General features: G+C 58.4%; 48 protein-coding genes (1 of these 48 running past the window's edge). 23 read left to right on the top strand and 25 right to left on the bottom strand.

Annotation, left to right across the window (positions count from 1 at the left end):
* The 10 genes from lpxK to ACYASS_RS09165 all read right to left on the bottom strand — a co-directional run.
* A protein-coding gene (lpxK, locus tag ACYASS_RS09210; protein ID WP_463585907.1) for a tetraacyldisaccharide 4'-kinase crosses the window boundary here: on the bottom strand, nucleotides 1-582 show its 5' portion. It extends 414 nt beyond the left edge of the window; 582 of the gene's 996 nt are visible here — the first part of the coding sequence; it begins with the start codon at nucleotides 580-582; its stop codon lies off the left edge, out of view.
* Entirely contained in the window at nucleotides 582-1,013 is a 432-nt protein-coding gene (locus ACYASS_RS09205; RefSeq protein ID WP_122664951.1) for an ExbD/TolR family protein, read from the bottom strand. Before ACYASS_RS09205 ends, lpxK begins: the two co-directional genes overlap by 1 nt.
* Nucleotides 1,010-1,684 carry a MotA/TolQ/ExbB proton channel family protein gene (locus ACYASS_RS09200; RefSeq protein ID WP_027898764.1) on the bottom strand — a complete coding sequence of 225 codons (675 nt, stop codon included), beginning with the start codon at nucleotides 1,682-1,684 and terminating at the stop codon, nucleotides 1,010-1,012. Before ACYASS_RS09200 ends, ACYASS_RS09205 begins: the two co-directional genes overlap by 4 nt.
* An 81-nt stretch (nucleotides 1,685-1,765) precedes the next feature.
* A complete protein-coding gene (locus ACYASS_RS09195) occupies nucleotides 1,766-3,982 on the bottom strand; it encodes a DNA internalization-related competence protein ComEC/Rec2 (RefSeq protein WP_463585906.1) in 2,217 nt (738 codons plus the stop codon).
* Nucleotides 3,983-4,148: 166 nt separating this feature from the next.
* A complete protein-coding gene (rluB, locus tag ACYASS_RS09190; RefSeq protein WP_463585905.1) occupies nucleotides 4,149-5,405 on the bottom strand; it encodes a 23S rRNA pseudouridine(2605) synthase RluB in 1,257 nt (418 codons plus the stop codon).
* A 197-nt stretch (nucleotides 5,406-5,602) separates the two neighbouring features.
* On the bottom strand, nucleotides 5,603-5,794 hold the full coding sequence (locus ACYASS_RS09185) for a DUF1289 domain-containing protein (protein WP_463585904.1): 192 nt from the start codon (nucleotides 5,792-5,794) through the stop codon (nucleotides 5,603-5,605).
* Nucleotides 5,795-5,941: 147 nt separating this feature from the next.
* Complete coding sequence (gene scpB, locus ACYASS_RS09180) at nucleotides 5,942-6,709, bottom strand: SMC-Scp complex subunit ScpB (protein ID WP_463585903.1); 768 nt, start codon at nucleotides 6,707-6,709, stop codon at nucleotides 5,942-5,944.
* Nucleotides 6,710-6,719: 10 nt separating this feature from the next.
* Complete coding sequence (locus tag ACYASS_RS09175; protein ID WP_463585956.1) at nucleotides 6,720-7,418, bottom strand: segregation and condensation protein A; 699 nt, start codon at nucleotides 7,416-7,418, stop codon at nucleotides 6,720-6,722.
* Nucleotides 7,419-7,537: 119 nt separating this feature from the next.
* Entirely contained in the window at nucleotides 7,538-8,167 is a 630-nt protein-coding gene (locus tag ACYASS_RS09170) for an L-threonylcarbamoyladenylate synthase (RefSeq protein WP_243247727.1), read from the bottom strand.
* Nucleotides 8,168-8,180: 13 nt separating this feature from the next.
* A complete protein-coding gene (locus ACYASS_RS09165; protein WP_463585902.1) occupies nucleotides 8,181-9,044 on the bottom strand; it encodes a PHP domain-containing protein in 864 nt (287 codons plus the stop codon).
* Nucleotides 9,045-9,110: 66 nt separating this feature from the next.
* On the opposite strand from ACYASS_RS09165, the gene ACYASS_RS09160 reads away from it, so the two are divergent.
* The 6 genes from ACYASS_RS09160 to ACYASS_RS09135 all read left to right on the top strand — a co-directional run bounded on the left by ACYASS_RS09160 (nucleotide 9,111) and on the right by ACYASS_RS09135 (nucleotide 13,393).
* A complete protein-coding gene (locus ACYASS_RS09160) occupies nucleotides 9,111-9,713 on the top strand; it encodes a septation protein A (RefSeq protein ID WP_243247729.1) in 603 nt (200 codons plus the stop codon).
* Nucleotide 9,714: 1 nt separating this feature from the next.
* The gene (locus ACYASS_RS09155; protein ID WP_122664959.1) at nucleotides 9,715-10,014 is read left to right on the top strand and encodes a YciI family protein; all 300 of its coding nucleotides are present in this window, start codon (nucleotides 9,715-9,717) and stop codon (nucleotides 10,012-10,014) included.
* Between the two features lie 191 nt (nucleotides 10,015-10,205).
* Nucleotides 10,206-10,613, top strand: a complete 408-nt coding sequence (locus ACYASS_RS09150; RefSeq protein WP_243247731.1) for an SH3 domain-containing protein — start codon at nucleotides 10,206-10,208, stop codon at nucleotides 10,611-10,613.
* Nucleotides 10,614-10,620: 7 nt separating this feature from the next.
* The gene (locus tag ACYASS_RS09145; RefSeq protein ID WP_087265474.1) at nucleotides 10,621-11,298 is read left to right on the top strand and encodes a response regulator transcription factor; all 678 of its coding nucleotides are present in this window, start codon (nucleotides 10,621-10,623) and stop codon (nucleotides 11,296-11,298) included.
* Nucleotides 11,299-11,551: 253 nt separating this feature from the next.
* Nucleotides 11,552-11,989, top strand: coding sequence for an LTXXQ domain protein (locus ACYASS_RS09140; protein WP_463585901.1), 438 nt, complete (start codon nucleotides 11,552-11,554; stop codon nucleotides 11,987-11,989).
* Between the two features lie 66 nt (nucleotides 11,990-12,055).
* Complete coding sequence (locus ACYASS_RS09135; protein ID WP_463585900.1) at nucleotides 12,056-13,393, top strand: sensor histidine kinase; 1,338 nt, start codon at nucleotides 12,056-12,058, stop codon at nucleotides 13,391-13,393.
* Nucleotides 13,394-13,517: 124 nt separating this feature from the next.
* Here ACYASS_RS09135 and ACYASS_RS09130 read toward each other — a convergent pair whose 3' ends face one another.
* Nucleotides 13,518-14,078 (bottom strand): nitroreductase family protein, encoded by a 561-nt coding sequence (locus tag ACYASS_RS09130; protein WP_463585899.1) that lies wholly within the window; start codon nucleotides 14,076-14,078, stop codon nucleotides 13,518-13,520.
* A 163-nt stretch (nucleotides 14,079-14,241) separates the two neighbouring features.
* Between ACYASS_RS09130 and ACYASS_RS09125 the strand changes: the two genes are divergently transcribed.
* Together ACYASS_RS09125 and ACYASS_RS09120 are read left to right on the top strand one after the other, a co-directional pair.
* Entirely contained in the window at nucleotides 14,242-15,696 is a 1,455-nt protein-coding gene (locus ACYASS_RS09125) for a TrkH family potassium uptake protein (RefSeq protein WP_463585898.1), read from the top strand.
* 80 nt (nucleotides 15,697-15,776) lie between these two features.
* Nucleotides 15,777-16,088 (top strand): Mpo1-like protein, encoded by a 312-nt coding sequence (locus tag ACYASS_RS09120; protein ID WP_243247736.1) that lies wholly within the window; start codon nucleotides 15,777-15,779, stop codon nucleotides 16,086-16,088.
* A 26-nt stretch (nucleotides 16,089-16,114) separates the two neighbouring features.
* On the opposite strand, the gene ACYASS_RS09115 is transcribed toward ACYASS_RS09120, so the two are convergent.
* Nucleotides 16,115-16,942: a UDP-2,3-diacylglucosamine diphosphatase gene (locus ACYASS_RS09115; RefSeq protein WP_463585897.1), complete on the bottom strand. Its 828-nt coding sequence runs from the start codon at nucleotides 16,940-16,942 to the stop codon at nucleotides 16,115-16,117.
* 200 nt (nucleotides 16,943-17,142) lie between these two features.
* Here ACYASS_RS09115 and ACYASS_RS09110 point away from each other — a divergent pair, with 200 nt between their 5' ends.
* Nucleotides 17,143-18,024, top strand: coding sequence for a DMT family transporter (locus tag ACYASS_RS09110; protein ID WP_463585896.1), 882 nt, complete (start codon nucleotides 17,143-17,145; stop codon nucleotides 18,022-18,024).
* Here the strand turns inward: ACYASS_RS09110 and ACYASS_RS09105 are convergent.
* The 4 genes from ACYASS_RS09105 to recQ form a co-directional block, all read right to left on the bottom strand.
* Nucleotides 18,018-18,314, bottom strand: coding sequence for an Rdx family protein (locus tag ACYASS_RS09105; RefSeq protein WP_463585895.1), 297 nt, complete (start codon nucleotides 18,312-18,314; stop codon nucleotides 18,018-18,020). The two genes, ACYASS_RS09110 and ACYASS_RS09105, sit on opposite strands and share 7 nt — an antisense overlap.
* Before the next feature lie 245 nt (nucleotides 18,315-18,559).
* Nucleotides 18,560-20,713 (bottom strand): motility hub landmark protein FimV, encoded by a 2,154-nt coding sequence (locus tag ACYASS_RS09100; RefSeq protein ID WP_463585894.1) that lies wholly within the window; start codon nucleotides 20,711-20,713, stop codon nucleotides 18,560-18,562.
* A 103-nt stretch (nucleotides 20,714-20,816) separates the two neighbouring features.
* Nucleotides 20,817-21,251 carry a MarR family transcriptional regulator gene (locus ACYASS_RS09095; RefSeq protein ID WP_122664971.1) on the bottom strand — a complete coding sequence of 145 codons (435 nt, stop codon included), beginning with the start codon at nucleotides 21,249-21,251 and terminating at the stop codon, nucleotides 20,817-20,819.
* Nucleotides 21,252-21,494: 243 nt separating this feature from the next.
* The gene (recQ, locus tag ACYASS_RS09090; protein WP_243247742.1) at nucleotides 21,495-23,624 is read right to left on the bottom strand and encodes a DNA helicase RecQ; all 2,130 of its coding nucleotides are present in this window, start codon (nucleotides 23,622-23,624) and stop codon (nucleotides 21,495-21,497) included.
* A gap of 187 nt (nucleotides 23,625-23,811) precedes the next feature.
* Here recQ and ACYASS_RS09085 point away from each other — a divergent pair, with 187 nt between their 5' ends.
* Complete coding sequence (locus ACYASS_RS09085) at nucleotides 23,812-24,399, top strand: UPF0149 family protein (protein ID WP_087265463.1); 588 nt, start codon at nucleotides 23,812-23,814, stop codon at nucleotides 24,397-24,399.
* A gap of 10 nt (nucleotides 24,400-24,409) precedes the next feature.
* Nucleotides 24,410-24,811: a YbaN family protein gene (locus ACYASS_RS09080; RefSeq protein WP_463585893.1), complete on the top strand. Its 402-nt coding sequence runs from the start codon at nucleotides 24,410-24,412 to the stop codon at nucleotides 24,809-24,811.
* A gap of 319 nt (nucleotides 24,812-25,130) precedes the next feature.
* Here the strand turns inward: ACYASS_RS09080 and ACYASS_RS09075 are convergent, their stop codons facing one another.
* Nucleotides 25,131-28,010, bottom strand: a complete 2,880-nt coding sequence (locus ACYASS_RS09075; protein WP_463585892.1) for a retention module-containing protein — start codon at nucleotides 28,008-28,010, stop codon at nucleotides 25,131-25,133.
* 420 nt (nucleotides 28,011-28,430) lie between these two features.
* On the opposite strand from ACYASS_RS09075, the gene ACYASS_RS09070 reads away from it, so the two are divergent.
* Genes ACYASS_RS09070 through ACYASS_RS09060 form a run of 3 tightly spaced genes read left to right on the top strand, consistent with a single transcriptional unit; the run spans nucleotide 28,431 to nucleotide 33,328 of the window.
* Nucleotides 28,431-29,786 (top strand): TolC family outer membrane protein, encoded by a 1,356-nt coding sequence (locus tag ACYASS_RS09070; protein ID WP_463585891.1) that lies wholly within the window; start codon nucleotides 28,431-28,433, stop codon nucleotides 29,784-29,786.
* A gap of 32 nt (nucleotides 29,787-29,818) precedes the next feature.
* Entirely contained in the window at nucleotides 29,819-31,966 is a 2,148-nt protein-coding gene (locus tag ACYASS_RS09065; protein WP_463585955.1) for a type I secretion system permease/ATPase, read from the top strand.
* A 12-nt stretch (nucleotides 31,967-31,978) separates the two neighbouring features.
* Nucleotides 31,979-33,328 (top strand): HlyD family type I secretion periplasmic adaptor subunit, encoded by a 1,350-nt coding sequence (locus ACYASS_RS09060; RefSeq protein ID WP_463585890.1) that lies wholly within the window; start codon nucleotides 31,979-31,981, stop codon nucleotides 33,326-33,328.
* A 142-nt stretch (nucleotides 33,329-33,470) separates the two neighbouring features.
* Here the strand turns inward: ACYASS_RS09060 and pap are convergent, their stop codons facing one another.
* Together pap and ACYASS_RS09050 are read right to left on the bottom strand one after the other, a co-directional pair.
* Nucleotides 33,471-34,967, bottom strand: a complete 1,497-nt coding sequence (gene pap, locus ACYASS_RS09055; protein WP_463585889.1) for a polyphosphate:AMP phosphotransferase — start codon at nucleotides 34,965-34,967, stop codon at nucleotides 33,471-33,473.
* A 222-nt stretch (nucleotides 34,968-35,189) separates the two neighbouring features.
* Nucleotides 35,190-39,923 carry a dermonecrotic toxin domain-containing protein gene (locus ACYASS_RS09050; protein ID WP_463585888.1) on the bottom strand — a complete coding sequence of 1,578 codons (4,734 nt, stop codon included), beginning with the start codon at nucleotides 39,921-39,923 and terminating at the stop codon, nucleotides 35,190-35,192.
* A 240-nt stretch (nucleotides 39,924-40,163) separates the two neighbouring features.
* On the opposite strand from ACYASS_RS09050, the gene mnmC reads away from it, so the two are divergent.
* The 8 genes from mnmC to ACYASS_RS09010 all read left to right on the top strand — a co-directional run bounded on the left by mnmC (nucleotide 40,164) and on the right by ACYASS_RS09010 (nucleotide 52,561).
* Entirely contained in the window at nucleotides 40,164-42,140 is a 1,977-nt protein-coding gene (mnmC, locus tag ACYASS_RS09045; protein WP_463585887.1) for a bifunctional tRNA (5-methylaminomethyl-2-thiouridine)(34)-methyltransferase MnmC2/FAD-dependent 5-carboxymethylaminomethyl-2-thiouridine(34) oxidoreductase MnmC1, read from the top strand.
* A gap of 243 nt (nucleotides 42,141-42,383) precedes the next feature.
* Entirely contained in the window at nucleotides 42,384-43,052 is a 669-nt protein-coding gene (locus tag ACYASS_RS09040) for an ABC transporter ATP-binding protein (RefSeq protein ID WP_463585886.1), read from the top strand.
* A complete protein-coding gene (locus ACYASS_RS09035; RefSeq protein WP_463585885.1) occupies nucleotides 43,021-45,534 on the top strand; it encodes an ABC transporter permease in 2,514 nt (837 codons plus the stop codon). Before ACYASS_RS09040 ends, ACYASS_RS09035 begins: the two co-directional genes overlap by 32 nt.
* A complete protein-coding gene (locus ACYASS_RS09030; RefSeq protein ID WP_463585884.1) occupies nucleotides 45,524-46,597 on the top strand; it encodes a lipocalin-like domain-containing protein in 1,074 nt (357 codons plus the stop codon). Before ACYASS_RS09035 ends, ACYASS_RS09030 begins: the two co-directional genes overlap by 11 nt.
* 472 nt (nucleotides 46,598-47,069) lie before the next feature.
* Nucleotides 47,070-48,842, top strand: coding sequence for an N-acetylglutaminylglutamine amidotransferase (locus tag ACYASS_RS09025; protein WP_463585883.1), 1,773 nt, complete (start codon nucleotides 47,070-47,072; stop codon nucleotides 48,840-48,842).
* Between the two features lie 3 nt (nucleotides 48,843-48,845).
* Nucleotides 48,846-50,594: an N-acetylglutaminylglutamine synthetase gene (gene ngg / locus ACYASS_RS09020; RefSeq protein ID WP_463585882.1), complete on the top strand. Its 1,749-nt coding sequence runs from the start codon at nucleotides 48,846-48,848 to the stop codon at nucleotides 50,592-50,594.
* A gap of 130 nt (nucleotides 50,595-50,724) precedes the next feature.
* Nucleotides 50,725-51,927, top strand: a complete 1,203-nt coding sequence (locus tag ACYASS_RS09015) for an osmoprotectant NAGGN system M42 family peptidase (RefSeq protein ID WP_463585881.1) — start codon at nucleotides 50,725-50,727, stop codon at nucleotides 51,925-51,927.
* Nucleotides 51,928-52,333: 406 nt separating this feature from the next.
* Nucleotides 52,334-52,561 carry a YheU family protein gene (locus tag ACYASS_RS09010; RefSeq protein ID WP_087265449.1) on the top strand — a complete coding sequence of 76 codons (228 nt, stop codon included), beginning with the start codon at nucleotides 52,334-52,336 and terminating at the stop codon, nucleotides 52,559-52,561.
* Here ACYASS_RS09010 and csrA read toward each other — a convergent pair whose 3' ends face one another.
* The 4 genes from csrA to ACYASS_RS08990 all read right to left on the bottom strand — a co-directional run bounded on the left by csrA (nucleotide 52,562) and on the right by ACYASS_RS08990 (nucleotide 54,813).
* Nucleotides 52,562-52,774, bottom strand: a complete 213-nt coding sequence (gene csrA, locus ACYASS_RS09005) for a carbon storage regulator CsrA (protein WP_243249019.1) — start codon at nucleotides 52,772-52,774, stop codon at nucleotides 52,562-52,564.
* 150 nt (nucleotides 52,775-52,924) lie between these two features.
* Nucleotides 52,925-53,251 (bottom strand): YnfA family protein, encoded by a 327-nt coding sequence (locus tag ACYASS_RS09000; RefSeq protein WP_463585880.1) that lies wholly within the window; start codon nucleotides 53,249-53,251, stop codon nucleotides 52,925-52,927.
* 258 nt (nucleotides 53,252-53,509) lie between these two features.
* Nucleotides 53,510-54,325 carry an SDR family oxidoreductase gene (locus ACYASS_RS08995; RefSeq protein ID WP_463585879.1) on the bottom strand — a complete coding sequence of 272 codons (816 nt, stop codon included), beginning with the start codon at nucleotides 54,323-54,325 and terminating at the stop codon, nucleotides 53,510-53,512.
* A gap of 116 nt (nucleotides 54,326-54,441) precedes the next feature.
* Nucleotides 54,442-54,813 (bottom strand): DUF2784 domain-containing protein, encoded by a 372-nt coding sequence (locus ACYASS_RS08990; protein ID WP_463585878.1) that lies wholly within the window; start codon nucleotides 54,811-54,813, stop codon nucleotides 54,442-54,444.
* A gap of 230 nt (nucleotides 54,814-55,043) precedes the next feature.
* Here ACYASS_RS08990 and ACYASS_RS08985 point away from each other — a divergent pair, with 230 nt between their 5' ends.
* On the top strand, nucleotides 55,044-55,202 hold the full coding sequence (locus tag ACYASS_RS08985; protein WP_080238018.1) for a DUF3309 family protein: 159 nt from the start codon (nucleotides 55,044-55,046) through the stop codon (nucleotides 55,200-55,202).
* A 281-nt stretch (nucleotides 55,203-55,483) separates the two neighbouring features.
* Here ACYASS_RS08985 and ACYASS_RS08980 read toward each other — a convergent pair whose 3' ends face one another.
* Together ACYASS_RS08980 and ACYASS_RS08975 are read right to left on the bottom strand one after the other, a co-directional pair.
* Nucleotides 55,484-57,142, bottom strand: a complete 1,659-nt coding sequence (locus ACYASS_RS08980) for a cation acetate symporter (protein WP_463585877.1) — start codon at nucleotides 57,140-57,142, stop codon at nucleotides 55,484-55,486.
* Complete coding sequence (locus tag ACYASS_RS08975; RefSeq protein ID WP_243249030.1) at nucleotides 57,139-57,450, bottom strand: DUF485 domain-containing protein; 312 nt, start codon at nucleotides 57,448-57,450, stop codon at nucleotides 57,139-57,141. Before ACYASS_RS08975 ends, ACYASS_RS08980 begins: the two co-directional genes overlap by 4 nt.
* Nucleotides 57,451-57,671: the final 221 nt, after the last annotated feature.

The following is a 57,671-nucleotide window of genomic DNA, read 5'->3' as shown; positions in this document are numbered from 1 at the left end:
ACTTTCGAGACGCTCGACAGGTTCGCGCAGCGGGCCTGCGGGTAGACAACGGCGATTACCCAGCCCACGAGCAGCATCGATCAGAACCAATTCCAGATCTCGCGCCAGCCGGTAATGCTGCAGGCCATCATCGGAAAGAATCAGATCCAGCGACTCACTGTCGAGCAGCGCCTGCACGGCACGGCTGCGATCAGGGTCAATCATCAACGGCACACCGCTGCGCTGTACGATGAGCAAGGGTTCATCGCCCGCCTCAGCGGCGCTTTGCTCGGCGGTCACACGCCACGGCAGGCTCGGCGGTTTAGCGCCGTAACCGCGGCTGACCACGCCAACACGCAGGCCGCGGCGGCGACAGTGTTCGATCATCCACAGGATCAACGGTGTCTTGCCGGTGCCACCAATGGTGATATTACCCACGACGACGACCGGCACAGGTGCTTTGTATATCTCGCCCTGCCCCGCCAGAAAACGCTCACGCTTGCCCTGCACGACTCGCCGATAGAGGCTCTCCAGTGGACGCAGCAGCATCAGCGCCGGATGGCCGTTGTACCAGGCGTCAAGCAAGCGGTCAGAAAGTGCCATTAGTTAGCCGGTGCGGCTTCGACCGTGGTCATGCGCAGGTGGCTGAAACCCAGCTTGCCTGCGGCGTCCATGGCAGTGATCACCGATTGATGCGGAGTTTTACCGTCAGCACTGATCGACAGCGGCAGACTGGTATCACCGGCAGACTCCCGCTGAAGCGCATCGATCAAGGTTTGCAGGTCGTTTTTCGGCAGCAATTGATTGTTTACCGAAAAGACGCCGTCAGCGTTGATAGTGATGTCCAGATGCTTGAGATCGGCATCCGTTTCCGGAGCGCCGGTCACCGCCTGCGGCAAGTCAACGCGCAATTGGGTTTCGCGAGTAAAGGTCGTGGTCACGATAAAGAACAGCAGCAGGATGAACACCACATCAATCAACGAAACAAGGTTGATGTCGATGTTCTCCCTGACCTTGCGACGACGAAACTTCACTTTTTGCGACCCTCGCCCCGAGCCTGCGACTTGAGGTCGATTTTTGGATCGTTCAGGTCAACTTCGCGATCACCCTGCACAACCTCTACAAGCTTGATGGCTTCCTGTTCCATGCCGACCACCAGTTCATCGACCCGGCTTTGCAGGTAACGATGAAAGAAGATCGCAGGAATCGCGACGATCAGGCCAGACGCCGTACAGATCAGCGCTTTGGAGATACCGCCCGCCAGAACCGAGGCATTGGCTGTATTGCCGGTGGCATTGAACGACCCGAAAATGTCGATCATGCCCAGTACCGTACCGAGCAAGCCGAGCAGAGGTGCCATGGCAGCGATGGAGCCCAGCGCACTGAGATAACGCTCCAGGTCATGAATGACCCGGGCAGCAGCCTCTTCAATGCACTCTTTCATGATTTCGCGGCCATGCCGTGAATTGGCCAGGCCTGCGGCAAGAATCTCGCCCAGCGGGGAATCGGCACGCAGTTGCTTGAGCTTTTCCTTGTCGAGCTTTTTGTCCTGAATCCACTGCCAGACTTGCCCTACCAGATGCGGCGGGGTAATGCGGCTAGCACGAAGGGTCCAGAGGCGCTCGATGATAATGCCGACCGCAGCAATGGAACTCAGAATGATCGGCAGCATCATCCAGCCGCCAGATTTGACCAGTTCCCACACAGTGACGACTCCCTCGAAAAATTGGCGCCACTCTATCATAGGGTCAGCGACTCGCCGAAGCCTGCGAGCAATATCCTTGCGTCAGTCCCTCCAGAAACGCCTCTCTGCCCGCTGCGACCGCGGCTTGTCGAAGGTCCCGAGGTGCAGGCTGATCGCACCCAGCTCGGCGCTGTCCCAGGTGGGAATGCCGAACCAGTGATAGCGCGCCATGATCAACGGATGCGGGTGCCCGAAGGCATTATTGCGGCCTCGGGAAATCAATACGCCGCGAGGGGCGACCGAACGCACAAAGCTTTTCGATGAAGAAGTACGACTGCCGTGGTGCGGCGCTTGCAGCCAGTCGGCGCGTACATCGCGGCCACTGTCGATCAGCGCTTGTTCGGCCTCCGCATCGATATCCCCGGTCAACAACAAGCGCTCGCCCTGAGCATCGATCATCAGCACACACGAGGCCTGATTCCCCTCTCTGGCATCACTCCAGCGCCAGGTCGAAAACACCACACCGTCCCATTCCCAGCGCTCATCATTGGTACACAGTTGCGCGTTCAGCAACGGTGACAGCCTTTCCAGCTCACCGCCCAGCACCCGCTTGACCGGCAAGCCTTGATGGACCGCCTGCGCGCCACCGGCATGATCCGCGTCGGCGTGGCTGATCAACATCAGATCAAGCTGGCGTGCACCGGTCTTGCGTATGGCGGGCAACACGACGCGCTGGCCGATATCGAATTCACCGAAACGTGGCCCCGCGTCATAGAGCAGTGCGTGGTGTCGAGTACGCAAAAGAATCGCCAGCCCTTGGCCGACGTCCAGTTGCAGAACTTCGACTTGCCCGTGCGGCACGCTTTTCAGAGGCGGGAACACGCAAAGCAGCAACAGTGGCCAACCCAGCCCGCGCAACGGCACACCACCGGGCAAGAGCAACAACACGCCGCCCAGCAGACTCAGCACCCAGGCCCAGAACGGAATGGCGCTCGGGACCCAGGCAGGCAACCACCCGGCAACCCAGCCGAGAAACCTGAACAACCACTCCAGCGCGCCCCCTGCCAGCCATAACAACCCTTCTCCCAAATACGGAACAGGCAGGAGCAAGGTCCCGAGCAACGCAGGCGGCAGGATCAGGAAGCTGACCCACGGCACCGCGACGAGATTGGCAAACGGACCACTCAAACTGATGGGCAGGTTCAGCGCCAGCAACACAGGTAACAGACCAATGGCGATCAACCACTGGGCGCGGGTCCAGCTTTGCAGCCAGCTCCAGGCACCCAGCCGCCCACCGAATATCAGAATCAGAATCGCCACGGCAATAAATGACAGCCAGAAGCCCGGCTGCAAACTGGCCAGTGGCTCAAACACCAGCACCACATTCAGCGACACTAGTAGCGGCCCGACCGCCCCCAGATGACGAAAGCGCAGACGCCAGAGCAGGACCATGCCCACCATGACGCAGGCCCGACGCACCGGCACTTCAAAACCTGCCAGCAAGCCATAACCGAGCGCTGCACTGAACGCCAACCCGCACGCCCATGGCAACCACGGCAAGGCCCGCGGCCACAGCCCCCAACGCGCCAGCCCGGCGATAAACGCGTACATCACACCCGCCAACAAGCCCACATGCTGCCCGGAAATCACCAGCAAATGCACGGTGCCGGTGTCCTGCAGGATCTGCCAGTCAACCGTGCTCAAGCCCGAGCCATCACCCAGGACCAATGCAGCCAGACCGCCTTCACGCCCTTGCGCGTCTACCGCCAACAAGCGCTGGCGTATAGCGTCTCGCCAGCCGGACGCAGCGGACTTCAACAATTGCCCATCAGAGACAGTTCCAGTGGCACCGATACGCTGGGCGAGCAGCCAGGCTTCGTAATCAAAGGCATGCGGGTTGGCCAGTCCGCCCGGGCGCTTGAGCTTGACAGCCAGACGCCAGTGTTCACCACTGCGCACCTGTGGACCGCCATACCAGGCTACCCGCATGCGCTCCGGCAATCTGAATCGTCTGGATTGCAGCCCTTCCAGCTCAAAGCGCACCACACCTTCGGTTAACGCAGGCAAACCGACGACCTTGCCTTGCAACCAGACAGTCTGACCGTCCAGCTTCGGCGACAGGCGATCATCCAGCGCCCATTGCGCCGAGACGCACGCCCAACTGAAACCGAATAAAAACAAAGCGATGGGGTATGTGCGGAACGGCAACAGCATCAAAGCCAGCACCGGCATAACGAGCAACAGCCACAGTGGTGGCAAAACCGGTAAAAAGCGTAGCGCCAGTAACCCCAAGGCCAGCGCGAACATCCCTGTACGCATAGCGCCCATCCCGATAACGTCGAAGACACCCTTACGGCTTAGCTCAGCCGGGCAAAAGCGTCGGGATCAAGTGTCACAAGGTCTTGTGCGGGGTAAATCAGAGACCAAAAAAAACGCCCATCTTTCGATGGGCGTTTTTCATTCGCTCAAGCCAGTCGCCAAGCGTTTACTGCGGCTTGCGACGACCGAAACCCGGGCGCTGGCCCGAGCCCGATGCGGGGCCACGGCGCTTACCGGACGGCGCGTCATCGACCAGATTGATACCTGGGCGCTTTGGCGACGGTTTGGCCGGACGTTTGTTCATGTCGCTCGGACGCTCAGCCACTGGTGTGCCACGGCTGTTATCTGAGCGAGTGTCGCTGCGGCCATTGGCTGGGCGCGGAGTGCGTGGCGCCGACTTGTTAGGGTCGTTGCGCTGACCACGACCGGAATCCGAGCGCGGTGCAGCAGGACGCTGGGCGCGATCACGATCACTGCCGGTCACTTGCGGCTGACGTGGAGCACGCTCGCCAGTCGGAGCAGCATCCTTGGCCGGGCGAAGGGTGCGCACACGCTCGCTTTTGCCCAATGGGCGGGAGGATTGACGCTGCAAGCGCTCCATCTTGTCCTTGGTCTTGGCGTTCATCTGCGGCTGAGCCACAGGTGTCAGGCCTACTTCAGCGCTGAGGATATCCACCTCGTACTGGCTCATTTCGCGCCAGCGGCCCATCGGCAGGTCGGAGTTGAGGAACACCGGTCCGTAACGCACGCGCTTCAGGCGGCTGACCACCAGGCCCTGGGATTCCCACAGGCGACGCACTTCGCGGTTACGGCCTTCCATCACCACGCAGTGATACCAGTGGTTGAAACCTTCACCACCCGGCGCTTGCTGTATGTCGGTGAAACGTGCCGGACCGTCTTCGAGGATCACCCCGTTCTTCAGGCGCAGCAGCATGTCGTCATCGACTTCACCGCGGACGCGCACAGCGTATTCACGGTCCATTTCGAAAGACGGGTGCATCAGACGGTTGGCCAGCTCACCATCGGTGGTGAACATCAGCAAGCCGGTGGTATTGATGTCCAGACGACCGATATTGACCCAACGGCCTTCTTTTGGACGCGGCAGGCGATCGAACACCGTCGGGCGACCTTCAGGGTCGTCACGGGTACAGATTTCACCATCCGGCTTGTTGTACATGATCACGCGGCGCACCGTTTCGGCGGCCTCTTCGCGCTTGATGACGCGGCCATCAACGCTGATCGCATCATGCAGATCAACGCGTTGACCCAAGGTCGCGTCCTTGCCATTGACCTTGATACGGCCCTGGCTGATCCAGGCTTCAACGTCGCGACGCGAACCTACGCCAATACGTGCCAGAACCTTCTGCAGTTTTTCACCTGCGGGTCCGATTTCCTGGCTGTCCTGCTTGTCTTGTTCACTCATCTGGGCACCTCCCGGTGTGTCGATTCAGGGGACGCCGAGGACCGGCGCAACCTGTTGCCTGGGGCTGTGGATAGCCACGAGGCGTAATACTGAAAACTTCTGACGCTAAACTCATCACGAGCAGAATCGCCAAAAGGTCGCGAATCATACGCTCACATAACGCATTGCGCATCAGAGGCTAGTCGAAAATTTGCGGCTTACTTCTTTTTCCGCCGACCGGCACCCTTGAGACCTTTCATGCGAACGGCAGCCTCTTTGAGCACATCGCGGCGCTCGTCCTTGCCCATCTTCTTCCAGGCCTTGATTTCTTTCTTGCTGCGGCCGCAGCCGATGCAGATGTCGGCGTCGAATTTGCAGAGGCTGATGCAGGGGTTCTTGGTGTCGCTCATAAGAGGTACACCGCAAGGACCGCATGAGATTTTGTGAGAGCGGTGCTTGGTCTGGGCGGCATTCCGACGATAAGGACTGCGCGATTTCGCTGTCGGACCGCGTCGCCCCTATCGCGGGCAAGCACCGCTCCCACAAGGACTCTGCGCCTATAAGGGATCTGCGTCGTCTCTGGACTTTTCATCAGGCTCATCCGGCAGCAAATCATCGAAGTCGATCTTCAGACCCTGCTCCATCGAGTCGAGTTCGACCAACAGGCTGCGGAAGCTCGTCTCGTCTCTTGGCGGTTCTGGTTCTGCGTCCGGATCGATGCTCGCGTCGGCCATCGCCTGCAGGTGCGCGGGCACCGGAGCGTCTTCGAAATCCAGAACCGGATCTGGTTCCAGTTCACGCAGGTCTGCCAGTGGCGGCAAGTCATCAAGGTTCTTCAGGTTGAAGTGGTCCAGAAACACTTTGGTGGTCGCAAACATCGCAGGCTTGCCCGGCACTTCACGGTAGCCCACGACCCTGATCCACTCACGTTCCAGCAGGGTTTTCACGATATGACTGTTAACCGCAACACCGCGCACATCTTCGATTTCGCCCCGGGTGATCGGTTGGCGATAGGCAATCAATGCCATGGTTTCAAGCATGGCCCGGGAATAACGTTGCGGACGCTCCTCCCAGAGACGACCGACCCAAGGGGAAAACTTTTCGCGAATCTGCAGGCGATAACCGGAAGCCACTTCCTTGAGCTCGAATGCCCTGCCTTCACAGGACTTGCCCAGTAACTGCAGCGCTTTCTTGAAGACTGGCGGTTCAGGACGCTCGCCTTCTTCAAACAGTTCGTAAAGGCGTTCCAGCGATTGCGGCTTGCCCGAGGCCAACAGGAAAGCTTCGAGCAGCGGAGCCAGCTCGCGAGGTTCGTTGAGATTCATTGTTCAGCTCTTATTCGGCTCGCGCCCGCACATGGATGACCGCAAAGGGCTCGTTCTGTACCAATTCCACCAATGACTCCTTGACCAGCTCAAGCACGGCCATGAACGTCACAACTACACCTAGGCGCCCCTCCTCGGCGGTAAAGAGTTCGGCAAATGGCACAAATCCGCCGCCTTTCAGTCGCTCCAGCACATCACTCATACGTTCACGGGTCGACAACGCTTCGCGACTGACCTGGTGGCTTTCAAACATATCGCCACGGCGCAGCACTTCCGCCATGGACATCAACAACTCTTCAAGGCTGACTTCCGGCAACAACTTGCGCGCCCGGGCCTCGGGAGCGTCCAGTTTGGGAACCACGACATCACGCCCTACGCGGCTCAACTGGTCGATACCTTCGGCGGCGCCTTTGAAGCGTTCGTACTCCTGCAGACGCCGGATCAGTTCAGCACGAGGGTCGTCTTCCTCCTGCTCGGCCTCCGCAGAGCGTGGCAGCAGCATGCGCGACTTGATTTCCGCCAGCATGGCGGCCATCACCAGGTACTCTGCAGCAAGTTCCAGACGCACCGTTTTCATCAGTTCGACATAGCCCATGTACTGCTTGGTGATCTCTGCCACCGGGATATCGAGGATGTCGATGTTCTGCTTGCGGATCAGATAGAGCAGCAGGTCCAGCGGGCCTTCAAAAGCCTCAAGAAAGACTTCCAGCGCATCCGGCGGGATATACAGGTCCATTGGCATCTGCGTAACCGCCTGGCCGTAGACCATGGCGAACGGCAGTTCTTGTTGAGCGTCGGCCTGACTGTCAACGGTGTCTACCGTAGCCATCAAGCCTCGACACCAAATGGTGACGGATCGCCGCAACCGACACGAACGACCTCAGGCTCATCGCCGGTCAGGTTGATCACAGTCGAAGCAGAAATCCCGCCCATGCCGCCATCAATAATCAGATCGACCTGACGTTCGAGGGTCTGGCGCATCTCATAGGGGTCACTCAGCGGCACGCTTTCCCCCGGCAGGATAAGACTGACGCTCATCAGTGGTTCGCCCAATTCCTCAAGCAAAGCCTGGGCGATAGGATGCTTAGGCACCCGCAAGCCGATTGTCCGGCGCTTGGGATGCAAAATCAGCCGTGGCACTTCCCGCGTGGCATTCAGAATAAAGGTGTAAGGCCCGGGTGTGTGGGCCTTGAGTGCGCGAAACGCACCGGTATCGACCTTGGCGAACAGCCCCAATTGAGACAGGTCGCAGCACATCAACGTGAAGTTGTGCTTGTCGTCCAGCTGGCGCAGACGGCGAATGCGCTCGATGGCGCTTTTATCACCGAGCTGACAGCCCAGGGCATAGGAGGAATCTGTTGGGTAGATCACCAAACCGCCCGCTTTAATAATTTCCACGGCCTGTTTGATCAGGCGCGGTTGCGGGTTCTCCGGGTGGACCTGGAAAAATTGACTCACGGTATCTTCCTGTTCAGAAGGCAGCAGTAGACTGATCATGTTTGAACCGGGACCAAAGGGGCGGCAGGTCTTCCGGCACCGGACGATAGATGCCTATCTCGGACCAGCCACCAGGAGCATGGAAATCACTGCCAGCGGTTACCAGCAGGCCAAATTCACGCGCCAGAATGGCCAGGGTTCCAACCTGCTCTGCAGGTTGCAGGCCATTGACTACTTCAATCGCATGGCCACCCGCTTCAAGAAAAGCTGCGACCAGCTTACGACGCTTGCTACGGGTGAAATCATAATGCGAGGGGTGCGCAAGACTGACCCAGGCCCCGGATTCACGCAAGGTGCCGACGGTTTCTTCCAGCGTAGGCCAATGTTGTTTCACATCGCCCAGCTTGCCCGCTCCCAGCCACTTACGGAAAGCTTCAGCGCGATCCTTTACGAAACCGGCGCGCACCATGAAGTCTGCGAAGTGCGGACGAGCCGGAGCATTGCCACTGTCGCCCAGCTCTCGCTGAATGGCGCGAGCACCTTCCAGCGCTCCAGGCATACCTTTGATCGCCAATTTGCGACTGATTTCTTCGGCGCGCAACCAGCGTCCATCGTGCAAACGGGCGATTGCAGCGACCAGAGGGGGGGCATCCATGGCAAAACCGTACCCGAGAATATGGATAGTTGCCCCACCCCAGGTGCACGAAAGCTCGACCCCGTTAACCAGTTGCATACCCAGTGAAAGCGCCGCAGTCCGGGCTTCTTCGAGACCTTCGAGGGTATCGTGATCCGTCAGGGAAAGGACGCGCACGCCATTCTCGTAAGCACGCGCAACCAATGCCGTGGGCGCAAGAGCGCCGTCGGAGGCTGTGCTGTGGCAGTGCAGGTCAACATTCATAGGTGGCGCTTTCGCTGTCATTGATGTTTGTTATTATGCCGCCACATCCTGCTTCTGGCTGCCATTGTGAAACAATTCATCGACTTCATCCCGCTGCTGCTGTTTTTCATCGTTTACAAAATCGAACCTCGTGCCGTCGAGTTCCTGGGCAACAGCTACACACTGGGCGGTATTTTCAGTGCGACCGCCATGCTGATCGTCAGTTCAGTGGTGGTCTACGGCATTCTGTTCGTCAAACAGGGCAAACTGGAAAAAAGCCAGTGGCTGACGCTGGTTGCCTGTCTGGTGTTCGGTAGCCTGACCCTGGCCTTTCACAGCGAAACGTTCCTCAAGTGGAAAGCGCCCGTGGTGAACTGGCTGTTTGCGCTGGCCTTTGCCGGAAGCCATTTCATTGGCGACCGCCCGCTGATTCAACGCATCATGGGGCACGCACTGAGCTTGCCGAAACCAATCTGGACCAAGCTGAACATTGCCTGGATCATCTTCTTCCTGTTCTGCGGCGCGGCCAATCTTTATGTGGCGTTCACTTATCAGGAATTCTGGGTCGACTTCAAAGTATTCGGCAGCCTGGGCATGACTCTGGTATTCCTGATCGCTCAGGGTCTATACCTTGCCAAACACATGCATGACCCTGCTTCCGCACCGCCCCCAACAAAAACCGAGGACTGACATGCTCTACGCAATCATTGCCACAGACGTCGAAAATTCCCTGGAAAAACGCCTGAGCGTGCGCCCGGCTCATCTGGACCGCCTCAATGCGCTCAAAGACGAGGGGCGCTTGATCCTGGCCGGACCTAATCCGGCCGTAGACAGCAATGACCCTGGCGCCGCCGGGTTCTCGGGCAGCCTGATCGTGGCCGAGTTCGAGTCGCTGAGCGCAGCAAAGACCTGGGCCGAAGCTGATCCGTTCGTCAAGGCGGGCGTCTACGCCAACGTCGTTGTGAAGCCTTTCAAGAAAGTCCTGCCTTAAATTTCCTCCCGCGATACACCCTGTAATCGCTGCCGCTCAAGGCAGCGATGACAAAATCTCCCGCTCTGACGCTAATCATTCTCAACGCCCTGCCGACAACCTGCTGAATGTTCTATAAAAACCGTTCTATAAGAACACTGCCGTCTAAAAATGCGGCCGTTGAACACACGGACGCTGAAACAGGAGTTCAGATGCGGGCATGTCTACTGGTTGTTGTGTTGGCAATGGGTGCGACTACCGTCCAGGCCGAGGAAACGAGTGGTTCCGGTACCTCCTATGCGTTGCCGCTGCCGACCACTGCTGCTCAGATCAGCGATCTTCAGCAACGCCTGAAGGAAAGCGAGCGCCAGCGCGAAGAACTCCTCAAGCAGGTGCAGAACGCTGACGCCGCACGCGAAAGCGCCCAACTCAGTCGCCTGCGCCAGGAGAACCAAAGGCTCAAGTTACAGCTCAAAGAAGCACAATCGGCCGAGCCGCAACGTATCCTGACCGAACAGCAACAATGGTTCGTCACCGGAGGGGGTGTTGCGCTGATAGCCCTCCTGTGCGGTATCTTTGCCCGCGGTGGACGTAAGCAGCGTCGACAGTGGCTAAATTGAGTGAGAAATGAGCGAGCTGTTACTTATTGATGATGACCAGGAGCTCTGCGAGCTCCTGAGTAGCTGGCTGAGCCAGGAAGGCTTTCTGGTCCGCGCCTGTCACGACGGCAACAGTGCCCGTCGCGCCCTTGCCGAATCCGCACCTGCTGCGGTCGTTCTGGATGTCATGCTCCCCGACGGCAGCGGTCTGGAACTGCTCAAGCAGTTGCGCAGCGATCATCCGGACCTGCCGGTATTGATGCTGTCTGCACGCGGTGAGCCTCTGGACCGGATTCTGGGTCTGGAACTGGGTGCCGATGATTACCTGGCCAAACCCTGCGACCCTCGCGAACTGACCGCCCGCCTTCGTGCGGTGCTGCGTCGTAGCCACCCGACAGCCGTATCGACACAGCTGGAACTGGGCGACCTGAGCTTCAGTCCGGTGCGCGGCGTGGTAATCATCAATGATCAGGAGCTGGTTCTGACCGTCTCTGAAAGCCGTTTGCTCGAAGCGCTGTTGCGCCAGCCGGGTGAGCCGCTGGACAAGCAGGAACTGGCGCAACTGGCGCTGGGGCGCAAACTGACCCTTTATGACCGTAGCCTGGACATGCACGTCAGTAACCTGCGCAAGAAAATCGGCCCGCATCCTGACGGCCGCCCAAGGATCGTGGCGTTGCGTAGCCGGGGTTATTACTACAGCGTGTAGTTCGGACGCATTCCTTGTAGGAGTGAACTTGTTCGCGAGACGTCATCACCGGCAACAATACCTGCGACTGACACACCGCTTCGCCAACAAGTTGGCCCCTACAGGTACAGCGCGAGTTATACACTTATATATGTCAGCCCACTCTCTCCCCCTCTTTACCCAAGCTTTACAGTAGCCTGACCGCTCTTGACCTTGATCTCCCTAAACTGGCCTCAACCGGCAACGAGCCGGATTCGAGACAAGGAGATACACCATGCGCAAGACTCTGATCGCTTTGATGTTCGCTGCTGCACTGCCTACCGTTGCAATGGCTGCTCCTGGAGATGGCCCTGGTTTTGGTCCAGGCCCTGAAGGTCCACGTGCTGGCATGCACCATGACCGCGGTCCTTTCGAAAAGCTGGACCTGAGCCGCGAACAACGTCAACAGATCGGCAAACTGATGGGCGAGCGAATGCACGACCGCAAGGACATCACTGAAAAGTATCTGGCCAAGCTGTCGCCCGCTGACCAGAAAGCCATGAAAGAAGAACTGGACGCCAAGCGCACCAAGACTGACAGCGATATCCGCGCCCTGCTCAAGCCTGAGCAGCAGAAGGAATTCGACGAAATGAAGAAAGAGCGCGCCGCAAAAATGGCCGAACGCGCTGAATTCGAAGCGTGGAAGGCGCAAAAAGCGCAAAAAGCCCAGTAAGCTACTGATCCACCTGAACCCGGCACTCCCCAGGCGTGCCGGGTTTCTCTATTTTGAGGTTGTCCCGTGCGTTCATTGTTCTGGCGAATCCTGGCTAGCTTCTGGCTGGCCATTGCCCTGGTTGCAGGCCTGTCCATTCTGCTCGGCCACATGCTTAATCAAGACGCATGGATCCTCAGCCGTCATCCGCTGCTGAGTCATTTGCCGCAGACCTGGACCGAGCAATACGAAAACCAGGGCGCAGATGCCGCGCAGGATTACCTGCAAAGCCTCAAACGCAAGAATCACATGGACGTTCAGGTCCTCAACGACAATGGCGACCCGGTCGTGCGCGGCACCTTTTCGCCCCGCGCTGCCGCCCTTGAGGCTCGTCAGGGCGATGACCCCCGCCAGCTTCCGTGGCGTCGCCTGACCAGTGAGTACACGAGTGAAAAAACCGGGGAAACCTACCTGTTCATTTACCGTATCCCTCACCCGGAGCTGGATGCGTGGCACCGCGACAGTTTGATGTGGCCGCTCAGCGCGCTGGGGATTGCGCTGGTGGTGCTGACCCTGTTCAGTTTGCTGGTGACCTTGTCGATCACTCGCCCCCTCAGCCGCTTGCGCGGTGCGGTGCATGATCTTGGGCAAACCACTTATCAACAAAACAGCCTCGCGCAACTGGCGAACCGCCGGGATGAATTCGGCGTGCTGGCAACCGACTTCAACCGTATGGGCGCGCGACTGCAGAGCCTGATCGGCAGCCAGCGTCAGTTGCTGCGCGATGTATCCCATGAGCTGCGATCCCCCTTGGCGCGCTTGCGTATTGCGCTGGCGCTGGCAGAACGCGCGGAACCGGCCGAACGGGAAAAGCTCTGGCCGAGGTTAAGCCGCGAATGTGATCGACTGGAGGCACTGATAAGCGAAATCCTCGCTTTGGCGCGGCTCGACGCACAACTGAGCAGCGCTGAGCCCATTGATCTCAACGCGCTGCTATTGCGCCTCAGGAATGATGCAAATCTGGACGGTGGCGACCAGCAAATTGCCGTACACGTCGAGCAGAACCTGCATCTGCATGGCTGGCCCGACATGATTGAGCGAGCAACCGATAACCTGCTGCGCAATGCGTTGCGCTTCAATCCGCCCGGTGAAACCGTCGAAGTGCAGGCAAAGCGGGTCGGTGACAGACTGCAGTTAAGCGTGCGTGACCATGGCCCTGGCGTGGCGGCTGAGCACCTGACGCAATTGGGCGAGCCGTTTTACCGCGCTCCAGGCCAAACCGCAGCGGGTCATGGCCTGGGCCTGGCAATTGCCCGCCGTGCAGCTCAACGTCATGGCGGGGAATTGCTACTGGGCAATCATCCCGAGGGCGGGTTTCTGGCGATTATTGATTTGCCGGCGGAGCCGAAGAGTTCGGTGGCCTAATCCATTTTGCGGCAAATACACATTCCGCTGTAGGAGCTGCCGAAGGCTGCGAAAACGATTTTTCTGACACTCCGCTTCGCAGCCTTCGGCAGCTCCTACAGAAGAACTTCAGCATTCCAGCCCCTCAGCCCTGCCACTCACTCACAAAATCCACCACATCCACTTTCGCAGCAACACGTGGCGGGTTCTGAGGCGTGCCCAGATACAGGAAGGCGATCACCTCTTCGTCATCCGCCAGGCCAAAAGCTTTGGCGACGAGCGGCGAATAAGACAGCTCACCGGTGCGCCATACCGCACCAACGCCCAGCGCGTAGGACGCCAGCAAAACGCTGTGCGCCGCACACCCTGCGGTAATCAACTGCTCGGCTTTTGGCACTTTGTAGTGATCCTGCAGACGGGCAACCACAACCACAACCAGTGGTGCGCGTAGCGGGCCGAGGCGTGCCTTGTCCAAAGCTTGCGGTGTCACTTCCGATCCACTGGCCTGCAACGCCTCTGCGAGTAAATCCCCCATGCGCTCACGGGCTGCGCCTTCGACCGTGATAAACCGGAACGGGCGCAACTGTCCATGATCCGGGGCGCGCATGGCTGCACTGAACAGGATTTCACGCTGGGCTGCATCCGGGGCCGGGTCGATCAATCGTGGGACCGAGACACGATTGAGCAATACGTCGAGCGCCTCCATGGGCTACCTCCTTGAGAAATGATGGGTCATTCTAGAGCTTGTGCACACGGATAACGAACCTGCGAGGCAATTACTTACAGGCTGCGACGCACAGGCCACGGTTTACTTGCCGTGGGCCGCAGGTAGAATGGCGCCTTTCCCCGAACCTAGTCAGAGTGACTGCATGGCGTTGCCGACCCTTCGCATCATCGGTTTCATTATCGGCATATTCCTGATCACCTTGGCCATCGCCATGATCGTGCCCATGGTGACGCTGGTCATTTACGACCGCTTCGAAGACCTGCGCTCCTTTCTGTGGGCAAGCTTGCTGACGTTCATCGCCGGGCTGGCATTGATCATTCCCGGTCGACCTGAACACGTGCATTTGCGTCCGCGAGACATGTATCTGCTGACAGTCTCCAGCTGGATCGTTGTGTGCGTCTTCGCCGCCCTGCCGTTTCTATTGACCCAGCACATCAGCTACACCGACTCCTTCTTCGAAAGCATGTCTGGCATTACCGCGACGGGTTCAACAGTGCTCAGCGGTCTGGATACCATGTCGCCAGGTATCCTCATCTGGCGCTCGATGCTCCACTGGCTTGGCGGGATCGGCTTTATCGGTATGGCAGTAGCCATTCTGCCCCTGCTGCGTATCGGTGGCATGCGTCTGTTCCAGACCGAATCTTCAGACCGCTCCGAAAAAGTCATGCCCCGCTCGCATATGGTGGCCAAGTTCATCGTGCTGGCGTACGTCAGCATTACGGCGCTGGGCAGTCTGGCTTTCTGGGCGGCCGGCATGAGCCTGTTCGATGCAATCAACCACGCCATGTCCGCCATCTCGACAGGCGGCTTTTCCACCTCCGATCTGTCTCTGGCCAAGTGGCCGCAACCTGCGGTGCATTGGGTCGCGATTGTGGTGATGATCCTGGGTAGCCTGCCGTTTACCCTGTATGTCGCAACCTTGCGCGGCAACCGTGGAGCCTTGATCAGGGATGAACAGGTTCGGGGGCTGTTGGGCTTATTGCTGATTACCTGGCTGGTACTCGGCGCATGGTACTGGGCGACCACCGATCTGCCATGGTACGACGCGCTACGTCATGTGGCCCTGAACGTGACCTCTGTGGTGACCACTACCGGTTTCGCCCTCGGTGATTACAGCCTGTGGGGCAACTTCGCGCTGATGTTCTTCTTCTATCTTGGCTTTATCGGTGGCTGTTCCGGCTCGACTGCCGGTGGAGTGAAGATTTTTCGCTTTCAGGTCGCCTACATTCTGCTCAAGGCCAACCTTAATCAGTTGATCCATCCGCGTGCGGTGCTCAAGCAAACCTATAACGGCCACCGGCTGGACGACGAAATCGTGCGGTCCATCCTGACGTTCTCGTTCTTTTTCACCATCACGATTTGCGGCATCGCCTTGTTGCTGTCGTTGCTCGGACTGGACTGGATGACTGCGCTGACCGGCGCAGCGAGCACGGTGTCCGGCGTAGGCCCAGGGCTGGGCGAAACCATCGGCCCGGCCGGTAACTTCGCCACCCTGCCCGACGCCGCCAAATGGATTCTGTCGGGTGGCATGCTGCTGGGGCGTCTTGAGATCATCACGGTGCTGGTGCTGTGTATTCCGGCATTCTGGCGTCAGTGATCGTAATGGCGTTTAATGTCAGTTGACGCAAAAGCCAGCTGACATTAAACCAACAGCGCCAACGATCAGGAACTCCAGCCATGGAAACCACCAAATCGTTTACCCGCTTCGCCGATTTCTATCCTTACTACCTGCAAGAACACCGAAACAGCGCTTGCCGTCGTCTGCACTTCGTCGGCACCAGTCTGGTGATCTTCCTGCTGGCCTTTGTGATTGGCAGCGGCAGTTGGAGCCTGATCTGGCTAGTACCAGTGGCAGGATATGGCTTCGCCTGGGTCGGTCATTTTTTCTTCGAAAAGAATCGCCCTGCTACTTTCCAGCATCCGTTCTATAGCTTGCTGGGCGATTTCGTCATGTACCGCGACATGCTGACTGGCAAGGTTCCGTTTTAGCCGACGGCACATCAACCGCCAGCGTTTCAGACTACCGGCTCGCTGGCCTCAAGCTTTTCCTCGGCAAGCAGTTCCTTATGCTTGAGATGAGCGTCCGCGAGCCGAAACAGCTCAATCGTGCCGTCCAGATGCTCAATCAATGCGGTACAGGACTCCACCCAGTCACCGCAGTTGAGGTATTCCACTTCGCCGACCATGCGCATCTCAGCATGGTGGATATGCCCGCACACCACACCATCCAGCCCGCGCTTGACGCACTCATGGGCGATGGCTTCTTCAAAGTCACTGATGAAACTGACCGCCGTCTTGACCTTGTGCTTGAGATACGCCGATAACGACCAGTAACCGTAGCCGTACCTGGCCCGCCAATGATTCAGCCAGCGGTTGAGGGTCAGAGTGAATTCGTACGCCGAGTCGCCGAGAAAGGCCAGCCAGCGGTGGTAGCGTGTGATCACGTCGAACTGATCGCCGTGGATGACCAACAGACGGCGCCCGTCTGCAGTGACATGCTCGGCTTCATCCACCAACTGGATATTGCCCAGAATCAGTTTCGAATAGCGGCGTAAAAACTCATCGTGATTACCAGTGACATAGATCACCTCGGTGCCGCGCTTACTCATCGTCAACAGGCGGCGTATCACGTTGGTATGGGCCTGGGGCCAATACATGCCACCGCGCAGCTTCCAGCCATCGATGATATCCCCCACCAGATAGACCTTGTCAGCCTGATAGCCTTTGAGGAAATGTGACAAGTGTTCGGCTTGGCAATCCCGCGTGCCCAGATGCACATCAGAAATCCACAAGGTGCGAACGCGTTGCTTACGGCTGGGTCTGGCAAGCTGAGCACTGGTCATGAACCATCTCCTGCTGGGTTTGCATGAGAGTGCCCGGTGCCGGTTAATCGAATGTGACCGGAGTGTGGCAATGCCGTGACAATGCACAAGAAGAGTTGGACTGAATGCTTCAGGGCGGACACTGGTAGACTGCCCTCGTGCGCCCCTATGGGCAAGATAGCCATTTCATGCTTGATAAGAGCGGCCCAGTAAGGAACACCATGACTCCCCGCTCCGCCCTCAGCGCCCTGCATATGGGCGCACTGATGTTTGGCCTTACCGGTGTCTTCGGCAAGCTGGCCAGCGCATCGCCCTCAGTCATTGTGTTCGGTCGCGGAATATTTGCCGTTGCAGCGCTGGCCTTCTTCGCCCGCTTTGCCAGCAATACCCCGTGGAAAACCCTGCGACGAGCCGATTGGGCACGGCTGATACTCGCAGGCATCCTGCTCGCAGCACACTGGGTGAGTTTTTTCATCGCCGTCAAAGTTGCCGGTGTAGCTGTCGCAACCCTGGGCTTTGCCAGTTTTCCGGCTTTTACCGTGATACTCGAAGGGCTGCTGTTCCGCGAGCGAATCCGCAGCAACGAGATCGTTCTGGTAATACTGGTCAGTATCGGACTGGTGCTGGTGACACCCGAGTTCAATCTGGCCAGCGAGGCCACCAGCGGGCTGCTGTGGGCGGTATTTTCCGGGCTGACGTTTTCGCTGTTATCGCTGGTCAATCGCGTCAGTTCTAAAAACGTCCCCGCCGTGCAAGCCGCGCTGTATCAGAACCTGATTGTGGGGCTGTGTCTGTTGCCGATGGCGGCCCCTGAGTTGAGTACCGTTCCTGCCCTGGACTGGTTGTGGATCGGCTTGCTGGGAGTGTTCTGCACCGGGCTGGCTCACAGCCTGTTCGTTGCGAGCCTGGCGGTGATAAAAGCCCGGACCGCTGCGGTGGTATTCGCCATGGAACCGGTTTACGGCATCACATTCGCCTGGCTGCTGTTCGCCGAAGTCCCAACCTTGAGCATGTTGCTGGGCGGCGCGCTTATCATCATCGCCATCATCATTTCAGGCCTGATGAACGGTAAAAAAGCACCTCAGGCAGCGACGACTCACTGATCAGGCCTGGTCTTGTCGTTGTGCCCCAGATCGCGCTGTGGATCAATCTGGTCGCGGACGCGCTGCTTGAGCACCTTCGCCTCGGGGAATCCGCCGTCGGCCTTGCGCTCCCAGAGTTGCACGCCATCACACGTGATGACGAATACACCGCCAGTGCCAGGTTGCAGAGAGACCTTGCCCAGATCATCGGAAAACGTACTGAGTAACTCCTGAGCCAACCATGCCGCCCGCAACAACCATTGGCATTGCGTGCAGTAGGTAATGGTTATTTCGGGTTTTGCGGTATCCATGCAAGAAATCTCCGGGATAAAAGGACAGATGTTTTCCCGCAGGGCGTCGCTCAATGTCCCTGACATGATGCTGTCTCGCGACAAACATTGGGCCTGTAGGAGCTGCCGAAGGCTGCGATGGCGGTATATCAGGCAAACCGCATCGGCGCCGTCGTAACATCCGACAACTCCTACGGTGCAGGTTCAGAGCAATCTGTAGGGGCCATCGGAGTTTACGACGGTCGCGAAGGGGATGTGCTGCGGGCCTAAAGCCCCGCCAACAGGGCACGAGCCGTCTGCTGATGCTCTTCATCGGACTCTTCAATCACCTGCAGCAACAGCTCACGAGCGCCTTCAATGTCCCCGTCATCGATCAGCACCTGGGCCTGATTGACTTTACTCAGCGGGACTTCTTCGAGATCAAGCAAGTCAAACTCACCTGATTCATCCATGAATCCGTCAAGGAACGTGTCGTCCAGAGCGTCGTTGTTAGACTCGACAACCCCATCTTCCTCAGGGAAATCGCTAAGAAAACGATCATCCGGAATTTCCTGCACGTCAGGCAGCTCAGTGAGGTTTGAAGCGAATCCCGGATCTTCGACCGGTGTTTGCACCGATGCATCGGCACGTGCGGTGACGGGTTTGTCGAAAGGATCGACCAGGTCCCAGTCGGCATCCATCGACAGATCATCCAGGTTTAACTGGAAATCGTCGGCGGGCTCCGGATTAAGCGCAGCAGCTGAATTTTCATCGAGCTGTGCGGGTTGCTCTTCAGCTATTGCAGCCGGGACAACGGCGGCTGCCAGCGGTGCAGCTGCAACAAGGGTAGCGGGCGCAGCACTCAGCGCTTCACTGGCAGGCTTGAGCTGTGGATAACGTGAGCGGATCTGCTCAAGCTGTTCCGGCTCCACGCCATTTTGTAAAGCGATCCGCTCTTCCTCAGCGAAACCGGCAGAATCGCCCTGCTCTGCCAGTAACTCGAGAATACGAATACGCACGTCGGTACGCTCGGGCTGCTTGGCCAAAGCATCGCGCAGAATTCCCATCGCCTCGGCAAACCGGCCATAAGCGATGTAGATGCTGACGCCGTCCAGTGGATCAGTGCTTCCGGCAGCCGCACGTGCAGGAGCCGGACGTGGCGGCGTTGAAGCAGGAGCTGCAACCACCGGAGCTGACACTTTGGGCGTTACGGCTGGCGTGTCATAAACCGGAACAACCGGCGCACGCGCTGGCTTGGTCAGGGTCGGATCGGCACTGACGGGTTGCCGTATGGGTTGTTTTCGACGATTACGACGCACCGACCAGGCCAGCGCAAGCAACAACAGCAGAATCGCCACCGCGCCCAACAGCAATGGCGAAGTCAGCAACGAAGGACTTTGTTGTGGCTCCGCGCTAACGGAAGGAGCTGCAGCGATCGGCTCAGGCACTGCCGGTGACGATGCCGGTGACGAGGTGGCTGCGCGACTTTCCGCCAGCTCGGTCTGCAGACCGATAATCTGTTTGTCCTTGCCATCAATCGATGCCTGCTGCGCCTGCAACTGAAGGCGCAGGTCTTCCACCGTCTTGGTCAGCAACTGATTTTCAATGGCCGACGCGGCAAGCTGTTCGGCACCACGCTGAACTTCTGCGGCTGGCGGCGCGGATGCTGCGGTGGGCGTGGGAGAAGAATTACCAGAGGGCAGCACAGCAGCGTCCGGTAGCAACAAGCTCTGCCCGACCTTTAGCGCGGTACTGTCGCCATTAGGAAAAACCTGAGGGTTGAGCGCTTTGATCCCGTCGGCCAGTCGCCCTGCCGATGCACCGGCACCAGAGCCCTGCATACGTCGGGCGATGGAGTTAAGGGTATCGCCGCCCACGACCGAGTAGCGTTTACCTTCCAGTGCTGCCGGTGGCGCAACAGGCATCCGTGATTGTTCGGAGCCCTGAGTGGCGGCGCCACGGGAGCGACCCGCCACCGCCGCGCGCCCTTGCGCAGACGTCGCCGGGTCCAGCAGCAGCGTGTATTCATGCAACATGTCACCGCCCGGCCGCAGTATCTGCACGAGAAACTGCAGATAGGGTTCAGTGACCGGTTTGCTCGACACCACACGAATCACACCGCGATTGCCACGAATCACGGGCGTGAAGCGCAAATCATTGAAAAAGAAGACCCGGTCGACACCCGCGCGGGCGAACTCTTCCGGCGAGGCCAGCCGTGCGACGATATCTTCAGCGCTCAGTCCGGCGGTTTCAACCAACTCGATTTCGGCATCAAGGGGCTGATTAAGAGCCGAGTGCAGCGTGATATCGCCCATGCCCAATGCAGACGCAAACGTCGAATAGAACAGAGATGCCGAGGATAAAGCGGCGACCATCAGGCCGCGACGAAAAGCGGTTTTGGCAAAACCTGATCGAGTAGCCGCCTGAGAGCTATTGCGCATACGAACCCTTATAGAAACCGAAACAGGCTTCTTTGCATATTCAATACATGGCGTGGACTTCAATGTCTGGCTGCAAGTATGAGCGAGAAGGAGCGTGTCTGCCTCAGGATCTTTCGAGGTTGGCCAGAATCCGTGTGTGGACGCGCATGCAAACCCGAAGTTCTTCCTCATCGATACCCGCAAACAGCTCAACCCGCAGCGCAGTGGCGATGGCTTCGATCTTCTGGATCAAGGGACGGGCAGTGTCACACAGGACGATTTTCTTGGCGCGACGGTCTTCGGCTACTGCATGGCGCTGCACCAGCCCCTGCGCCTCAAGGCTATCAAGCAAACGCGCGAGGGTCGGGCCTTCAACGCCCACGCTCTGCGCCAGTTCGCGTTGAGTAGGCGGTTCCTGAAAACGGGCAAGGTGTAACAACACCAGCCATCGAGCCTGAGATAGCCCGAGATCGGCCAGGCGTCGATCCAGTTCTGCCCGCCAGCCACGGGACATATGTGCCAGTTGCATGCCGAAGCGGTGTTCATCTGTCATTGGCATAGAGAAACTCTGGGTCGATACTAATAATTAGTCAGCTAAGCATGGCGTCAGGATTGAGGCAAGTGAGGGGTTGTAAGTATATGAGTTGGGCCGGGATCGGCTAACCCTGCAGGACCGGCGTTAGCCGGGAGGACTGCAGACCTGACAACGCAAATGTGGCGAAAGTACAGACCTGCTCCCGACTAAAGCCGGTTCTACAGATTTTTTCCTGCATTCGAGGGCGGGCTGCATGCCCGCAAAGCATCAAACCTCGAATTCAGCCTGCAAGGCAGCGCGTACGCAATACAGCACCCCTTCCGGTACGCGCCCGGCAAACTGCTCGGCGATGGCCGCTACAGGAGGTAACTCACCTTCGCCGTCAAGGAACGCATCCTGAATTTCGCCCAACAGGTCCTCCGGCAGGTCCAGCGCCTGCTCCAGAGACAGCTGCTGCCTGCCAATGGCTTCAGCGAGCATGGTGTAGACGTTTTTCTCGGTGCACTGCAACTGACCGGCAATCTGTGCAGGCGTCATCCCGGCACGGGCCAGGCTGATGAGTTCGTGGCGCACGTCGGCCACCACCTTTGGCGCTTCAGCTGCACCGCCCAGCACTTCCAGAAACGCTTCGCCATAGCGCTCAAGCTTGCGTGCGCCGACGCCGCCGACCTGAGCCATGTCCGACATGGTTTCGGGTTTGCTGCGCAGCATTTCCAGCAAGGTCGAATCCGGGAAGATGACATAAGGCGGCACGCCATGCTCTTCAGCCAGCTTGCGTCGCAGCGCGCGCAACGCTTCCCACTGCTCGCGCTCTTCAGTACGCACCAGTTGGCTGGCCGGGCTGCCGGAGCTGCTTTTCGCAGTCGTCTGCGGTTTCAGGTCGCGACGCAACTCCAGCGTCACTTCGCCACGCAACAATGGACGGCAGGTGTCGCTCAGGCGCAGCCCGCCGTAGCCTTCAAGATCGATATCAGCCAGCCCTCGTGCCACCAACTGGCGAAACAGCGAACGCCATTCGCCCTCGGAACGCGCCTTGCCGACACCAAAAACCGAAAGATGCTGATGACCGAAGTTCTGCACTTTATCGTTGGATTTACCCAGCAGCACATCCACCAGATGACCGACCCCGTAACGCTGGCCTGTACGATAAATCGCCGACAATGCCTGACGGGCTGGCTCTGTCGCGTCCCAGGTCTGCACACCGTCGACACAGTTATCGCAATGACCACACGGCTGGGGCATGTCTTCGTCGAAGTAAGCCAGAAGCGTCTGACGGCGGCAGCGGGTTTCTTCGCACAGTGCCAGCATGGCATCGAGCTTGTGGTGCTCCAGACGCTTGTGTCGCTCGTCGCCTTCTGAGTTCTGCAGCATCTGCTTGAGCATCAGCACATCCTGCAGACCGTAGGCCATCCACGCATCGGCGGGCAAACCATCACGACCCGCTCGACCGGTTTCCTGGTAATAGGCCTCAAGAGACTTGGGCAAATCCATGTGCGCAACAAATCGCACGTTGGGCTTGTCGATGCCCATGCCGAAAGCGATGGTCGCAACCATGATCAGGCCTTCCTCATTAAGGAAGCGTTTCTGGTTGGCAGCACGGGTCTCGGAAGGCAGGCCGGCATGGTAAGGCAACGCCGGGTAACCGTTCTCGCAAAGAAAGGCCGCCACTTCGTCGACTTTTTTGCGTGACAGGCAGTAAACGATACCGGCGTCGCTCCGACGCTCGGACAGAAACGCCAGCAATTGCTTGCGCGGCGACTCCTTGGGCACGATGCGGTAAAAAATATTGGGGCGGTCGAAGCTCGATAGAAAGCGCTCGGCGTTCTGCAAATGCAGCCGGGTGACGATTTCTTCCCGGGTCCGCTTGTCGGCTGTGGCAGTCAGAGCGATACGCGGGACATCGGGGAACAACTCTGCCAATTGTCCCAGTTGCAGATACTCGGGACGGAAATCATGCCCCCACTGAGAGACGCAGTGCGCTTCGTCGATGGCGAACAGGGCAATCTGCAGATTCTGCAAAAAAGCCAGCATGCGTGGCTGCACCAGACGTTCCGGCGCCAGGTACAACATCTTGATTTCGCCCTGACGAATCCGGTGAGCCAGTTCCCGCTGCTGATCGGCGTTCAGGGTAGAGTTCAGCGCAGCTGCCGAGACGCCCAGTTCCTCCAGAGTGGCAACCTGATCATCCATCAGGGCGATCAGCGGCGAAACAACCACCGCAAGGCCATCACGCAACAGGCCCGGGACCTGAAAACACAGCGATTTGCCACCGCCGGTGGGCATCAACACCAGCGCATCACCACCGCTGGCCACGCGTTCAATAATGGCACCCTGGCGACCACGAAAGCTGTCATAGCCGAAGATGTCTTTAAGTACGCGTTGCGCCTGTTCGAGCATAAAAACCCCAGAATGTCCTGCTGCACTGCAAAGCGCGGCAGTATACCCGACGTGTCACAGGCAAAGGGCAGCCGGGATATAAGCGGTCGAAATTAAACTCATCGTGCATCGCATCCACCTCCACGCTGGCGCCCAAGGCGCTCAGGGCCTAGAATTCAGCATCGTTTATTTCCAAGGTAGTCCGTCAATGTCCTTCGCTGAGCAACTAAACCGCCTGCAAGTCTTCCTCGATGCAGATGAGCTGCATGACGAGGCACTGGACTACGTGGCCGCTCATGGCTACCTGACCGCTCTTTCTATCTGCGCCGAAACCGTGCCAGAACGCGAGTGGATCGATGCGCTGTTCTCCGAACCACCGCATTACGCCGATGATGCGCAGCGCGAAGAGATCGAAGGCACTTTGATCCAGTTGCAAGCGCACATTGCTCGCCAGCTGGCTTCGGATGAAGAGTTCGAACTGCCGTGCGATCTGGACCTGGGCGACGAGCCGGATGACTCTGACCTGCGCGGCTGGTGCATTGGCTTTATGGAAGGTGTGTTCCTGCGTGAAAGCGCCTGGTTCGAAACCGCCGAGGAAGAAGTCAGCGAGATGCTGTTGCCGATCATGGTCGGTTCGGGTCTGTTCGATGAGCAGCCTGAGTTCTCCGACATCGCGGCTGATGCCAACCTGATGGATGATATGATCGTACAGATTCCGGAAGCACTCACCGCCCTGTACCTGCTGTGCCAGGCGCCGGATGAGAAGCCGGCGATCCTCAAGCCTCGCCACCACTGAGTCTGCGCCTATGGCGCAGGCCGCACCGCGCACGAGTCGTAACCGGTTCGTACGCTATGCCTTTCTGGGCGCTGGCTGGTTAAGCGTGGTATTGGGCGTCATCGGGATTTTCCTGCCGATTCTGCCCACCACGCCTTTTCTATTGCTCGCCGCCGCGTGCTTCGCTCGAAGCTCTCCGCGCTTTTATAACTGGCTGGTCAATCACCCGCGGCTTGGCCCGTGGATTCGCGATTACCTTGAGGGTAACGGCATCCCGCTCAAGGGTAAGGTCTACGCGATTGTCACGATGTGGATCAGCATCGGGTTTTCCTGTTATCTCGTGTCGTTCATTTGGGCAAGGGTGTTCATGGTGACCTGTGCGGTGTTGGTGACGGTTTATATCTTGCGGCAGAGGACGTTGCGCAAGGGTTGAGCTTTTATTCAGTAAATTGGGTGTACATATCCATTGTTGGAGTAGGGGCGGCTATTGCTTGCCCGGCACCTCGTTGTCGCTCGGTGTACCCGCCCGCAGTGCTTGGTTTAACGGGGCGCCTCAGATCAAATCAAAAGCGCGGCGGCCTTGGAGCCGACCTGATTGTGTGAACTTGCCAGGCCTCTGTAGGAGCTGCCGAAGGCTGCGAAACAGCTCGTCAGACGACGAAAAGCGCTGGACGTGATGACGTCTCGCGAACAAGTTCGCTCCTACCGGTTCGGGGTGTTACCGCCTCGAATAACTGCCCCTAACAAAAACCTTAAACCACATCAGCCCTCAACGAATGATCCCCCAACATCCCGCTGATGATCGACCCGGCATCAGCACCAGACACCATGCCCCCCGCGCCAACCCCGACCCCATAGTGATGCGCCAGATCAACGCCCGCCAGGTCGATCGTTTGTGAAGAACCGCCCGATCCGATTTCAATACTCGACACCAGATCCGCACCACTGCCCGTGACCTTGAAATGCAGAAAGTCATCCAGCGAATCCGCACCCGCGCTAAAACCCTGCAGTAGCTTCGACAAATCCAGCGTGTCAGCCCCGAGACTGAAATCAGTCACCACATCGTGCCCACTGTCCCCCGACAGCCACTTGAACGTGTCATGACCCGCTCCGCCCGTCAGCGTGTCGTTGCCCAAGCCGCCAGTCAGCACATCATTGCCAGCACCGCCATTGATGATATTCGCCTCATAGTCACCGGTGAGGTGATCGTCGTAATCCGAACCCATCAGGTTCTGGATATTGATCAACGTGTCAGTACCTGCCCCGCCGGTGTTTTGCGGTCCGAGCTGCGCCGTACTGACCGTGACACCGGACTGGGCCAACGCATAACTGGCGGTGTTATTACCCGCGCCGCCATCCAGCACTTCATTGCCCGCGCCGCTGAACAAGATGTCATTGCCGTTATCGCCGTACAGATCGTTGTTCCCGGCCCCACCGCTGAGCACGTCGTTGCCATCGCCACCATGCAGGCTGTCGTTTCCTGCACCTGCGAGCAATACGTCGTCACCCGTGGTGCCCAGCAACGTGCAACCTTCCTGATAACTGATGCTCACCGCCGCTGAATCGCTGCCGCCATGGCCGTCGCTCACCGTGTAAGCACTTTCGTGATTCGGCGTAGTGTCGGCAGCGCTGTAGTCAATCGCCAGATCAAGGGAGTAGTGAACCGCAGGACCGGGTTGTCCGGCGTCAGGCTGATTAACCAGAAGGATGCGATAGACACCGTTTTCCGTTGCGGTAAAGGTCCCGCCTGCATCCAGCAACTGAAACTCGCCACCGTCCAGTTGCCAGAGAACACCGATTTGATCGCCCAGACTTTTCAGGTCGACCGTCACGCTCTCGCCAGCCACCAGGCTGAAACTGTAAAGGTCCTGCGCATTAGCCCCCGAACCACTGAATGCCCCCAGATACCCCGTAATAGCCACCATTGCGGTCATGGCACCGGTGTTCGCAAAGTCGCTGCGTTCAAGGTTCTTTAACTGGTTGCCAGAGTTATCCCGCTTACCGGAAAAATCGATGACTTTCGGGCAATCATTGGAAAACCCCTCGCCCTTGGCCTGCCACCCCGTATGGAACACCGTGGGGCTGGCGATCAAAGGTCCACCGTTGCCGGGCACGTCATTGGCCAGCAACAGCGCCCCGGGAATATTGATGCAGGGTGCAAGAATATTGGTGATGACGTTGTCGGCCACAGCCGTCGGGCCTTCGGGGGGCTGAATGGCCGGAACGTTGATTTGTAGAGTGGAGCCAGCCAGGTCACCGTCGTTGTCGCTGATGACATACTGGATGTTCTCGGTCAGAGGCTCACAGCCAGGATTCGCCGAGGGGGTATAACTGAAGTCCCCGTTGAGCATGTTCACCACCAGGGTACCGCCGCCTTCGCTGGTGACCGTGAGGCTGTGCGTGGCGGGATCGAACACCCCGGCCCCTGCGCAGGAACTGACGCACAGCCCGGTGTGCGGGTCGTAGCTGTAAGTGGTGCCATCAATGCTGATGGAGTGCACAAAGCCGCCGTCCGCGCCGAAAGTACCGCCCTGCAGCAAGCTGCCACCGGCGCTGTTCAGAGGCGAACCAGAGCATCCCGGATCAGCGCTCAGTGTGACCTCGATGCAATGAGCTTCAGGCACGTCGTCGATAAGGTTGATGTCCAGCGAGCTATTGGCCGAATCACCATCGCTGTCGTGGGCAACGACGCTGAACGACTCGCCCGTAACGTTGGTACCGTCACCGGCAGGATGGTCAGCGGCGCCCTGCAAGGTGTAGCTGTAGCTGACTTCGCCAGTAGCGGCGTCATAACCGATCACACTGAACGTGTTACCTAGCGGGGTCTGCATGGTCAGCGGAAATCCGGCGACAATGCCCGCACTGATGACCGCCAGACCACCGACCACCAGGCTTTGCAGCCCGTCCACGGCACTGACCGTGAACACCCCGGACTGGGTGACGGGGCCACAGGACAGGTCGTTTTCATTGAGCGTCAGCTCACCGCCGCACAACTCCACGGCATGATCGACAGGAGGCTCGACCGGGGGCTCAGGGTCTGTCGGCGGTTCGGGATCAGTAGGCGGCACGATGAGAACCGGAGGCTCATAAACACTGCCTGAACGACTCGAAGCATCGCCAAGCCCCTCGATACGCCCTTCGGGGAACTCGGGAGCAGCGCTCAAGCCCTGGGTCGGAAAACCAATTTCCGGCGTCACCTCACCGCCAACCTCGGCCAACAGCAATGCCGAATGTCCGCCTCCCAGCGATGAACCATCCGCCACCTCCGGCCCGGCATCAGCAGCTTCAGGGGCTTGCAATTGCGCATCTGCGCTGATGACTTGTTCAGGCAATACGGTCTGCGTGGGCTGCACGGCAGACTGAGCCAGTGTGGGCGTTAGCTCGTCCGCAGTGTCGACATGCCCGGCCTGATGATTGAGTAACTGCGGCGTGAGCTGCAGACTGCTGCCACGCCCGAGGGTCAGTTCGCCTCCGCCGCTAAGATTGACCGCCACCGCACCGCTTCCACCGGTCTGCACCTGTTCTCCGGCAAACAGCCGATCGCCATCGATCAGAATCCTGCGTGTACCGTCGCCCGCCACTGCAAATACATCGCCCGCCACTTGTCGCACCGTGCCGATAAATACGCCCATATTCCCTCCCTGACTTGCAACAATCCGACCCATTCCCGTTACAAAAAAGCCTGTTTTTCGCCTTCTATGAACCGAGAAAAGATCGACATTTATTTAAACGCCATAAAACCGACACCCATTAGCAGCTCCGTTTTCGCTTTAAAAATCATCAAGATCGGTAAAGCCATAGAAACGTCATAACTTTATATTTTCCATATCAACAACCGTAAATATCTGTTTTTAGTGAAATCAATCCATAGACAATCGCTCGCCCCGAATGAATCTCATAAGTTTTTTTTGGCATAAGCGTTATGAGAAAAACGTCTTGGCTGCCTCCAAAGTTGTTCTTAGCTGTGATGTTACAAACCTGATACGGTTTTAAACGCACAGATCGTCAGTTTTTTGGCAAACAAGAACGGTATTACTTAGGGAGAAGTATTCATGCGCGATTTGACCCCGCTTTACGGTGCCGTGGTGTTAGCGGTGGCCTGTGCTCAAGCGCAAGCCATGTCGTTGACCGACGCCATACAGGACACGCTCGATAACCACCCGGAAATTCAGGCCAGCAAGAACAACCGGCTGTCCGCCGATGAGGATGTGAATGTTGCCAAAGGCGGATACCTGCCCGCAGTGGACCTGATCGCCAGTTACGGCCGACAACGTACCGACAACCCCACCACCCGGGCGATTTATGGGCATGACAATCGTGACCTGAACTACACGCAATCAGAGTTGCGCCTGCGCCAGTTACTGTTCGATGGCTTCAATACCCCGAACGAAGTCGGCCGCACCAAAGCGGTAGTCGACTCACGGGCGTATTACGTGCGGGGCACTTCGGAAAGCCTCGCGTTGCGGGCCATCGAGGTTTATCTCGATGTACTGAAACGGCGCGAGTTGCTGACTTTGGCCAAAAACAACCTGCAATCGCACTTGCGCATCAATGATCAGATCGGCTTGCGCAGTGAGCGCGGCGTGGGCAGTACGGCTGACCGCGACCAGTCCGCGGCACGCCGAGCCTTGGCAGAAAACAACTTCTACACTGCCCAAGTGGATCTGGCTGATGCCGAAGCCAACTTCTTCAGTGCTGTCGGGCGCATGCCTGACGAGCTGGAAACTCCGCCGTCGATCAAGGGCGAAGTGCCGTTGAGCCTCAGTGCGGCGCAACAAAGCATGCTGCTTAACAACCCCTATCTCAAGTCAGCTCAGGCCGATGTCAACGCCGCGCAAAAGCAATACGAAATCGCTAAATCACCGTTCTACCCACGTTTCGATGCCGAAGTGGCGGTGGGTGCCAATAACAATCTGCAAGGCGAAGAAGGCCACGACAACGAATGGCGCGCTGCCGTGGTGATGAATTACAACCTGTTCAACGGCAATCGTGACAAGGCCCGCCTGCGCTCGGACTCCTACAAGACCGGACAAGCGCTGGACATCCGCAACAACGCGTTGCGTATGCTCAACGAGAACCTTTCGCTGGCCTGGAACGCCATGTCCAATGCCCGCCTGCAAACACCTGCCGCCAGGGAATATGCCGAAACCACCACGCGTGTACGGGCCGCTTATCAGGATCAGTTCGGCCTCGGTCAACGCACACTGCTGGATCTGCTGGACAGCGAAAACGAGTTGTACAACGCCAGCCGCCGTTACACCGAAGTGCGTTACACCGAGGAGTTCGCCATGTATCGCGTGCTCGCGACCGAGGGCGAACTGCTGCGCAAGCAACGGGTCGTGGTGCCCTCCGAGGCTATCGCGTTGACGGAAGTCAAAAGCGACGCACGCCTGCCTGAACTGAAATAACGCTTCTCCTCGGGAGTACGCCTGTGACCAGCATGGAATTGCCCTTTTCACTCGATGCCCGTTCAAGCTTTGATGACCCGCTGCTAGACGGCCTGCTGATTCTTTGCCGATTGCATGACTGTGCCGCCAGCAGAACCAGCCTGTGTACCGGCCTGCCCCTGGCGGAGCAGCGCTTGAGTGCCGACTTGCTGCCACGCGCGGCAGCCCGGGCAGGGTTGCAGGCGCGCTGGCTGCGCCGCGAACTCAACGCGATCGACGCCTTGAGTCTGCCGGTTTTACTGCTTCTGGACGGGCAGCGCTGTGCGGTACTCCGCAGTTGGGGGGAGGATGGCCGGGCGTTGATCCTGCCCTGCGAAAGCGAGGGTGGCGAACAATGGGTCACTCGCGAGGAGCTGACCAAAAGCTACAGTGGCCAGGCCCTGTTCGCACGTCCGCGCCATGAACTCGAAGACTTGCGCGCGCCGCTGGTACCACGGGTCAAGGCGTGGTTTCGCGATACGCTCAAGCTGTCGCGTGGTCTGTACAGCGACGCGATTCTGGCCAGCCTGTTGATCAACGTACTGGGCTTGATGGTCCCGCTGTTCGTCATGCAGACCTACGACCGAGTAGTGCCCAACCAGGCCACTTCAACCCTCTGGGTACTGGCAATCGGATTGCTGATCGGCACAGTGTTCGAGCTCGGTCTGCGTCTGATTCGCGCACACCTGCTGGATCAGGCCGGTCGTAAAACCGACCTGATTCTCTCCGCCACGCTGTTCGAGCGCATCGTGGGCATGACCATGAAAGCACGCCCGGCGACCATTGGCGGCTTCGCGCAAAGCATCCACGACTTTCAGGGCCTGCGCGAATTCCTGACTGCAGTGACCCTGACCAGCCTCATCGATCTGCCCTTCGCTGCGCTGATGCTGGTGGTCATCGGTTTGCTGGGTGGCTGGCTGGTATTGATCCCAGTTATCGCTTTCCCGCTGACGATTGTCTTTGCCTGGCTGATCCAGGTCCGCCTGCGCGATACCGTGCAGAAAAGTCTGGCCCTGGGTGCTGAACGCCAGGGCCTGCTGATCGAAACCCTGGGCGGCCTCGAAACCCTCAAGGCCTGCGGCGCACAGAGCCAGCGTCAACACCAATGGGAGAGTACCCACGGCGCTCTGACCCGCCTCGACGGCCACGCTCGCAACCTTGCCGCGCTGGCCAGCAACGGCACACTGTTCGTCCAGCAATTCGCTGGCATGGCAACGATTATTGCCGGGGTCTACAGCATCATCGCCGGAAACCTCAGCGTCGGTGCGCTGGTCGCGACCTACATGCTCGGCAGTCGCGTACTGGCTCCACTCGGGCAAATCGCCGGTCTGATTACGCGCTATCAGCAGGCGCGACTGACCATGACCAGTACCGACGCCTTGATGAGCCTGCCTCAGGAAACCCAGGCTGAGCAAAAGCCCCTGCAAAACAGCGCGCTGCTGGGCGGGCTGTGCATGGACCAGGTGAGCTTTCGCTATGCAGCCAAAGGAGCTGAAGCGTTATCGGCGGTCAGTTTCAAGGTCCGCCCCGGTGAACGCATCGGCATTATTGGCCGCAGCGGCTCCGGCAAGAGCACGCTGGCAAGATTGCTGATGGGCTTTTACCCGCCCGACGCAGGTCAGGTCTTACTGGACAACCTCGACCTGCGACAACTGGACGTCGCTGATGTACGCCAGCAGATCGGCTATGTCGCTCATGACTTGCCCTTGTTGTCCGGCAGCCTGCGCGACAACCTGACCCTGGGCGCTCGCTACATCAGTGACTCACGCATGCTTGAAGTGGCGCGCCTGACCGGCGTTGATGAGCTGGCTCTGCGGCACCCGCAAGGCTTCGACCGGCCAGTCGGTGAGCGCGGGCAGTTGCTCTCGGGTGGTCAACGACAAACAGTCCTGCTGGCCCGCGCATTACTGCTCGACCCACCGTTGTTGCTGCTGGACGAACCGACCAGCCACATGGACAACAGCAGCGAAGATCAACTGCGCCAACACCTGTACGAGTTGCTACCGGGCAAGACCTTGCTGCTGGTGACCCATCGCATGTCGATGCTGACACTGGTTGATCGCTTGCTGGTCATGGACAACGGCAAGCTCGTCGCCGACGGCCCCAAAGACGCTGTAATCGAAGCACTGCGCAAGGGCCAGATCGGCCCGGGTGCGGTTTAAGGAGCATCACTTATGCCCGCCTCTACTTCTCCGCGTTACTTCAATCCACGCCTGCGCGACGACCTCGAATTCATGCCGTATCTGGCCGGTGCCATGGCTCAGGACTCGCCACGCAAATCGCGCATCACCGTCTGGGTGGTCGCAAGCCTGATGCTGACGGCGCTGGTCTGGGCCAAATTCGCTGTACTTCAGGAAGTCACCATGGGCGAAGGCAAAGCCATCCCATCGAGCAAAGTGCAGATTATCCAGAACCTGGAAGGCGGCATCGTCACCGAGATTTTTGTTCGTGAAGGGCAACTGGTGAACAAAGGCGACACGCTGTTGCGTCTGGATGACACGCGCTTTCTTTCCAACAAGGGCGAAAGTGAAGTTGATCGCTACACCTTGAGCGCTCAAGTGGAGCGCCTGTCAGCGGAGTCTCAGGGCTGGCCGTTCAAGCTTTCGGACGAGATCGTCGCCAAGGCTGCGCAAACCGCGCGGGATGAGTTATCGCTTTACCAATCCCGGCAGCGACGCTTGACCAGCGAGCAACGCACGCTGAATGAGCAGCTGCGACAGAAGACTCAAGAGCTGGCCGAATTCCGCGCCAAGCAGGAGCAGTACCGCAGCAGCCTGGGACTGGTTCAGCAGGAGTTGAACATGTCGTCGCCACTGGTGGCTTCCGGAGCCGTGTCGCCGGTGGAAATCCTTCGCCTGAAACGCAGCGCAGTAGATATCAGAGGTTCGCTGGAAGCTGCAACGCTGGCCATTCCCCGGGCTGAAGCGGCGATCAACGAGATCAAGAGCAAGGTGCAGGAATCAGAGATGACCTTCCGCTCCGACGCCTCTAAGGAACTCAATGAGCGGCGTTCGGAGCTGGCGAAAATCACCGCCACCAGTATTGCCATTGACGACCGGGTCAGCCGCACCACCGTCGTTTCGCCGGTGCGTGGCATCGTCAAGATGCTCAAGGTCAATACCATTGGCGGCGTGGTTCAGCCGGGTAGCGATCTGGTCGAGATCGTGCCGCTGGAAGATAACTTGCTGATCGAAGCCAAGGTGCGGCCGCAGGACGTCGCGTTCCTGCATCCCGGCCAGAAGGCCATGGTCAAGTTCAGTGCTTACGACTACACGATCTATGGCGGGCTCCCGGCGAAGCTTGAGCTGATCGGGGCGGACACCACGACGGATGACAAGGGCAACAGCTTCTATCTGATTCAGGTGCGCACCGATCGCAATCACCTGGGCAGCGACGACAAGCCGCTGCTGATCATCCCCGGCATGATCGCCACCGTGGATATCATTACCGGCGAGAAAAGCGTGATGGATTACTTGTTGAAGCCGGTGTTGAAGGCCAAGACGGAGGCGCTGCGCGAGCGCTGATGGTTGGCTCATGGGTTGAATCAGCCAGAAGTCCGAGGACCTGAAATCGCTATCGCGAGCAAGCTCGACTCCTACAGGGGTATGCCGTCGACTGTAGGAGCCGAGCTTGCTCGCGATGGCGTCGGTTCTGCCATCCCAGCACTTACTTCTTCTTATCCCGGGCAAATGCCGCTTCCAGCGCCTCGTTGAGGGTGCGTAGGACCTTCACCCGCGCCCAGCGTTTGTCATTGGCTTCAACCAGTGTCCACGGCGCAATCTCGGTGCTGGTGCGGTCCACCATATCGCCCACCGCCTCACGGTACTGCGGCCACTTTTCGCGGTTGCGCCAGTCTTCGTCGGTGATCTTGTGGCGTTTGAAAGGGATCTTTTCCCGGGCCTTGAACCGCTCCAGCTGGGTCTTGTCGTCAATGGCGAGCCAGAACTTGACCACCACGATTCCGGCATCGGTCAGTTGCTCTTCAAAATCATTGATCTCACCATAAGCCCGCAGCCAGTCAGCCTCGCTACAGAACCCCTCGACCCGCTCCACCAATACCCGCCCATACCAGGAACGATCGAATACGGTGAATTTGCCCCGCGCCGGAATCTGGCGCCAGAAACGCCACAGGTAGGGCTGAGCGCGCTCGTCTTCACTGGGCGCGGCGATTGGCACAATGTTGTATTGGCGTGGGTCGAGCGCCGCTGCCACCCGGCGGATTGCACCGCCCTTACCCGCCGCATCGTTGCCTTCGAACACTGCAACCAATGCATGTTTGCGCATGCGCTTGTCGCGAATATTGCCCGACAGCCGCGCCTGTTCGGTAATCAGTTGCTCTTCGTAATCGTCCTTGTCCAGGCTCAAACTCATGTCGAGGCTGCCCAGTAGGGTCACTTCATCATGGTTATGCGCCAGCGGCCCAACGCTCAGTGGTTGCGGCGTGGTCTCAGGCGCGTTCAACGCTGCCTGCATACCCTCAAGCAGCAAACGGCCCACGGTCAGGCTGCGGTAATACGGGTCAACGCCTTCGATAACATGCCACGGCGCATACTCACGGCTGGTGCGCCGTAGAACACGCTCGCCGTAACGAACAAATTTGTCGTAGGTTTTGGATTGCTGCCAGTCCAGCGGGCTGATGCGCCAACTGTGCAATGGGTCGTCCTTGAGCTGCTTGAGGCGCGATTTCATCTGTTTCTTCGACAGATGAAACCAGAACTTGAAAATCAGCGCGCCTTCATCGGTGAGCATCTTTTCCAGGCGTTCGGAACCGTTGATTGCCTGGTCAAGTACCGCATCCTTGAACAGCCCGTGAACCCGGCCTTGCAGCATCTGGCTATACCAGTTGCCGAAGAAAATTCCCATCCGGCCCTTGGCGGGCAACTGCCGCCAATAACGCCAGGCTGCCGGATGCGCCAGTTCTTCATCCGTCTGCTGATCGAAGGTGCGCACCTCGATATAACGAGGGTCCATCCATTCATTCAACAGCTTGACCGTTTCGCCCTTGCCTGCACCTTCAATGCCATTGATCAATACGATGATCTGGCGCTTACCCTGTTGGTGAAGATCGTATTGGGCTTCCAGCAATGCTTCGCGTAAAGCGGGGACCTCAGCGTCGTAGGTTTCCTTGGCAATGATGTGACCGATTTCAGCGGATTCGAACATGCATGACTCCTCTCTGGCCTGGACCCTGTAAACATCTGAAACGACGTTAACGCCTTTAGGAGTGAGCTTGCTCGCGATGAGGTTTGTATGTTGATAGATATCGTCTGACGTGACGCTATCGCGAGCAAGCTCACTCCTACAGGTCCTCCGCCTGCTTAAGACTGGGTAATAACCCTGAGACTAATCCATCCCCGGCAAAGTTGCCGGAGATGGATCAATGAATCAGAACCATCGCTGGCGCATGTTGTGGGTCAACTGCTCAAGCAGAGCCTTTTCCGCCGCGTTTAGACTGGCGATCAGGGCTCGGCCCTGTCGGTCGTATTCATCGTTATCAATCGGCGGGTTGGCTATCAGTTGTTCAAGCTCAAGGTTTTCCCGTGCCAACGCTTCCAGATCGTTCGTCACGTGGGCAGCAACCAGGCGGGCGTTGACCTCACTGCGCCGACGTAGGTCCTCGGCAATATCAATAGGTGGGTGCTCTTCAAGGGCATTCATCTGGTCCCGGATGGACGCAGTCACCCGCACCAGGTCAGTTTGATGCTCCACGCGCAAGCGTTCGGTCCAGCGACGATCAGCCAGCGCGTAGTTCACAAACTCGTCACCGATTTCGCGCTCGAGCACCAGGCGCCGTGCCGCAAGAATCGCCTGACGATCCACCGAAGCCAGTCGGCTCCAGGCCATGCTCAGCGGCTGACCCGGCAAGTTCAAATCGGGAGCCAGGCCGATTCGATACGCCATACGAACTTCGGCATGATCAACATGAACCCCGCGACTTTCCCTGCTGGCGATTTCCAGATCGGCAATGGCCTGTACCTCGTTCAGACGAAACAGGCCACGCATGACCCGAAACAGCACCTCGGTATGCTGCGCCTCGGACACGCCTTGCAACTCCCTCCGGGCATAAACCGCAACCTGAATATCGCTGAAAATAAGCCTCGCACCGTCCTCACAGGTCTGATCAGCACCGAACAGCCGATCATTGGCCATGACTTCCAGCTCAGCGCGCAGCTCAGGATTCGCCGCGGCGGCCTCAAGCACCCTCATCACGTCATTGGCCAGTTCTTCGTGAAAGCGCTGAAAATCCGGAGCCTCTTGAAGGCGCTGCAGCAATACCAGCAGGTTGGGCGCATCCGCCGCCTCTTCCACCGTTTGCCAGGCAATGTTCAATCTTGAATTCAGTTCAGTGCGTCCTTCGACCAGCCAGATATCGGCCACCGGCACCGGCGGCGCGAGGGGCGTATGACCGGCGTTGTGTGTATGCCAATCGACATCGTCATCCGACGAGGCTTCATCATCACTGGAGGTGGTATCCACCACCAGATCACGGATTTCCTCCGGGAAGTCGTATTCAAGGCGATAAGTCATGTCGTAACCGCGATCATTGATCCAGAACCTGCGCAGTTCCTCATGATCGATAGGGTTGCCATAAGCATGGATGGTCATCTGCGATGGCTGCCCCATGCTGTTGTCGAGGATGTATTCCGGCAGATGCACAATCTGGTTGTCACTGATATCCAGCGTATGCAGGGGAAGGCTGTCGATCCAGGAGGGCCACTGGGTCAACCCCGTTTCGTTGAGCCAGAGTGTCGACACATGCAGGCGACCGACGTCGGTGATTTCCCCGAGTACATTACCGGTCAGATCCAGGTCGTCCAGGGCTCGCATTCTCATGAAGAGATCCATGGACTGCTGATCGATCGTCAGCCCCATGCCTTCGAGGGACAGATGAACCAGATCCCCCATTCCCGCCACGCCTTCTGGGATTTCAGTCAAGCCACGGCCGAGTATTTCAAGTCGGTTCACCGCAGGAAAACGCCCCAGAAAGCGGTTGATATCCTCGGCTGCACCTGTGACGGTACTCAGCGTCAGATGGTGAACCTGGGCATAGTGGGCAGGCAGCTCGGGCATATCGGAAAGCCCGGTAAGGTCGAGGTTCTCCAGCAAGAGGTTCCTGGAGTGCATAGGCGATATCAGGTCACTGAATCGCCAGGTACGCCCTAAGGCATCTGCGATGACCTGACGAACAGCCAATCGCTCGTTGCTGATTGAAGGGCCAGGACCACTGGGGTTTGCCCAACCCTCCAGCGCACTGCGCAACATTTCCCAGGACTGTAATCTGGCCCGGGTCATCTCCACCAATTGCGGGATGTCCCAGCCCCGCAACATCAGATTTTGCACATGGGTTGCCAGATCAGGCGCTTCCGGATACAGGATGCTCATCGCCGTGATCAACTCAACAGACTCAATTGGCAAGTCGGGCAGCGCCGCGCCTCGGCCGCTCAATTCGTAACCCAGGCGTCGATCCGCCAGACGTGCCGGGCCACGGAAACCGGGAGTAATTTCCTGGAGGCCAAGCGTTTTCGCTGCCCACACGCGTTGCCGGGTTGCCTCACTGACAATGCGTTTACGCAGCGCAGCGGCCTCTGTGATGCCGATGTCACGCAGAACATCGCCGGGTAACACGTTCACCACAGAATCAAAGAATTCACCCTGAGGGGCCAGTTCTTTACCTGTCGTATCGCAAGCCGTGTAGCGATTGCCCTGTTTGACAAGAATCCTGCGTCGAGTGGTCGAGCGCTCGCCCAGGCCGTCCAGCAAGGCTCCGCCAAACGTAGCCTCTCTGATTTCAATCCGCAGGTCAGCAGGCCATCCCGGCAGTTGCTGCAATCCATGCAAGGACAGTTTCAGCGTGTCGGGGCTCCCCGATCGCGATTGCAGAAAAAAGCCCTCCAGCGCCTGATTGATCCGGGTTTGCTGCAAGTAACCCCGGGCCCGTCCGGCAATATTCACAGGGATTGACTGCGTAGTCTGCATTGCCCTCAATTGCGGCGCAGTGACTTCAAGCAGTAACTCGCGGGCTGCTGCTCCGGTCATCCCCGGAAAATCCCTTTTCATCAGCTGCACCAGAGGATCATTGCTGGCTTCGCGCAACTGATTGAGGCGCTCAAACAGCACCTGCGGAGCATCGGCGTTCATCTGCATCACTCGCTCGTTCAGCGCGAAACGCTCAACAGCATCCGTCAACGCTCCGGGCGGTGGCAGCCCCTCAAGATGCAACGTGGTGAGCAACGCCTGATCAGTACCCGTTACGCTCAGAACGTCTTCGGCAGCCTGCGCGGACAAATCCGTCACCGAGTAGCCCAGACGCCGGAACGATGTTTTCAAATCCCAGTCCCTTGGGTCTTCACCTTCATGTCGCCAGGCTCCAGCGCCGTTGTGCTCCAGTTTCGGAGAAAAACGCTTGCCCCGAGGCGGCTTGATTCGCCATTTATTCAGAGCAGTGTCCAGCTCTACCCGATAGAACCGTCCTTGTAACCCGATGTACTTGACGCCTTGATGTTCGAAGATCCCTTCTGCGCTGGGCGTGGCTCCCTTCGGCAGCGTGACATCGACAGCGAACGGCTTGGGGTCCACCGACCATAGGCGCGTCTGGCCATTGTCCAGCTTGACCGGGATCATATTGCCCACAAACGAGGAGTTCTTGATCGCTGGCAGCTCACCTGAAGACGCGGCTTTACCCGCAGCGGCAAAAACTGCAAGCATTGCCAGGTTTTCCGCAACGCTGGTCAGGTGCTCAAGCGCCTGATCCATATCGCCGAGCGCCCATGCTTCGACGCCTTCAAAGGTATCGACCAGCAGTTGCGCACCCGCCACTACCATCATGAGTTCGCCCAGCACCGGCACGAACAAAGCGGCCAGATTAGCGACGTTCATCCCTAATGCCAGGCAGTGAGCCAACCGCGCACGACGTGACGCTTCATCCTCATCGCCGGTAGGCACAGCCAATGCCCTGGCGTCATCCTTGATGCGCAGCATTCGCTGAAAATACAAATACTCCAGCAGTGGATAAGGAATGGTCTCGGCGATCGGTTGCAGATCGGCATCTGCATCGACCTCCGGTACCAGCCACATTCTGGGGATCAATCCTGTATCTCCTGGCACCCGACGCTCGCGCATTGGCGTCAGGCACGCACGGAGCTTGCCGAGAAACTCGGCCCTGCGCCGTTGCGCAATAAAACCGGCGAAATAACGCTGATAGTCGCCAGTTCTCAGTTTTGTGCGCAGCTCTTTCACGAACTGATCCAGTGAATCGTATTCCTTGAGAGGAGCTATCGGGTCGCCCGGGAGATACACCACACAGCCGGTCAGGTTCCGGGCCTGGAACACCAGAACGTCGCGCACCGCAAAACCGAGCAGCGTCAGATGCTGAATATCCAGACCCAGTGGCCGCCCCTGATCCGCCCAGTGCCCGATGGCTGAGAGGACTGAACGATAAGCCTCCCATGAAAGCACCTCGCTCCCTCGCATGTACGCAATGTGCGCCTCGACATACAAGGCATTACGCACCTGATGACTCAACACATCCTTGATCTGACTGGTATTCAGCGCCCCCGTCGCCAGCGTGCCGGAAACCGGCTCAAGTACAGACTTGAGATGATTCTGGTATTGGCCACCAATATCCAGAGTTCGACATAACGCCATAAACTTCGCTGGCGACACCTTCAGGGCGTGAGGGTAACTGGTGCCCGAAGCGAAGTTCGCAAGATTGGGCTTGCCGTGATAAATCACCGAGTCGCCAGTGACCTCATCAACCTCCTCCTGATGGAAGTTCTGCAGCGCAGCTTCCAGTAACGACTGCACGGTAAAGCTGCGCTCCACCAACTCCCCCGGCAGTGGCACCCAAGTGTCCGCAAAACGAACATGGCGAAAGTGATCACGGTCGATATCCAGACCCGGCCCGAATGCCTCGGTGAGTGCACGGTTCAACAAAGGACGGGCGAATGTCATTAGATCCTGCATGCCGCCGAGGGCCTTGCTCACCTGATCACGAAGGTGATGGCTGCGCAGCATGTCGCGATGCAATCGCTGACGCAGTTCAGCGGTTGTATAGACGTACCAGGATGGCAGGGTATTTTTGATGTGATGCTGGTGGGGTTGGATTACAGGTTTGCTCATTGCATGACTCCTATAGAAGAGCCTGCACGTGATCAGGTTTAGTCGTGCCTGAGGGGGTAGATAGTTAATACCGGGTTAAGGTTTTCCAAGCCATGAGGAGGGTAGGAGCGCGCTTGGTCTGGGCGGTATTCAGACGATGGACGATGGCGCGGTGGCCCGTGACCGACATCCCGGTTATTTAGTCAGGCGCTCACCGCACTGCGTTAATATGCACGCCCCCCACAAAAGCCGAGCCATACCGTGACCATCACCCGCCATGCCCAGATCGACTGGGACGAACAGGGCAACCCTCTTTCCCGGGAGTTCTCCGACGTCTACTTCGCGACCGGGGCAGGCCTTGAAGAGACCCGACACGTATTTCTGGTGCAAAACGATCTGCGAGATCGTTTCAGCGCATTGCCAGTGAATGGGCGATTGGTGATTGGCGAGACGGGATTTGGTACCGGTCTCAATTTTCTTTGCGCCTGGCAACTGTTCGCCGAGTGTGCACCTGCGTCTGCACGACTGCATTTTGTCAGCGTCGAAAAATTCCCCCTCAGTCAGTCAGACCTCAAGCGCGCCCTCGCACTGTGGCCTGAACTGTCGCCCTTTTCCGAGCCGTTACTGGAGCAGTATGTGGCGGTGCATGAGGGTTTTCAGCGTCTGGTGTTCGACGGCGGACGCGTGACGCTGACCCTGTTGATTGGTGATGTACTGGACATGCTGCCGCAACTGGATGGAAAAATTGACGCGTGGTTTCTGGATGGCTTCGCCCCGGCGAAAAATCCGGAGATGTGGACGCCCGAGCTGTTCGCCGAACTGGCCCGACTGGCCGCGCCGAACTCGACGATTGGTACCTTCACCAGCACCGGCTGGGTCCGCCGCGCCCTGAATGCTGCAGGCTTCAAAATGAAGCGCGTGCCCGGCATTGGTCACAAGTGGGAAGTTTTGCGCGGCACGTTCCTTGGCTGGCCGGAAGAGGCACCGCCAGTGCCAGCGATCAAGCCCTGGTTTGGCCGCCCCGCCCCCCTGACCGGCGAGCGCAAAGCCGTGGTGATTGGCGGCGGCATGGCCGGTTGCACCACGGCTGCAAGCCTTGCGGCAAGGGGCTGGCGAGTGACGTTGATAGAACGCCACAGCGACCTTGCGCAGCAAGCGTCGGGTAATCCACAAGGCGTGCTTTATCTGAAATTGTCGGCACACTGCACGGCGTTGTCGCGTTTGATACTCAGCGGGTTCGGTTACACCCGGCGCATTCTGGAGCGCCTGCAGCGGGGGGTCGACTGGGATGCCTGCGGCGTTCTGCAACTGGCCTTCAACGACAAGGAAGCCCAGCGTCAGGCGCAACTGGCGGCGGCGTTTCCTGAAGAGTTATTGCATCAGGTTGATCAACCGGCCGCCGAAGCGCGCAGCGGCATCGCGCTGGAAAGTGGCGGTTTATTCTTCCCTGAGGGGGGATGGGTGCATCCGCCAGCCTTGTGCCGTGCGCATGTCGGTCACGAGAATATTCGTCTGCACACTCATCGAAACGTCGTCGAGCTGCGCCGTGAATCAGGCCAATGGCAAGCGTGGGATGGCGAGGAGTTGCTGGATCAGGCAGAAGTTGTGGTGCTTGCTGGAGCAGCCGATATCAGGCAATTCCCCTTGAGTGCTTCGTTACCACTCAAGCGTATTCGCGGACAGATCACGCGTCTGGCGCAAACGGCTGCCAGCAAGGCACTGGGCACGGTGGTGTGCGCTGAAGGCTACGTCGCTCCGGCACGGCTGGGTGAACATACGCTGGGGGCCAGTTTTGATTTCTCCAATGAAGACTTGAGCACCACGACGGCCGATCATCTGGGCAATCTGCAGCTGTTGCAGGAAATCTCTCCGGACTTGAGTGAGCGTCTCGGTGCTGCTCATTTGCCGGTAGAACAGTTGCAAGGCCGGGCTGCGTTCCGGTGCACCAGCCCGGATTATCTGCCGATCATCGGGCCGTTGGCGGACAGGGATGCATTTGTCCAGGCCTATGCCGCGCTAGGCAAGGACGCTCGGCAGATTCCCGATGCACCCTGCCCTTGGCTGGACGGTTTGTATATCAATAGCGGTCATGGCTCGCGCGGCCTGATTACGGCGCCACTGTGCGCCGAGTTGCTTGCCGCCTGGCTCGACAATGAGCCGCTGCCATTACCCCGCAGTGTGGCTGAGGCGTGTCATCCGAATCGGTTTATGCTGCGGGAGTTGATTCGGGGGAAGTGATGTGGGTCTTCGGGTCTCGGGGTCTTCGGAGATATGCAGTGATTTTTGCGTACATATCCGTTATTCGGGTGACGGCTGATATTGGTTGCGCTTTTACAGCGCCTCACTTTGATAGATCCGGAAGCCGGCCCAGACAAAAGTGAGGCGCCGTAAGGGCGCAACCAATGCCAGCCATTACCCCAACAACGGATATGTACACAATATTGCTATCCTCCCCTCCCAACCCGCCAATCAGAGCCCCCCATGCTTGAAGTAAAAAACGTCTTCAAGAGCTACGCCACCGCCCAGGGCCCACTGGCAGTTTTACGTGGGGTGGACCTGGCGCTGCAGAGCGGCAGCAGTCTGGCACTCATGGGCGAATCAGGCAGTGGCAAAAGCACGTTGCTGCACCTGGTAGCAGGCCTTGATAAGGTCGATGCAGGACAGATCGAAATCGCCGGGCAGCGGCTGGATCGCATGAGCGAATCACAACTCGCCAACTGGCGACGCACGGAAATCGGTCTCGTGTTCCAGCAATTCAACCTCATCGGCAGCCTCAAGGTCGAAGACAATCTCGCCTTCCAGGCGCGGCTGGCGGGACGCTTCCAGGCCGATTGGCAAGCACAACTGGTGGAGCGACTGGGTCTTGGTGACTTGCTCAAACGCTATCCCGAACAACTGTCCGGCGGCCAACAACAACGGGTTGCGATTGGCCGGGCGCTGGCGTCGCGGCCGGGTTTACTGCTGGCCGACGAGCCCACCGGCAACCTCGATGAAGCCACCAGCGATGAAGTCCTGCAACTCCTGCTGGACCTGTTGAGCGACAGCTCGACCAGCCTGTTGATGGTCACCCACAGCCCACGGGTCGCCGCGCGTCTTGCCCATCAAGTCACCCTCCACCATGGTCGCCTGGCAACCGGGAACGGGTACTGAGGTGCCGGTTCTCTATTGGACATTGCGCGCCCTGCTCAGCCATTGGCGACGTCATCCGGTGCAGTTTTTCAGCGTGCTGACAGGACTGTGGCTAGCCACTGCGCTGTTGACCGGTGTGCAGGCACTCAACAGTCAGGCGCGGCAGAGCTACGCCCAAGCCAGCCAACTGATCGGCGGCGAACCGCAAAGCAGCCTTGTCACCGCCAACAATGCAGCGTTCTCACAAGGTCTGTTCATCAGCCTGCGCCGTTCGGGCTGGCCTGTGTCGCCCGTGGTACAGGGACGAATCATCCTGAGTGGGCTGGAAGATCGCCGGGTGCAACTAATGGGTATCGACCCGGTTTCGTTACCTAGCGGCTCGGCAGTTGCCGGACAGACGCTGGACCTGAGCGGGATCGTCGACTTTCTCACCCCGCCGGGTCAGACCTGGATCGCCACACAAACCCTGCAAGCGCTGGGTCTGCACGAAGGCCAGCAACCGTTGACCAGCAACGGGCACGCCCTGCCCCCGCTGCGCAGCCGGGTGGACATGGCACCGGGCCTGCTGCTCACTGATATCGGCTTCGCCCAGCCACTGCTGGAAATGCCCGATCAGCTGTCGCGTTTGCTGTTGCCCAGGGAGTTCGCCGCGAGTAATCCACCTCTACCGCCGGAGTTGAACGGTCAGCTTCAACTCAAGAAAGGCGGCGAAGAGAACAACTTGGCGCGCCTCACAGAAAGTTTCCACCTGAACCTGAACGCACTGGGCGTGCTCGCCTTCATCGTCGGCCTGTTCATTGTGCATGCCGCGATCGGCCTCGCCCTGGAGCAGCGCCGGGGACTGTTGCGCAACCTGCGCGCCTGTGGCGTTAGCGCCAGAGTGCTGATTACGGCACTGGCGATGGAGCTTGGAGTGCTGGCCCTGCTCGGCGGACTGCTCGGGATTGCCAGTGGTTATGTGCTGGCTAGCCTGCTGCTGCCCGATGTCGCTGCCAGCCTGCGCGGCTTGTATGGCGCTGAGGTCGCCGGGCAACTGAGCCTGAGTCCGGTCTGGTGGCTGGGCGGCCTTGGCTTGAGTGTGTTGGGTGCATTGCTGGCTGGCGTCAGCAGTTTGCTGCGTGCGGCGCGCCTGCCCTTGCTCGCGCTGGCCAATCCTCAGGCCTGGCATCAGGCCCACAGCCGCTGGTTGCGCCGTCAGGGTTGGGTGGCTGGCGGTGCCGCAATCATTGCATTGCTTGCGCTGGTGCTGGGTGACAGCCTCGCGGCCGGCTTTGTGTTGACAGGCGCCCTGCTGCTGGCTGCGGCTCTGGGCCTGCCGGTGGTGCTCAACAGTCTGCTCAAGGTGTTACTGGGCCGCAGTCGCTCAGTATTGGGACAGTGGTTTCTGGCTGATTGCCGTCAGCAACTGCCCGCCCTGAGCCTGGCATTGATGGCCTTGCTGCTCGCGCTGACGGCCAATATCGGAGCGGGGAGCATGACGTCCGGCTTCCGGCAAACCTTCGGTAACTGGTTGGAACAAAGGCTGACCGCCGAGTTGTACGTCACCCCGCAAAATGCTGCCCAAACCCCCGAACTGCAAGACTGGCTCGCGCAGCAACCCAGCGTTGGCGCGATACTGCCTAACTGGCAGGTGCCGATCCAGCTGGACGGCTGGCCCGCGGACCTGTTCGGCGTGGTGGATCATTCAACCTACCGCGAGCATTGGCCGCTGCTGGAGGCCGTCAGTGGCGATCCATGGGACCAACTGGTCCAGAGTGATAGCGTGATGATCAGCGAACAACTGGCCCGCCGTCTCAAACTGAGCGTCGGCGAAAGCCTGGTGATTCCCGCCCCTGACGGCCAGTGGACGCCGCGTATCGTGGGTGTCTACGCCGACTACGGCAATCCCAAAGGCCACTTGCTGGTCAATGCCCAACGCTTGCTGCGCCACTGGCCACAACTGGCTGCCAATCGCTTCAACCTGCGCATCGATCCGGCCGCCGTGCCCGCGCTGGTCAGCGAGCTGCAACAGCGATTCGCGCTGGACGACAACCACATCATTGATCAGACCCAACTCAAAGGCTGGTCCACACAGGTCTTTGAACGCACTTTCGCCGCCACCGCAGCGCTGAATAGCCTGACCTTCGCCGTCGCGGGTATCGCGCTGTTCATCAGCCTGCTGACCCAGAGTCAAAGCCGCCTCGGCCAACTCGCGCCGTTGTGGGCACTGGGTGTCACGCGTCGCCAGTTGATGCTGCTCAACCTCGGCCAGACTTGGTTGCTGGCGGTGCTGACGCTGATTCTGGCGTTGCCACTGGGCTTGCTGCTGGCGTGGTGTCTGGATGCAGTGATCAACGTGCAGGCCTTCGGCTGGCGCTTGCCGCTGCATATCTTCCCGATGCAGCTCCTGCAACTCGCAGCGCTGGCACTCCTCGCAACCCTGCTCGCCTCTGCATGGCCACTGTTGAAGCTGTCGCGGACTCGCCCTGCCGACCTGCTGAGGACGTTTGCCAATGAAGATTAACCGGCTGGTGCTACTAATTCTCCTGACCCTCGCAGGCTGCGATAAACCTGCCGAGCCAGACCAGGGTTTCGCCGGTCTGGGCAATCAGGCAGAACAGTTCACCCCGGTCACGCCGGGCCGTAAGTTCGCCTTTCCGGAGGATCACGGCCCGCATCCGGGATTCCGCATCGAGTGGTGGTATATCACCGCCAACCTCAAGGACGAGCAAGGGCAGAACTTCGGCGTGCAATGGACACTGTTCCGCAATGCGTTACGCGCCGGTGCTGAGGGCTCGGGCTGGAATGACGGGACGATCTGGATGGGCCACGCTGCGGTGACCTCTGCCACGCAACACTACGCGGCGGAGCGCTATGCACGGGGCGGTATCGAACAGGCAGGGGTAAAGCTCACGCCATTTTCAGCGTGGATCGACGACTGGGCACTGCGCAGCGATTCGACCACGGCAGACCCGTTGGCCGACATGCAATTGCAGGCCAAGGGGCCGCAGTTCGCTTATCAGCTCCATCTGACGGCCAGCAAACCGCTGGTGCTGCAGGGCACACAGGGCTTCAGTCAGAAATCCGAACAGGGCCAGGCTTCGTATTACTACAGCCAGCCGTACTTTCAAGCCGACGGCGAACTGACCATCGCTGGCAAACGCTTTCAGGTCAGCGGTCCGGCCTGGCTGGATCGCGAATGGAGCAGCCAGCCGTTGACTGCCAACCAGACCGGCTGGGACTGGTTCTCGGTGCATCTGGACGGTGGCGAAGAGTTGATGCTGTATCGCATGCGCCAAAAACAGGGCGAGCCCTACCTGACCGGCACCTGGATCAACGCTGACGGCAGCACTCAATTGCTGACTGCCAAGGACATCAGCCTGTCGCCATTGGCCAATACTCGCGTTGCAGGCCACGACATGCCGACCCGCTGGTCGGTGAAAATCCCCGGCAAGGGTCTGGAGATCGTCACCGAAGCCCTGAATCCCAAGGCCTGGATGGACCTGCAGATTCCCTACTGGGAAGGCCCTATTACCTTGAGTGGCAGTCATAAAGGTGTGGGATATCTAGAGATGACCGGGTATTGACCCCGCACTCTCAAGCAGTCTCGGAACCGGTAGGAGCGAACTTGTTCGCGAAGGGCCGGTACGGGCACCACAAATACGTCGAACATCTGACCGCCTCGCGAACAAGTTCGCTCCTACCGGATTGCGGCTCCGCACACAGTTGATGTGCGGTATATGGAGATGACCGGGTTTTGATCCCGCACTCTCCAGCAGTCTCGGAACCGGTAGGAGCGAACTTGTTCGCGAAGGGCCAGTACAGCCATCATAAATACGTCGAACATCAGACCGCCTCGCGAACAAGTTCGCTCCTACCGGATTGCGGCTCCGCACAGGGTTGAAGGGGGACATTCAGCGTATGGGCTTGGGTGATACGTGTGGGAGCTGAGCTTGCTTATAACCTATTGATCTAAAACTCCGCCGTTTCCCATGGGTCAGTTTCTGGGTGGCTGCACTTTCTCAGCCACCCTCCCCAACGGAAAACCGGTAAGGACTTATGTGCGGATTAGCAGGTGAACTACGTTTCGACCATCAACCAGCGGATCTAGCCGCTGTTGAACGCATTACCCATGAGCTGGCGCCTCGCGGCCCGGATGCGTGGGGGTTTCACAGCCAAGGGCCGATTGCTCTTGGTCATCGCCGCCTGAAAATCATGGACCTGTCGGACGGCTCTGCGCAGCCAATGATCGACAGCCACCTGGGCCTTTCAATGGCCTTCAACGGTGCGGTGTATAACTACCCGGAACTGCGGACCGAGCTACAAAACCTGGGTTACCAGTTCCATTCCGACGGCGACACCGAGGTGTTGCTCAAGGGCTATCACGCCTGGGGCGTTGATTTACTACCCAAGCTCAATGGTATGTTTGCCTTTGCGATCTGGAATCGCGACAAGCAAGAGCTGTTCATCGCTCGTGACCGTCTGGGCGTCAAGCCGCTGTACTTTTCGCGCACTGACAAGCGCCTGCGCTTCGCGTCGACGCTGCCAGCCTTGCTCAAAGGTGGCGACATCAGCGGCATGCTCGACCCGGTGGCCCTCAATCATTACCTGAACTTCCACGCCGTGGTCCCTGCCCCGCGCACCTTGCTCGCCGGTGTCGAAAAGCTCGCACCTGCCAGCTGGATGCGCATTGATGCCCACGGCAAGACTGAACAGCAAGTCTGGTGGCGTTTGCCTTACGGCCCGCATGCCGACGAAGCCAACCTGACGCTGGAAGACTGGCGTGACCGGGTGCTCGACAGCACCCGCGAAGCGGTGGCTATTCGTCAACGCGCTGCGGTTGATGTCGGCGTACTGCTTTCCGGCGGCGTGGATTCGAGCATGCTGGTAGGATTGCTGCGCGAAGTCGGCGTCGAAAACCTGTCGACCTTCTCCATCGGTTTTGAAGATGCAGGTGGTGAACGTGGTGACGAATTCCAGTACTCCGACCTGATCGCCAAGCATTACGGCACCAATCACCATCAGTTGCGCATTCAGGAACACGAGATTATCGAGCAGTTGCCTGCGGCGTTTCGCGCCATGAGCGAGCCGATGGTGAGTCATGACTGCATCGCTTTCTATCTGCTGTCCCGCGAAGTGTCCAAGCACTGCAAAGTGGTGCAAAGCGGCCAGGGTGCCGACGAGCTGTTCGCCGGCTATCACTGGTATCCGCAAGTTGATGGCGCTGCCGATCCGGTTGCGGCTTATCGCGATGCGTTTGTCGATCGCAGTTATAACGAGTACGCGGCAACCGTGCAGCCCAAGTGGCTGACCGCCAACGATGCAGCGGGTGATTTTGTTCGCGAGCACTTCGCTCAACCGGGCGCCGATGCGGCCGTGGACAAGGCACTGCGTCTGGACAGCACGATCATGCTCGTCGATGACCCGGTCAAGCGCGTCGACAACATGACCATGGCCTGGGGCCTGGAAGCGCGTACGCCGTTCCTCGACTATCGCCTGGTGGAACTGTCGGCGCGTATTCCCGGCAAATTCAAGTTGCCTGACGGCGGCAAACAGGTGCTGAAAGAAGCTGCACGTCTGGTCATCCCTTCGGAAGTGATCGACCGTAAAAAAGGTTACTTCCCGGTACCGGGCCTCAAGCATCTGGAAGGTGCGACGCTGGGTTGGGTACGCGACTTGCTGGTTGACCCCAGCCAGGATCGCGGCCTGTTCAACCCGGCCATGATCGACAAACTGTTGACCAACCCGGAAGGTCAACTGACTCCTCTGCGCGGCTCCAAGTTGTGGCAGTTGGCAGCGCTGAACCTGTGGCTCAGCGAACAAGGACTCTGATTAATGAAACAGCACTCGACGACCTACAGTCAGCGCCTGTTGCGCGGCCAGTCGCCTTCGTATGAACGGCTTCAAGCGCGCTTTGCGGAGGACGGCAGTGACAATGAAGCCAAACCGCTCGCCCTGCATTGCGGCTGGGGCCGACTGCTGATCGGCCACACTTACCCTGATCCGGCTGCGCTGGCCAATGAGTTGCTCAACGAGAAGCCGGGCGAGCGCGATATTGCGTTGTATGTCGCTGCCCCGCAGCAGGTGCTCGCTCAATCGCCTCAACAATTGTTTCTCGACCCGTCGGACACCTTGCGCCTGTGGTTCAGCGATTACCGTCCTGCGCAACGGGTGTTTCGTGGCTTTCGGATTCGCCGGGCGCAGAACAGTGCCGATTGGCAGGCCATCAACAATCTGTACATCGCGCGCGGCATGCTGCCCATCGACCCGGAGCTGCTGACCCCGCGTCATCAAGGCGGTCCGGTTTACTGGCTGGCGGAGGATGAGACGACTAATGCGGTGATCGGCAGCGTCATGGGCCTCAATCATCACAAGGCGTTCAATGATCCGGAAAACGGCAGCAGCCTCTGGTGCCTGGCCGTAGACCCGCAATGCACGCGCCCCGGTGTTGGCGAAGTGCTGGTGCGTCATCTGATTGAGCATTTCATGAGCCGTGGCCTGAGTTATCTGGACCTGTCGGTGCTGCATGACAATCAGCAAGCCAAAGCGCTGTATGCCAAGCTGGGTTTTCGTAACTTGCCAACCTTCGCCATCAAGCGCAAAAACGGCATCAACGAAATACTGTTTCTAGGCCCTGGCCCGGAAGCTGATTTCAATCCATACGCGCGGATTATTGTTGAAGAAGCGCACCGTCGGGGTATCGAAGTACAGGTGGATGACGCCGAGGCTGGCTTGTTTACGCTGGCATATGGCGGACGCCGGATTCGTTGCCGGGAATCGCTGAGCGACTTGACCAGCGCGGTCAGTATGACGCTGTGTCAGGACAAGAGCCTGACCCACAGGGCCCTGAAATCTGCAGGCCTGAAGTTGCCTGCGCAACAACGGGCGGGTGACGACGAGGCTGATCGGGCGTTTCTTGAAGAGCATCGGCAAATTGTTGTCAAACCGCTGGATGGAGAGCAAGGCCAAGGCGTTGCCGTCAATCTGCAAACCGTCGAAGAAATGCACGGCGCCATCGAACGCGCCAAACAGTTCGACACCCGGGTCATTCTGGAAAGCTTCCACGAGGGGCTGGATCTGCGCATTGTCGTGATCGGCTTTGAAGTAGTCGCCGCAGCAATTCGTCGACCGGCTGAAGTCGTGGGTGATGGTCGCCACACCATCGGCCAGTTGATCGAAGTCCAGAGTCGGCGTCGTGCCGCAGCGACCAGTGGCGAAAGCAAGATTCCCATGGACGAAGAAACCGAGCGTACGGTGCGCGATGCCGGTTATGACTTGAGCAGCGTGTTGCCCATGGACGAACGTCTGGCGGTGCGCCGCACTGCCAACCTGCACACCGGTGGCTGCCTGGAGGATGTAACGTCGATTCTGCACCCAGTGCTCAGCGACGCAGCCATCCGCGCCGCCCGCGCGCTGGACATCCCGGTGGTGGGCCTGGACTTGATGGTCCCGGCCGCCGATCAGCCCGAGTACGTTTTCATCGAGGCCAACGAACGCGTCGGCCTCGCCAACCATGAACCGCAACCGACGGCGGAAAAGTTTGTCGATCTGCTGTTTCCGCACAGTTTGCCTGCGCACGTGTGAATCTCCGCTGTGCCGTGCTCCGGTAGGAGCCAACTTGTTGGCGAGGCATTTCTTCTGACACACCGCCTCGCCAACAAGTTGGCTCCTACAAGGGGCTGGCGTACAGCTCTCGTATTTCAGGAGTACCCCAATGACCACTGCAAAAAATATCCCCGAACCGGATCTGAACTACCTGCAGAAAGTCCTGTTGGAAATGCTCGCGATCCCAAGCCCCACAGGCTTCACCGACACCATCGTGCGCTACGTCGCTGAGCGTCTTGAAGAGCTGGGCATCCCTTTTGAGCTGACCAGGCGCGGCACGATTCGCGCCACCCTCAAAGGCAAGCAAAACAGCCCTGACCGCGCGGTCTCCGCTCACCTGGACACCATTGGTGCCGCCGTGCGTGAGGTCAAAGACAACGGTCGCCTGTCACTCGCACCGATTGGCTGCTGGTCAAGCCGCTTCGCCGAAGGCAGCCGGGTCAGCGTATTCACTGACCATGGCGTGATTCGCGGCAGCGTGCTGCCGTTGATGGCCTCCGGTCATGCGTTCAACACGGCTGTCGACGAAATGCCCATCAGTTGGGATCACGTCGAGCTGCGTCTTGATGCTTACAGCACCACCAAAGCCGATTGCGAATCTCTGGGTGTCGGTATCGGCGACTTCGTAGCGTTTGATCCGCTGCCGGAATTCACCGAAAGCGGCCATATCAGTGCCCGCCACCTGGACGACAAAGCCGGTGTCGCCGCACTGCTGGCGGCACTCAAAGCTATTGTCGACAGTGGTGCCGAGCCGCAGATCGATTGCCATCCGCTGTTCACCATCACCGAGGAAACCGGCACCGGCGCTGCGGGCGTGTTGCCTTGGGATGTCAGTGAATTCGTCGGCATCGATATCGCTCCAGTTGCCCCCGGCCAACACTCCAGCGAACACGCGGTCAGCGTGGCAATGCAGGATTCCGGTGGCCCTTACGACTATCACCTGTCCCGTCATCTGCTGCGTCTGGGCAGTGAGAATGAACTGCCGGTGCGTCGCGACATGTTCCGCTACTACTTCAGCGATGCGCATTCGGCAGTCACCGCAGGCCACGACATTCGTACCGCCCTGCTCGCGTTCGGTTGTGATGCGACTCATGGTTACGAGCGGACTCATATCGACAGCCTCGCGGCACTGAGCCGCCTACTGGGTGCCTACATGCTCAGCCCGCCGGTCTTCGCCAGCGATGCGCAGCCCGCACAGTCTTCGCTTGAGCGTTTCAGCCATCAGATCGAGCACGATGCGCAGATGGAAACCGATACCCGGGTACCGAGCGTCGACAGTCTGGTGGGGCAGAACCGGGAAGAGGTGGAGTAACGCTTAGGGCGGGAAAACACCTTCACGTGAACTGTGTTTGCCTGAAACACAGTTCACGTGGGAGCGAATTCATTCGCGAAGAGGCACGTACAGTCGCTATGGATTTATGTACTGGAACACCGCATTCGCGAATGAATTCGCTCCTACCCAGACTGTGTGAAAACGTAGCGAGCGACGGCAAGACAAGGCAAAAACAGCCGAAAAACGGCCGGGGTCGCGTCCGACTCTAGGTGTTCTAAATGAGCATTTTTCGGCCGTTTTTAACGCAGTATTGCCGAGCGCAGTAGTTTTCACACAGTCTGTACCGTTCGGGTTCACAACTTCCTGCTATCGGCGTCCGGGAAAATCTCCCTGCTTTTTTCAGACATCGGCACTATCATCGCCGGGAATTGATGCGAGAGCGCCCATGCTGATCCCCCACGACCAACTCGAAGCTGACACCCTCACCCGTCTGATTGAAGATTTCGTGACCCGTGACGGAACCGACAATGGCGACGAAACCCCATTGGAAACCCGAGTGCTGCGTGTACGTCATGCTTTGAGCAAAGGCCAGGCAGTGATTTTTTTTGACCTGGAAAGCCAACAGTGCCAGCTCATGCTCAAGCACGATGTTCCAAAAGAATTCTTCGACTGATCATGAGCTAGTGTCGGGTAGCTTCCCCTCACCCTTCGACTGACTCGAAAGCCTCTTGGCAATACGCTCGTAGACTTCGGCACGGTGAACCTTGACGTGCCGTGGGGCCTCAATCCCCAGACGAATCTGATTACCGTGAATAGCCAGAACCTGTACGGTGATCTCTTCGCCGATCGAAAAAACCTCCCCTGCTTCCCGCAATATAACCAGCATTTCCTTGCTCTCTTATTGTTAACCGGAGAGCAGATTGCATGGCCTGTCTCCAGGCATCAATTGGCCCGGACAAAATCAGTAACGTCCTTCACCTCCGCCAGACTTAACTGACAGAAATGTCTTACTTAACGACCAATCAGGTAGGAAAACTTACTGCCAGCGAGGGCCAAAGAGGATGATGCTCGCGCCCAACAAACAGAGTGCCGCGCCCAACCAGTCCAGTGTCAGCGGCCTGACTCGCTCTATGATTCCCAGCCAGCCTATAGACGCAATAATGTAGATCCCGCCATACGCCGCATAAGCACGGCCTGCGTACGCCGCTTCGACACGGGTCAGCAAGACCGCGAACACTGCCAGGCTGATCAACGCCGGAATCACCCACAGCGCACTTTTCCCTTGGCGTAGCCACATCCAGAACGCGTAGCAGCCCGCGATCTCGAACAACGCCGCAAGGAAGAACCACAGGTAATTGAGCACAGAAATTCTCTTCAACGGTTGCAATGGATGGCGGCAACCGTATCAGAAAACAGTGGATGTAACGAAAGGCATGCGGCCCTAGAGGGCGCTTATCAACAACGCTACAGTTGAACTGGAATGCGATCTCATGTGGGAGCCGGGCTTGCCCGCGATAAGGTCAACCTTATTTACAGACATGCACCGGGTTATCGTTCATCGTCGGAATGCCGCCCAGACCAAGCGCGGCGCCCACAGAGATTGCATTTCATCGCCGGTAATCTACTCCCTACCCTGCCGCGCCTTGGCGCGCATCTTCGCGCACATGCTTGTCATCTCGTCGTACAGCGCCTGGGGATTTTTCTGTTTCAGTTGCCAGGCCATGCGCCCTTGCTCGTGGGGCAGGATCATGAATTCGCCTTGCGCGACATGTTCGTAGATGTAGTCAGCGATATCCGTTGCCGTAATCGGCGAGCTTTCCAGCAGTTTTCCGACCTGAGCTTTCATGGCCGGAGTCGGGCCGCGGAAGGAGTCCAGCAGATTGGTCTGAAAAAAAGACGGGCAGACGACATGCACGCCCACTTCCTGCTCACTTAGTTCAACCAGCAAACTTTCGGAAAGAGCCACGACACCGGCCTTGGCGACGTTGTAATTGCTCATGGCCGGCCCCTGCATCAGGGCAGCCATGGATGCAATATTGATGATCTTGCCTTTGCTCGCTTCAAGCATTGGCAAAAAAGCCTTACAACCTTTGACCACGCCCATCAGATTGATCGCGATCTGCCAGTCCCAGTCTTCCAGAGACAGTTCGTTAAAGAAGCCTCCCGAAGCTACGCCAGCGTTATTCACAATAATGTCGATGCCACCAAACTTCTCTTCGCACGCTTGAGCCAGCGCCGTCAGTTGACTGTAGTCACGTACGTCGCACCGCTGAACGAAGCCATCGCCACCGGCCTCCCGCACCATTTTCAGGGTTTCCTGCAAACCGACATCGTTGACGTCAGACAGTGCCAGGCGCCAGCCTTCCCGGGCCCAGCGTAAAGCGATTTCGCGACCCAGGCCGGAACCTGCACCAGTGATCATGATGCGATTTTGCATAACAAACGCCTTGTGGTTAGGGGCTCATGTTTTTACAGCGTGAGCCCAGTGTAACCAAGGAAATCATCACTTCGACCCACCATCAGGGCGCTGAATGACACGGGCAAACCCACGGCCTACGTGGGCTTGCGCCATAAACGCAGGATGATCCAGGCATACACTGCGGCGTTGACCACCAGCACTACAGCACCCAGCCACAGCTGGATCTGTGGGGTAAGGCCTGCCGGATAAATCAACGCAATCAGATAGTGCTGGATGAATCCCCCGTCATAACCTTCCCCGCCCGCGCGGACACGTAGCGAGTTTTCCAGAGGCGTAAGCGGACAGTAAAAATGGAAGAACTCCACCACCGCTCCCCAGGTCATCGCCGGTATGTGCAAAACCATCACCCAGCGCCAGCGCAAAACCAGCGGCCCGCCAAACAGCACGAACACGATGAACAGTAGATGAATAACCAACACAGCATCAGCGCCCAGACGATAGAGCATGTACATGTCCTCAAGCAAAAAGGCGAAAACAGAAACAGCTTCAGGTGTTTAAAGTTCAACTTGTTTTTGCCCCCTATAAACTTTTTTCAAAATGTAAACTTTCTCACCTTTTCGATGGACTTTTTCCGAACGCCTACAGTCGGATCATTCAAGCAGCACAAACTTTATGCCATCGGGCGGAAGCTTGAACTGTTCTAGCCATTTACCAAGAACTAAGGAAGGAACTCATCATGGGCATCGGCACTATTCTTATCATCGTCCTGATTCTGCTGTTGATCGGCGGTCTGCCAGTCTTCCCGCACTCGCGTAGCTGGGGCTACGGTCCATCGGGCATCATCGGTACCGTTCTGGTGATCCTGCTGATTCTGGTGTTGCTGGGACGGATATAACGTTCCCGCGCCAGACAGCAAAAGAGCCCCGCTTATAGCGGGGCTTTTTATTAGCTAATAACTAGCGGGTTTCAGTTTTAGAACGAGCGTGGGCTATCTGACACTACACTATCACGCGGCAAACACAGTCTTGTAGGAGCGAGCTTGCTCGCGATAGCGTCAGCAAAGGCAACATATTCATCGACTGAAAGAACGAATCGCGAGCAAGCTCACTCCTACAGAATTACGGCAAACAAAAAAGCAGCCCGAAGGCTGCTTTCTTATGGAGCATTTACGACAGCTTAGTGCGACGACGCGCCGCTGGCACCCAAGCCAGTCTGGGAGCGTACGAACTGCGGATAGAACAAGGCACGCTCGCCCTCTGCCGCTTTCGACTTGTCGGTGATAGAGAAGAACCAGATGCCCACGAACGCGATGGCGATAGAGAACAGCGCCGGGTATTCGTACGGGAAGATGGCCTTCGGATTGTGCAGGATCGATACCCAGATGGTCGGACCGAGGATCATCAGCACCACGGCGCTGACCAGGCCCATCCAGCCGCCAATCATGGCGCCACGGGTGGTCAGGTTTTTCCAGTACATCGAAAGCAGCAGTACCGGGAAGTTACAGCTGGCCGCGATGGAGAACGCCAGGCCCACCATGAACGCGATGTTCTGGCTTTCGAAAGCGATGCCCAGAAGGATTGCCACCACTGCCAGCGCAATAGTAGTCATCTTCGAAACACGGATTTCGTCCTTCTCGTTGGCCTTGCCCTCTTTGATCACGCTGGCATACAGGTCGTGGGATACCGCCGAAGCACCCGCCAGAGTCAGCCCGGCAACCACTGCCAGAATGGTGGCGAACGCAACTGCCGAGATGAAGCCCAGGAACAGACTGCCGCCGACCGCATCGGCCAGGTGAACCGCTGCCATGTTGTTACCACCCAACAGAGCGCCCGCTGCATCTTTGAACGCCGGGTTGGTGCTGACCAGCAGGATCGCGCCGAAGCCGATGATGAAGGTCAGGATGTAGAAGTAACCTATGAAGCCCGTTGCGTAGAACACCGACTTGCGCGCTTCTTTAGCATCGCTCACGGTGAAGAAGCGCATCAGGATGTGTGGCAGACCTGCGGTACCGAACATCAGCGCCAGGCCCAGAGAGAACGCCGAAATCGGATCTTTCACCAGACCGCCCGGGCTCATGATCGCTTCACCTTTAGGGTGAACCTTGACCGCCTCGGCAAACAGCATGTTGAAGTCGAAGTTCACGTGCTTCATTACCATCAGCGCCATGAACGACGCACCGGAGAGCAGCATGACAGCCTTGATGATCTGTACCCAGGTGGTGGCCAGCATGCCGCCAAACAGCACATACAGGCACATCAGGATACCGACCAGAATCACCGCAACGGTGTAGTCCAGCCCGAACAGCAACTGAATCAGCTTGCCTGCGCCAACCATCTGCGCGATCAGGTAGAACGCAACCACTACCAGCGAACCGCAGGCGGACAGGGTGCGAATTTCTTTCTGCTTGAGGCGATAAGAGGCCACGTCAGCAAAGGTGTATTTGCCCAGGTTACGCAGACGCTCGGCGATCAGAAACAGAATGATCGGCCAGCCCACCAGGAAGCCGATCGAGTAGATCAGGCCGTCATAACCAGAGGTGTACACCAGTGCGGAAATACCCAGGAAGGATGCCGCTGACATGTAGTCACCGGCAATGGCCAGGCCGTTTTGAAAACCGGTGATCTTGCCGCCTGCTGAATAGTAGTCCGAGGCTGTCTTGTTTTTCTTCGATGCCCAGTAGGTGATGTACAGCGTGAACGCGACGAACACCAGGAACATGACGATCGCCGAGGTGTTCAACGGTTGCTTTTGCACAGCGCCGGTCAATGCATCGGCCGCCCAGAGCGACGGTGCGAAGGCGGCCAGGCCGAATGCTGCAGATAGACGCCCGATCATTGCTGTGCCTCCTTCAGGATGGCGTTGTTCAGGTCATCGAATTCACCGTTGGCACGACGAACATAGATGCCGGTCAGCACAAAAGCAGACACGATCAGGCCGACCCCAATCGGCATTCCCCAGGTAATAGTCGAAGTAGCGCTGAGTTTAGCGCCCAGAATGTGTGGTCCATACGCAATCAAAAGGATGAAAGCGGCGTACAGCCCGAGCATGATCGCTGAAAGAATCCAGGCGAACCGCTCCCTTTTGGATACCAGCTCCTTGAAACGGGGGCTGTTTTGAATCGAGAGGTAAATGCTGTCGTTCATTGTTTTTGTCCTCGCAGCACAGATGAGATGTCACGTCTTGCACTTTAGTCCGGTCTGGCAAGCGCTCCAGACGACCTTAGTATTAGAGCGACATTAGTCGTAGATTGGGGTTTGTGCTTTCAATCGACCAGGCCTGTAGGAGTGGGGGTGGGGGGGGGGGGGGGGGGGGGGGGTGGGGGTAATGAATAAAATGCAGGCCGCCGAGGGGGGCGCGCGCAACA

It is taken from the genome of Pseudomonas sp. HP_14 (assembly GCF_055283875.1).
This window is presented reverse-complemented; position numbering and strand designations above follow the sequence as displayed.

Excerpts from the sequence above, each read along its gene's own strand:
- ACYASS_RS09105 (WP_463585895.1), bottom strand. The coding sequence starts at position 18,314 with ATGGATACCGCAAAACCCGAAATAACCATTACCTACTGCACGCAATGC.
- ACYASS_RS09125 (WP_463585898.1), top strand. The coding sequence starts at position 14,242 with ATGGCGTTGCCGACCCTTCGCATCATCGGTTTCATTATCGGCATATTC.
- ACYASS_RS09155 (WP_122664959.1), top strand. The coding sequence starts at position 9,715 with ATGCTCTACGCAATCATTGCCACAGACGTCGAAAATTCCCTGGAAAAA.
- ACYASS_RS09015 (WP_463585881.1), top strand. The coding sequence starts at position 50,725 with ATGACCACTGCAAAAAATATCCCCGAACCGGATCTGAACTACCTGCAG.
- ACYASS_RS09195 (WP_463585906.1), bottom strand. The coding sequence starts at position 3,982 with ATGCGTACAGGGATGTTCGCGCTGGCCTTGGGGTTACTGGCGCTACGC.
- ACYASS_RS09100 (WP_463585894.1), bottom strand. The coding sequence starts at position 20,713 with ATGCGCAATAGCTCTCAGGCGGCTACTCGATCAGGTTTTGCCAAAACC.
- ACYASS_RS09080 (WP_463585893.1), top strand. The coding sequence starts at position 24,410 with ATGGCGCAGGCCGCACCGCGCACGAGTCGTAACCGGTTCGTACGCTAT.
- ACYASS_RS09050 (WP_463585888.1), bottom strand. The coding sequence starts at position 39,923 with ATGAGCAAACCTGTAATCCAACCCCACCAGCATCACATCAAAAATACC.
- scpB (WP_463585903.1), bottom strand. The coding sequence starts at position 6,709 with ATGAATCTCAACGAACCTCGCGAGCTGGCTCCGCTGCTCGAAGCTTTC.
- ACYASS_RS09070 (WP_463585891.1), top strand. The coding sequence starts at position 28,431 with ATGCGCGATTTGACCCCGCTTTACGGTGCCGTGGTGTTAGCGGTGGCC.
- ACYASS_RS09145 (WP_087265474.1), top strand. The coding sequence starts at position 10,621 with ATGAGCGAGCTGTTACTTATTGATGATGACCAGGAGCTCTGCGAGCTC.
- ACYASS_RS08990 (WP_463585878.1), bottom strand. The coding sequence starts at position 54,813 with ATGCTCTATCGTCTGGGCGCTGATGCTGTGTTGGTTATTCATCTACTG.
- ACYASS_RS09060 (WP_463585890.1), top strand. The coding sequence starts at position 31,979 with ATGCCCGCCTCTACTTCTCCGCGTTACTTCAATCCACGCCTGCGCGAC.
- ngg (WP_463585882.1), top strand. The coding sequence starts at position 48,846 with ATGAAACAGCACTCGACGACCTACAGTCAGCGCCTGTTGCGCGGCCAG.
- ACYASS_RS09040 (WP_463585886.1), top strand. The coding sequence starts at position 42,384 with ATGCTTGAAGTAAAAAACGTCTTCAAGAGCTACGCCACCGCCCAGGGC.
- ACYASS_RS09075 (WP_463585892.1), bottom strand. The coding sequence starts at position 28,010 with ATGGGCGTATTTATCGGCACGGTGCGACAAGTGGCGGGCGATGTATTT.
- ACYASS_RS08980 (WP_463585877.1), bottom strand. The coding sequence starts at position 57,142 with ATGATCGGGCGTCTATCTGCAGCATTCGGCCTGGCCGCCTTCGCACCG.
- ACYASS_RS08995 (WP_463585879.1), bottom strand. The coding sequence starts at position 54,325 with ATGCAAAATCGCATCATGATCACTGGTGCAGGTTCCGGCCTGGGTCGC.
- pap (WP_463585889.1), bottom strand. The coding sequence starts at position 34,967 with ATGTTCGAATCCGCTGAAATCGGTCACATCATTGCCAAGGAAACCTAC.
- ACYASS_RS08975 (WP_243249030.1), bottom strand. The coding sequence starts at position 57,450 with ATGAACGACAGCATTTACCTCTCGATTCAAAACAGCCCCCGTTTCAAG.
- ACYASS_RS09130 (WP_463585899.1), bottom strand. The coding sequence starts at position 14,078 with ATGGAGGCGCTCGACGTATTGCTCAATCGTGTCTCGGTCCCACGATTG.
- csrA (WP_243249019.1), bottom strand. The coding sequence starts at position 52,774 with ATGCTGGTTATATTGCGGGAAGCAGGGGAGGTTTTTTCGATCGGCGAA.
- ACYASS_RS09025 (WP_463585883.1), top strand. The coding sequence starts at position 47,070 with ATGTGCGGATTAGCAGGTGAACTACGTTTCGACCATCAACCAGCGGAT.
- ACYASS_RS09030 (WP_463585884.1), top strand. The coding sequence starts at position 45,524 with ATGAAGATTAACCGGCTGGTGCTACTAATTCTCCTGACCCTCGCAGGC.
- ACYASS_RS09120 (WP_243247736.1), top strand. The coding sequence starts at position 15,777 with ATGGAAACCACCAAATCGTTTACCCGCTTCGCCGATTTCTATCCTTAC.
- ACYASS_RS09085 (WP_087265463.1), top strand. The coding sequence starts at position 23,812 with ATGTCCTTCGCTGAGCAACTAAACCGCCTGCAAGTCTTCCTCGATGCA.
- ACYASS_RS09165 (WP_463585902.1), bottom strand. The coding sequence starts at position 9,044 with ATGAATGTTGACCTGCACTGCCACAGCACAGCCTCCGACGGCGCTCTT.
- ACYASS_RS09115 (WP_463585897.1), bottom strand. The coding sequence starts at position 16,942 with ATGACCAGTGCTCAGCTTGCCAGACCCAGCCGTAAGCAACGCGTTCGC.
- ACYASS_RS09110 (WP_463585896.1), top strand. The coding sequence starts at position 17,143 with ATGACTCCCCGCTCCGCCCTCAGCGCCCTGCATATGGGCGCACTGATG.
- ACYASS_RS08985 (WP_080238018.1), top strand. The coding sequence starts at position 55,044 with ATGGGCATCGGCACTATTCTTATCATCGTCCTGATTCTGCTGTTGATC.
- ACYASS_RS09185 (WP_463585904.1), bottom strand. The coding sequence starts at position 5,794 with ATGAGCGACACCAAGAACCCCTGCATCAGCCTCTGCAAATTCGACGCC.
- ACYASS_RS09150 (WP_243247731.1), top strand. The coding sequence starts at position 10,206 with ATGCGGGCATGTCTACTGGTTGTTGTGTTGGCAATGGGTGCGACTACC.
- recQ (WP_243247742.1), bottom strand. The coding sequence starts at position 23,624 with ATGCTCGAACAGGCGCAACGCGTACTTAAAGACATCTTCGGCTATGAC.
- ACYASS_RS09065 (WP_463585955.1), top strand. The coding sequence starts at position 29,819 with ATGGAATTGCCCTTTTCACTCGATGCCCGTTCAAGCTTTGATGACCCG.
- ACYASS_RS09140 (WP_463585901.1), top strand. The coding sequence starts at position 11,552 with ATGCGCAAGACTCTGATCGCTTTGATGTTCGCTGCTGCACTGCCTACC.
- ACYASS_RS09010 (WP_087265449.1), top strand. The coding sequence starts at position 52,334 with ATGCTGATCCCCCACGACCAACTCGAAGCTGACACCCTCACCCGTCTG.
- rluB (WP_463585905.1), bottom strand. The coding sequence starts at position 5,405 with ATGAGTGAACAAGACAAGCAGGACAGCCAGGAAATCGGACCCGCAGGT.
- ACYASS_RS09095 (WP_122664971.1), bottom strand. The coding sequence starts at position 21,251 with ATGCCAATGACAGATGAACACCGCTTCGGCATGCAACTGGCACATATG.
- ACYASS_RS09035 (WP_463585885.1), top strand. The coding sequence starts at position 43,021 with ATGGTCGCCTGGCAACCGGGAACGGGTACTGAGGTGCCGGTTCTCTAT.